At 75.6% G+C, this 42808-nt stretch carries 38 protein-coding genes and 4 tRNA genes; 25 read left to right on the top strand and 17 right to left on the bottom strand.

Annotation, left to right across the window (positions count from 1 at the left end):
• Positions 1–35 precede the first annotated feature (35 nt).
• Positions 36–2519 carry a malto-oligosyltrehalose synthase gene (gene treY, locus ACRYM0_RS09300; protein WP_432504340.1) on the bottom strand — a complete coding sequence of 828 codons (2484 nt, stop codon included), beginning with the start codon at positions 2517–2519 and terminating at the stop codon, positions 36–38.
• Positions 2516–4657 (bottom strand): glycogen debranching protein GlgX, encoded by a 2142-nt coding sequence (gene glgX / locus ACRYM0_RS09305; protein ID WP_432504342.1) that lies wholly within the window; start codon positions 4655–4657, stop codon positions 2516–2518. Before glgX ends, treY begins: the two co-directional genes overlap by 4 nt.
• Before the next feature lie 156 nt (positions 4658–4813).
• On the opposite strand from glgX, the gene ACRYM0_RS09310 reads away from it, so the two are divergent.
• The gene (locus ACRYM0_RS09310; protein WP_432504344.1) at positions 4814–5806 is read left to right on the top strand and encodes a YihY/virulence factor BrkB family protein; all 993 of its coding nucleotides are present in this window, start codon (positions 4814–4816) and stop codon (positions 5804–5806) included.
• 154 nt (positions 5807–5960) lie between these two features.
• Here ACRYM0_RS09310 and ACRYM0_RS09315 read toward each other — a convergent pair.
• From ACRYM0_RS09315 to ACRYM0_RS09330, 4 genes are all read right to left on the bottom strand, one after another.
• Positions 5961–6035, bottom strand: a tRNA-Val gene (locus ACRYM0_RS09315).
• Between the two features lie 33 nt (positions 6036–6068).
• A tRNA-Cys gene (locus tag ACRYM0_RS09320) sits at positions 6069–6139 on the bottom strand.
• A 30-nt stretch (positions 6140–6169) separates the two neighbouring features.
• A tRNA-Gly gene (locus ACRYM0_RS09325) sits at positions 6170–6242 on the bottom strand.
• A gap of 193 nt (positions 6243–6435) precedes the next feature.
• Complete coding sequence (locus tag ACRYM0_RS09330; protein WP_432495867.1) at positions 6436–6864, bottom strand: SsgA family sporulation/cell division regulator; 429 nt, start codon at positions 6862–6864, stop codon at positions 6436–6438.
• A 251-nt stretch (positions 6865–7115) separates the two neighbouring features.
• Between ACRYM0_RS09330 and ACRYM0_RS09335 the strand changes: the two genes are divergently transcribed.
• From ACRYM0_RS09335 to ruvC, 14 genes are all read left to right on the top strand, one after another.
• Entirely contained in the window at positions 7116–7727 is a 612-nt protein-coding gene (locus ACRYM0_RS09335; RefSeq protein ID WP_432504346.1) for a TIGR02611 family protein, read from the top strand.
• Between the two features lie 99 nt (positions 7728–7826).
• A tRNA-Val gene (locus ACRYM0_RS09340) sits at positions 7827–7898 on the top strand.
• 24 nt (positions 7899–7922) lie between these two features.
• On the top strand, positions 7923–8537 hold the full coding sequence (locus ACRYM0_RS09345) for an MOSC N-terminal beta barrel domain-containing protein (RefSeq protein ID WP_432504348.1): 615 nt from the start codon (positions 7923–7925) through the stop codon (positions 8535–8537).
• A gap of 60 nt (positions 8538–8597) precedes the next feature.
• Entirely contained in the window at positions 8598–10583 is a 1986-nt protein-coding gene (gene thrS / locus ACRYM0_RS09350) for a threonine--tRNA ligase (RefSeq protein ID WP_432504350.1), read from the top strand.
• Positions 10583–11179, top strand: a complete 597-nt coding sequence (locus ACRYM0_RS09355; protein WP_432504352.1) for an HIT family protein — start codon at positions 10583–10585, stop codon at positions 11177–11179. Before thrS ends, ACRYM0_RS09355 begins: the two co-directional genes overlap by 1 nt.
• A 3-nt stretch (positions 11180–11182) precedes the next feature.
• On the top strand, positions 11183–11815 hold the full coding sequence (pgsA, locus tag ACRYM0_RS09360; RefSeq protein WP_432504354.1) for a phosphatidylinositol phosphate synthase: 633 nt from the start codon (positions 11183–11185) through the stop codon (positions 11813–11815).
• On the top strand, positions 11812–12765 hold the full coding sequence (locus tag ACRYM0_RS09365; RefSeq protein ID WP_432504356.1) for a phosphatidylinositol mannoside acyltransferase: 954 nt from the start codon (positions 11812–11814) through the stop codon (positions 12763–12765). The genes pgsA and ACRYM0_RS09365 overlap by 4 nt, the downstream gene beginning before the upstream one ends.
• Positions 12762–13907 carry a glycosyltransferase family 4 protein gene (locus ACRYM0_RS09370; RefSeq protein ID WP_432504358.1) on the top strand — a complete coding sequence of 382 codons (1146 nt, stop codon included), beginning with the start codon at positions 12762–12764 and terminating at the stop codon, positions 13905–13907. Before ACRYM0_RS09365 ends, ACRYM0_RS09370 begins: the two co-directional genes overlap by 4 nt.
• Positions 13904–14503: a hypothetical protein gene (locus ACRYM0_RS09375; RefSeq protein ID WP_432504360.1), complete on the top strand. Its 600-nt coding sequence runs from the start codon at positions 13904–13906 to the stop codon at positions 14501–14503. The genes ACRYM0_RS09370 and ACRYM0_RS09375 overlap by 4 nt, the downstream gene beginning before the upstream one ends.
• A gap of 97 nt (positions 14504–14600) precedes the next feature.
• Positions 14601–15521: a pyridoxal 5'-phosphate synthase lyase subunit PdxS gene (pdxS, locus tag ACRYM0_RS09380; RefSeq protein WP_432504409.1), complete on the top strand. Its 921-nt coding sequence runs from the start codon at positions 14601–14603 to the stop codon at positions 15519–15521.
• Between the two features lie 22 nt (positions 15522–15543).
• Positions 15544–16053: an NUDIX hydrolase gene (locus ACRYM0_RS09385; protein WP_432504411.1), complete on the top strand. Its 510-nt coding sequence runs from the start codon at positions 15544–15546 to the stop codon at positions 16051–16053.
• A gap of 26 nt (positions 16054–16079) precedes the next feature.
• The gene (gene pdxT, locus ACRYM0_RS09390) at positions 16080–16724 is read left to right on the top strand and encodes a pyridoxal 5'-phosphate synthase glutaminase subunit PdxT (protein ID WP_432504362.1); all 645 of its coding nucleotides are present in this window, start codon (positions 16080–16082) and stop codon (positions 16722–16724) included.
• A 66-nt stretch (positions 16725–16790) separates the two neighbouring features.
• The gene (locus ACRYM0_RS09395) at positions 16791–17552 is read left to right on the top strand and encodes a YebC/PmpR family DNA-binding transcriptional regulator (RefSeq protein ID WP_432504364.1); all 762 of its coding nucleotides are present in this window, start codon (positions 16791–16793) and stop codon (positions 17550–17552) included.
• Between the two features lie 53 nt (positions 17553–17605).
• The gene (ruvC, locus tag ACRYM0_RS09400) at positions 17606–18214 is read left to right on the top strand and encodes a crossover junction endodeoxyribonuclease RuvC (RefSeq protein WP_432504366.1); all 609 of its coding nucleotides are present in this window, start codon (positions 17606–17608) and stop codon (positions 18212–18214) included.
• Positions 18215–18220: 6 nt separating this feature from the next.
• Here the strand turns inward: ruvC and ACRYM0_RS09405 are convergent, their stop codons facing one another.
• Both ACRYM0_RS09405 and ACRYM0_RS09410 read right to left on the bottom strand, forming a co-directional pair.
• The gene (locus tag ACRYM0_RS09405; RefSeq protein ID WP_432504368.1) at positions 18221–19243 is read right to left on the bottom strand and encodes a hypothetical protein; all 1023 of its coding nucleotides are present in this window, start codon (positions 19241–19243) and stop codon (positions 18221–18223) included.
• Positions 19244–19302: 59 nt separating this feature from the next.
• Positions 19303–20007, bottom strand: a complete 705-nt coding sequence (locus ACRYM0_RS09410) for a dienelactone hydrolase family protein (protein WP_432504370.1) — start codon at positions 20005–20007, stop codon at positions 19303–19305.
• 117 nt (positions 20008–20124) lie between these two features.
• Between ACRYM0_RS09410 and ruvA the strand changes: the two genes are divergently transcribed.
• The 7 genes from ruvA (at position 20125) to ACRYM0_RS09445 (ending at position 28754) form a co-directional block, all read left to right on the top strand.
• Positions 20125–20730 carry a Holliday junction branch migration protein RuvA gene (gene ruvA, locus ACRYM0_RS09415; protein ID WP_432504372.1) on the top strand — a complete coding sequence of 202 codons (606 nt, stop codon included), beginning with the start codon at positions 20125–20127 and terminating at the stop codon, positions 20728–20730.
• Positions 20731–20767: 37 nt separating this feature from the next.
• On the top strand, positions 20768–21853 hold the full coding sequence (ruvB, locus tag ACRYM0_RS09420) for a Holliday junction branch migration DNA helicase RuvB (RefSeq protein ID WP_432504374.1): 1086 nt from the start codon (positions 20768–20770) through the stop codon (positions 21851–21853).
• Between the two features lie 186 nt (positions 21854–22039).
• Entirely contained in the window at positions 22040–22426 is a 387-nt protein-coding gene (gene yajC / locus ACRYM0_RS09425; protein ID WP_432504376.1) for a preprotein translocase subunit YajC, read from the top strand.
• Between the two features lie 248 nt (positions 22427–22674).
• The gene (gene secD / locus ACRYM0_RS09430) at positions 22675–24570 is read left to right on the top strand and encodes a protein translocase subunit SecD (RefSeq protein ID WP_432504378.1); all 1896 of its coding nucleotides are present in this window, start codon (positions 22675–22677) and stop codon (positions 24568–24570) included.
• The gene (gene secF / locus ACRYM0_RS09435) at positions 24570–25616 is read left to right on the top strand and encodes a protein translocase subunit SecF (protein ID WP_432504380.1); all 1047 of its coding nucleotides are present in this window, start codon (positions 24570–24572) and stop codon (positions 25614–25616) included. Before secD ends, secF begins: the two co-directional genes overlap by 1 nt.
• Positions 25613–26170, top strand: coding sequence for an adenine phosphoribosyltransferase (locus tag ACRYM0_RS09440; protein WP_432504382.1), 558 nt, complete (start codon positions 25613–25615; stop codon positions 26168–26170). The genes secF and ACRYM0_RS09440 overlap by 4 nt, the downstream gene beginning before the upstream one ends.
• A gap of 364 nt (positions 26171–26534) precedes the next feature.
• Positions 26535–28754: a RelA/SpoT family protein gene (locus ACRYM0_RS09445; RefSeq protein WP_432504413.1), complete on the top strand. Its 2220-nt coding sequence runs from the start codon at positions 26535–26537 to the stop codon at positions 28752–28754.
• Between the two features lie 26 nt (positions 28755–28780).
• Here the strand turns inward: ACRYM0_RS09445 and ACRYM0_RS09450 are convergent, their stop codons facing one another.
• Positions 28781–29401, bottom strand: a complete 621-nt coding sequence (locus tag ACRYM0_RS09450) for a type IV toxin-antitoxin system AbiEi family antitoxin (RefSeq protein ID WP_432504384.1) — start codon at positions 29399–29401, stop codon at positions 28781–28783.
• Positions 29402–29529: 128 nt separating this feature from the next.
• Positions 29530–31200, bottom strand: a complete 1671-nt coding sequence (locus ACRYM0_RS09455) for a DUF349 domain-containing protein (protein WP_432504386.1) — start codon at positions 31198–31200, stop codon at positions 29530–29532.
• 105 nt (positions 31201–31305) lie between these two features.
• Here ACRYM0_RS09455 and ACRYM0_RS09460 point away from each other — a divergent pair, with 105 nt between their 5' ends.
• A complete protein-coding gene (locus ACRYM0_RS09460; protein ID WP_432504389.1) occupies positions 31306–31980 on the top strand; it encodes an MBL fold metallo-hydrolase in 675 nt (224 codons plus the stop codon).
• A 9-nt stretch (positions 31981–31989) separates the two neighbouring features.
• Here the strand turns inward: ACRYM0_RS09460 and ACRYM0_RS09465 are convergent, their stop codons facing one another.
• Entirely contained in the window at positions 31990–32655 is a 666-nt protein-coding gene (locus ACRYM0_RS09465) for a pentapeptide repeat-containing protein (protein ID WP_432504391.1), read from the bottom strand.
• A 225-nt stretch (positions 32656–32880) separates the two neighbouring features.
• On the opposite strand from ACRYM0_RS09465, the gene aspS reads away from it, so the two are divergent.
• Positions 32881–34662 carry an aspartate--tRNA ligase gene (gene aspS / locus ACRYM0_RS09470; protein WP_432504393.1) on the top strand — a complete coding sequence of 594 codons (1782 nt, stop codon included), beginning with the start codon at positions 32881–32883 and terminating at the stop codon, positions 34660–34662.
• Positions 34655–35347 (top strand): phosphatase PAP2 family protein, encoded by a 693-nt coding sequence (locus tag ACRYM0_RS09475; protein WP_432504395.1) that lies wholly within the window; start codon positions 34655–34657, stop codon positions 35345–35347. The genes aspS and ACRYM0_RS09475 overlap by 8 nt, the downstream gene beginning before the upstream one ends.
• Here ACRYM0_RS09475 and ACRYM0_RS09480 read toward each other — a convergent pair.
• The 6 genes from ACRYM0_RS09480 to ACRYM0_RS09505 all read right to left on the bottom strand — a co-directional run bounded on the left by ACRYM0_RS09480 (position 35331) and on the right by ACRYM0_RS09505 (position 42411).
• Positions 35331–35612 carry a hypothetical protein gene (locus ACRYM0_RS09480; RefSeq protein WP_432504397.1) on the bottom strand — a complete coding sequence of 94 codons (282 nt, stop codon included), beginning with the start codon at positions 35610–35612 and terminating at the stop codon, positions 35331–35333. The genes ACRYM0_RS09475 and ACRYM0_RS09480 overlap by 17 nt on opposite strands.
• Positions 35613–35743: 131 nt before the next feature.
• The gene (locus tag ACRYM0_RS09485; RefSeq protein ID WP_432504399.1) at positions 35744–37936 is read right to left on the bottom strand and encodes an ArnT family glycosyltransferase; all 2193 of its coding nucleotides are present in this window, start codon (positions 37934–37936) and stop codon (positions 35744–35746) included.
• Complete coding sequence (locus ACRYM0_RS09490) at positions 37933–39336, bottom strand: glycosyltransferase (protein ID WP_432504401.1); 1404 nt, start codon at positions 39334–39336, stop codon at positions 37933–37935. The genes ACRYM0_RS09485 and ACRYM0_RS09490 overlap by 4 nt, the downstream gene beginning before the upstream one ends.
• Before the next feature lie 106 nt (positions 39337–39442).
• Positions 39443–40969 (bottom strand): sensor histidine kinase, encoded by a 1527-nt coding sequence (locus tag ACRYM0_RS09495; protein WP_432504403.1) that lies wholly within the window; start codon positions 40967–40969, stop codon positions 39443–39445.
• Positions 40970–41018: 49 nt separating this feature from the next.
• Entirely contained in the window at positions 41019–41762 is a 744-nt protein-coding gene (locus ACRYM0_RS09500; RefSeq protein ID WP_432504405.1) for a response regulator transcription factor, read from the bottom strand.
• A 103-nt stretch (positions 41763–41865) separates the two neighbouring features.
• Positions 41866–42411: an STAS domain-containing protein gene (locus tag ACRYM0_RS09505; RefSeq protein ID WP_432504407.1), complete on the bottom strand. Its 546-nt coding sequence runs from the start codon at positions 42409–42411 to the stop codon at positions 41866–41868.
• Positions 42412–42808 lie beyond the last annotated feature (397 nt).

Here is a 42808-nt window from a genome sequence, read left to right on the forward strand (position 1 = left end):
CGGAGGGGCGACGCACCGCCCCTCCGCCGCAGCGCTCAGCTCTCCCGCACCAGCAACGCCACCGGCAGCTGCGCCAGCACGTCGGCCACCCGCACCGCACCGCCGCTCACCACGGTGCCGGTGAACGCGTCGCGCCACTCGCCCTCGGGCAGCGACAGCGTGTGCTCGCCCCACCCGCCGTGACGCTCCAGCGACACCGGCAGCCGGGTCGTCACCGCGATGGCCCCGGGCGCGCCGACCGGGCCGCGGCCGAACGCCAGCGCGTTGCCCGTCGTGGTCGGGACGGGGGAGTAGCCCGCCCCCTGGCCGACGAACAGCTCCGGGTGCTCGCGGCGCACCCGCAGGGTGCGCGAGACGACCAGCAGCTTCTCGTCGTGCAGGTCCGCGGGGGCCGAGCCGCCGTCCAGCGAGGCCAGGCGGCGCGAGCGCTCCGCGTAGTCCACCGGGCGGCGGTTGTCCGGGTCGACCAGCGACAGGTCCACCAGCTCGGTGCCCTGGTACACGTCCGGGACCCCCGGCATCGCCAGCTGCACGAACTTCTGCCCCAGCACCGCCACGCGGGCCTGCGCCGCGCTCGCCTCGACGAACTCCCGCACCGCCGCCAGGACGGCCTCGTCGCCCAGCACGCCGGTCGCGAAGCGTTCCACGGCCGCCTCGTACGCCTCGTCCGGCGAGGTCCACGTGGTGTGGTCCTTGGCCTCGCGGGTCGCCTTCTGCAGGTAGCCCAGCAGCCGCTCGGCGCTGATCGGCCCGTCGTCGCCCCAGGTGCCGAAGAGGGTCTGCCACACCAGCAGCTCGGTGCGCGCGTCGAGCTCGGTCGCCCGGTGCTCGGCGGCCAGCTCGCGCCAGCGGGTCAGCCCCGCGCCCCATTCCTCCGTCAGCTCCGACAGGACCGACAGCCGCGCCCGCACGTCCTCGCTGCGCTTGGTGTCGTGCGTGGACAGCGTCGTCATGGCCGCCGGCCAGTCCCGGGCCAGGGCGGAGCAGAAGGAGTGGAACTCCTCCGGGGACGTCCCGAAGCGGGTGGGGTCCCCGCCGACCTCGTTGAGCGAGGACAGGCGGAACCAGCGGTAGAACGAGGTGTCCTCGATGCCCTTGGCCATCACCGGGCCGCACGTCTGCTGGAAGCGCACCACGAACTCGGCGATGCGGGTGTCCGAGGGGTTCCCGACCCGGTTCAGCGCCAGGTCCACCACGACCTGCAGGGTGTCGTGGCGCTCCTCGGGCAGGTGGGCGCGAGCGTGCTCCGCCGCTGCCTCCACGACGCCCACGGCCTCCGGCGACGCCTCCTCCCCGGGCACGACGTACGCGCGGTACTGGTGGAACGCCACCAGCAGCTCCACGACGCACTCGTGCAGGCCCCGGCGGGTGTGGTCGCGCAGGTCGACGTCGTCGTGGCAGATGCCGGAGAGCAGGTCCACCAGGCGGTGGACCTCGGCGTACAGGCCGTGCTCGACGACCTCGCGCTTGGCGTTGTCCACCACGGCCTGGAACGTGCCGGTCTCGCCGGTGAGCGCCGTGTACTGCTCGGTCAGCGGCTCGGCGCCCGCCGGGTCCAGGAACAGCCCACCCACCCGCTGCAGGGCGTCGTAGCCGGTGGTGCCGGCGCACGCCCAGTCCGCCGGCAGCTGCTCCTCGCCCTCGAGGATCTTCTCCACGACCACCCAGGCGCTGCCGTCCCCGGTGGCGCTGGAGGTGGCCTCGGCCAGCCACCGCAGGTAGCCGCGCGGGTCGGCCAGCCCGTCGGGGTGGTCGATGCGCAGGCCCTGCAGATCCCCGCGGCCCACCAGCTCCAGCAGCAGGGCGTGCGAGGCGTCGAACACCTCGCGGTCCTCCACGCGGATCGCGGCCAGGGTGTCCACGTCGAAGAAGCGCCGGTAGTTCAGCTCCTCGTCGGCCACCCGCCAGTGGGCCAGGCGGTACCACTGCCGGTCCACCAGCTCCGCCAGCGGCAGGTCCTCGGTGCCCGGGCGCACGGGGAAGACGTGGTCGTAGTAGCGCAGCACGTGCTCCTCGCCCTGCGGCGTGGAACGGGTGCCCAGGCTCAGCTCGCCGGCGGCCAGGACCTGGCCGATGCGCTGCCCCAGCACCGCCATGAGGATCGCGCGGTCCTGCACCGACCAGTCCACGTCGAACCAGCGGGCGTAGGGGGAGCGGGGACCCTCCTTGAGCACGGACCACAGCTGGGCGTTCTCGTGCGCGGGGGTCGGCACCGCCATGTGGTTGGGCACCACGTCGGCCACGGCGGCCAGTCCCGCGGCGCGCAGCGCAGCCACGAGGCGGTCGAAGCCGGCGCGCCCGCCGGCCTCGTCGTTCAGGCGGGAGTGGTCCACCACGTCGTAGCCGTGCGTGGACCCCTTCGCCGGGGCCAGCACGGGGGAGAGGTAGGCGTGCGAGACCCCCAGGCGGTGCAGGTGCTCGGCCTGCGCCGCGGCGTCGTCGAAGGTGAACGCCGGCTGCACCTGGAAGCGGTAGGTGCTCACCGGCACCACGGCCGGGCGGTAGGTCTCCTCGGTCACTTCTCTCCCAGCGGTTCGCGGGCCAGCACGAGGATGGAGCGGCCCGCGACGGGCAGCCTCGTGCCCGGGGAGAACGCCGATTCCTCGGTGAAGATCGACACCACGCCGACCTGGTCGTCGGCGGTGTCCAGGCGCACGTGCCAGTTGTCGCCGTAGGCCTTCTCCGGCAGCGTGAACTCCACCGCCTCGTGCCAGGGGTTGTACATGATCAAGAAGGAGTCGCCGACGATGCGCTCCCCCCGGCGGTCCGGCTCGGGGATCGCCTCGCCGTTGAGGAAGATCATGACGCTGCGGTTGGCCGCGTCGGCCCAGTCCTCGTCGGTCATCTCGGTCCCGTCGGCGACGAACCACTCGATGTCGCCGATCTTGCTCTCCCCGCCGTGGCCGGCGTCCCCCGCGAAGAAGCGCCGTCGCTGGAACACCGGCTCGGTGCGCCGCATCTCGACCACCCGGCGCGTGAAGTCCAGCAGCTCCTGCTGCGCCGGCGACAGGTCCCAGTCCATCCAGGCCAGCTCGTTGTCCTGGCAGTAGACGTTGTTGTTGCCCTGCTGCGTGCGCCCCAGCTCGTCGCCGTGCAGGATCATCGGCACCCCCTGGCTCAGCAGCAGCGTGACCAGCAGGTTGCGGTGCTGCCGGGCACGCAGCGCGACGATCTCCGGGTCGTCGGTGGGACCCTCGACGCCGCAGTTCCAGGAGCGGTTGTGGCTCTCGCCGTCCGCACCTCCCTCGCCGTTGGCCTCGTTGTGCTTCTCGTTGTACGAGACGAGGTCGCGCATCGTGAAGCCGTCGTGGGCGGTGACGAAGTTGATGCTGGCGATGGGCTTGCGCCCGGAGTGCTCGTACAGGTCGGAGGAGCCGGTGATGCGGCTGGCGAACTCGCCCAGCGTGCCGGGCTCGCCGCGCCAGAAGTCGCGCACGGTGTCGCGGTACTGGCCGTTCCACTCCGTCCACAGCGCGGGGAAGCCGCCGACCTGGTAGCCGCCCTCGCCGACGTCCCAGGGCTCGGCGATGAGCTTGACCTGGGAGACGACCGGGTCCTGCTGCACGATGTCGAAGAACGCGCTGAGGCGGTCCACCTCGTGGAACTGCCGGGCCAGGGTCGCGGCCAGGTCGAAGCGGAAGCCGTCCACGTGCATGTCGGTCACCCAGTACCGCAGCGAGTCCATGATCAGCTGCAGGACGTGCGGGGAGCGCATCAGCAGGCTGTTGCCGGTGCCCGTGGTGTCGAAGTAGTGCTTCTGGTCGCCGTCCACCAGGCGGTAGTAGGCCTGGTTGTCGATGCCCCGGAAGCACAGGGTCGGGCCCATGTGGTTGCCCTCGGCGGTGTGGTTGTAGACCACGTCGAGGATGACCTCGATGTTCGCCTCGTGCAGCGCCCGGACCATGGACTTGAACTCCTGCACCTGCTGGCCGCGCTGGCCGGTGGAGGAGTAGGAGTTGTGCGGGGCGAAGAAGCCGATGGTGTTGTAGCCCCAGTAGTTGGACAGCCCCTTGTCGACCAGGTGGGTGTCCTGCACGAACTGGTGCACCGGCATGAGCTCCACCGCCGTCACGCCCAGCGAGGTGAGGTGCTCGATCATCGCCGGGTGCGCCATGCCGGCGTAGGTGCCGCGGATCTCCTCGGGGATGTCCGGGTGCAGCTGGGTCAGGCCCTTGACGTGGGCCTCGTAGATCACCGACTCGTGGTACTCGTGCCCCGGCTGGCGGTCGTTGCCCCAGTCGAAGAAGGGGTTGACCACGACCGAGAGCATGGTGTGCCCCAGGCTGTCGTCGTCGTTGACGACTGAGTTGTCGTCGAAGCGGTACGAGAAGAGGGACTCGTCGCCGTCGACCTGCCCCTCGATCGCCTTCGCGTACGGGTCCAGCAGCAGCTTCTGCGGCTGGCAGCGCGCTCCGCTCTCCGGGTGGAACGGGCCGTGCACGCGGTAGCCGTAGCGCTGCCCGGGCATCACCGAGGGCAGGTAGGCGTGCCACACGAAGCCGTCCACCTCGGGCAGGTCGATCCGCTGCTCGGTGCCGTCGTCACCGATGAGGCACAGCTCGACCCGCTCGGCGACCTCGGAGAAGAGCGCGAAGTTGGTGCCCGCTCCGTCGTAGGTCGCCCCCAGGGGGTAGGGGCGTCCGGGCCAGATCTGCATCGAGGGTCCTTCCACTGCCTAGCTCGTGCACTCCACGTGCGCGGTCGACCGTCATCATGGCCGTTCCCGCCCCGCTGCACACCCCGGCCGCCGCGCCGCGCCGTCCGGCGCCGCGCGTGCCGCCCGGCCCGCACCGGGCGCGGCTACCCTGCGGCGGTGCCCGAAGACCCCTCCCGGCCCGCGGGCGCCCACCACCGTCCCGCCCCCGTCCCCGCCTCCTCGGTCGCCGCGCGAGCGCGCCGCGCCCCGGCGGCCGTGCGGGAGCTCGCCGTGGGCACCGTCGGGGCCTGCGTGCGCTTCCGGGTCACGGGCCTGGCGGCGGAGGGCGGCTTCTTCGCCCTGCTCTCCCTGCCGCCGCTGGTCTTCGGCCTCGTCGCCAGCCTGGGGTACGCGGGGCGCTGGCTGGGGCGGGACGAGGTCGCTGCGGCCCGGGAGCAGCTGACGCGCCTGACGGAGGCCTTCTTCACCCCGCAGGCCATCGCCGAGGTGGTCCTGCCGACCTTCGACTCCGTCACCACCGCCGGGCGCGCCGACCTGACGCTGCTGGCCTTCGCCTTCAGCGTCTGGTCCGGCTCGCGCGCCCTGAACGTCCACGTGGACACCATCTCGATCATGTACGGGCTGGGTGGCCACCGCGGCATCGTGCGCACCCGCCTGCTGTCGCTGTCCACGTACCTGGTCGGCCTGCTGGTGGCGGTCGTCGTCCTGCCGCTGCTGCTGGTGGGGCCGAGCCTGGCCGGGCGCTGGCTGCCCCGGTCCCTGGAGGGCCTGTCGGGCGCGTACTGGCCCGTGGTGCTGCTGCTGTCCGTGGCCGGGCTGGCCACGCTGTACCACCTGGCCACACCGGTGCGCAGCCGGTGGTGGCGGGACCTGCCCGGAGCGGTGCTCGCCCTGCTGCTGTGGCTGCTCACGTCCTCGGTGCTGCGCACGCTGCTGTCGGCGTCGGTGGCCGGGGGGTCCACGTCGATCTACGGGCCGCTGGCGGCGCCGATCGTCGTGCTCGTCTGGTTCTACTTCCTGTCCATCGCCGTGCTCGCCGGCGCGGGCCTGAACTCGGCGGTGGACCGGGTGTGGCCCGACCCCACCAAGGCCGCGGCCCGCGAGGCGGCCCGCGCCGAGGCCGCCCGGCGGCGCCGCTGGGTGCCCTGAGGTCGTCCGGCGCGCGCTCCGTCGGCCGGGGAGGGGCGGCGCAGGACCGGTGCCGCGCTCGGGACGGCCTGCCGTGCCCCAGGCTCGCGCGAGCACGTGGAAGGCCCCCGTCACCGGTGCGGTGACGGGGGCCTGGAACCGTTGCAGTGCAACGTGGTGGGCGATACTGGGATCGAACCAGTGACCTCTTCCGTGTCAGGGAAGCGCGCTACCGCTGCGCCAATCGCCCTCGAGCACACCGGGAGCTACCCGGTGAGCCGTGAGGTGGAGACGGGATTCGAACCCGTGTGGACGGCTTTGCAGGCCGCTGCCTAACCTCTCGGCCACTCCACCGCGAGGCTCGCGCCTGTGAGCCGGCCTCCGAGCGGACGACGGGACTCGAACCCGCGACCCTCACCTTGGCAAGGTGATGCGCTACCAACTGCGCTACGTCCGCACGTCTGCGGTTCCCCCGCCGTTCCGGCCGGTTCCCCGTGACGTCGTAGACAGTAGCCGACGCTCGCCGGTGCAGTCCAACCGCCCCGCCCGCACCGTTCACCCGCTGTTCGCCGCGCGGCGCGCGACGGGGCCCGCACCCGGCGGCCGTGCCGGGTGCGGGCCCCGTTCGAGCGTCGCGCTCGTCGCTGCGGTCAGGCGGTCAGCCGGGCGATCAGGTCGTCCAGGTCCAGGTGACGCGCTTCACGCCCCGGCGGCACCAGGGCCTCGGCCCGGCGCAGGAAGCGCCGGACGTCCGCCTCGTCCGCCTCCAGCTCCGCGTTGCCGTCCGGGGACGACAGGCGCAGCAGGACCCTCGGGCGACCCTCGGGGGAGTCGGGGCACGGCCGCACCTGCACGTCGCCGTCGCCGGCCGGTGCGGTGAGCCCCTCCCTCAGCAGGTCGCGGGCGAAGACCCACTCCACGTCCGCGTCCCCCCCGCGGAAGACCGCGTGGATGGCGAAGGGGTCGTCAGCCCCGTAGTGCAGGCTGGCGGGGACGGGGAGCCCGGGGCCGCTGGTGGTGCGTAGGCGCAGCGACACGTCGACGTCGACCTCGGTCTTGCGGTGCGGCAGTGCAGGCACGTCGACCTCCGTGTGCTCATGGCCGCTGACGGGCTCCAGCGACCGTGCTTGACAGTTTCCCACCGATCGAGCCTCTGAAACACCCGGACGGCGCAACTGGGACGTGCGGCGTTCACCGGCGGTTCCACCGGCCGGCAGGACCGCCCCGCGGCGGTGGCCGGAGACCGCGGCGCGGGGCGGGAGCGTCCGCGGCCCCTCGTGCGTTGGGGAGGGGGACGGCCACCGGTGGCGGGGCGAGCGAGGAGGAGCGGGTGCGCGTGACGACGGACGGTCGGCAGGACCGCGCGGGCGGCGGGGACGACGCGCAGGGCGTCCCGCCGCCCGGTCCCTTCGCGGCCCGCCCGGCGGACGGGGCGGTGCCCGCCGCGCGCACCGGCGGCACCTCGCCCGGAGCCGCGCGCTCCCGCGGCGCGACGGCGCCCGCGGGCCCGCGCCCGGTGCGCCACGGCCGCGCCGAGCGCTGGCGCTCCACCCTGCGCGCGCGCCGCGAGCGCCTGCGCGCCGACGCGCACGCCAACCGCGTCTACCGCACCGCGGTCGGGGTGGTCGGCACCGCGGTGGCCCTGCTGGGCCTGGTCATGGTCCCGCTCCCCGGACCGGGCTGGCTCGTCGTCTTCCTCGGCCTGGCGATCCTGGGCACGGAGTTCGCCACCGCGCGCCGCGTCCACCGCTTCGCGCACCGCCAGGTGCACCGGTGGACGCAGTGGATGGCCCGGCGCTCGTGGAGCACCCGGATCGGCCTGGGCGCGGGCGCGGCCGCCGCCGCGGGTGCGCTGGCGTGGGGCTACCTGGCCTGGCAGGGCGTGCCCGCCTGGAGCCCGGAGGTGGTCACCGCGCAGCTGACCCGCCTGCCCGGCCTCTAGGGCGGCGGGGGGGGACCGGGGGGGACCCACCGGGGCGGTCGTGAGCACCCGCGCGGACGGGGTATGGTTCTTCCACCGGTCGCGGTCAGCGGTCGCACCGGGCGATTAGCTCAGCGGGAGAGCACCTCGTTCACACCGAGGGGGTCACTGGTTCGATCCCAGTATCGCCCACACCAGCACCACCAGGAGCAGCCCGTGCAGAGCCCCGGAGTCGTCGACACCGGGGCTCTCGTCGTGCAGATCGTGCTCTTCCCCGTGAAGTCCGTGGCCGGCGTGCGCGTCGAGGCTGCCGACGTCGGCCCGCAGGGCCTGGCCGGGGACCGCGGGTTCGTCCTGACCGCCGGTGGCGAGCCCCTGCGGGCCAAGACCACACCCCTCCTGCACGCCCTGGAGCTGTCCGGACCGCCCTCGGCGCCCGTGGTGAGCGCCCCGGGCGGTGCTCCCGGCGACCTCGCTGCCGTGGCCCGCTTCCTGGGGGTCCACGCCCCCTTGGAGCTGCGCCCGGCCCTCGGTGGCGCCCGTCAGGTCGCCGCCGTGCACGTCGTGACCACCACCGACCGCGACGCCCCCGGCGCCGGGGACTCCTCGCGAGCGAACCTCGTCCTGAGCCCCACCGCCGCCGCGCTGCCGCCGGCCGCCGAGCTCGCCGGGGCCCTGCTGGAGGTGGGGCCGGTGCTCCTGCGGCTGGGGCGGCCGCCCAGGCACTGCGCCGGGTCGTTCGCCGAGGTGCTGGTGCCCGGCACCGTGCGCACCGGCGACGCGGCGCGGCTGCGGGCGCGCGCCGACGGCGCGGCCGAGCTCCCCGGCTAGAGTCGCGGGCGTGGGGGAGCGCCCCCACGCCCGTGACCCACGACCCCCCGGAGGCGCGCAGTGTCCGCCCAGCTCACCGTCACCCGTTCCGGCGCCTCCGCGCCCGCGACGACGGTGCAGGTCGCGGCCGGCACGACCGCCGCCGAGCTGTTCGCCGACGAGCGCGACGTCGTCGTCGCCCGCGTCAACGGCGAGCTGCGCGACCTGTCGCACCCGCTGGCCGACGGCGACCGGGTCGAGGGGGTGCTCATCTCCTCCGAGGACGGCCTGGCCGTGCTGCGGCACTCCGCCGCCCACGTGGTGGCCCAGGCCGTGCAGCAGCACTTCCCCGAGGCCAAGCTGGGCATCGGCCCGCCGATCCGCGACGGCTTCTACTACGACTTCGACGTCGAGCGGCCCTTCACCCCCGAGGACCTCAAGACCCTCGAGAAGACGGCGCAGCGCATCGTCAAGGAGGGCCAGCGGTTCGTCCGGCGCGTCGTGACCGACGACGAGGCCCGCGCCGAGCTGGCCGGCGAGCCGTACAAGCTGGAGCTCATCGGGCTGAAGTCCACCGCCGGAGACGACGCCGAGGGTGCCGGCGTGGAGGTCGGTGCCGGCGAGCTGACGATCTACGACAACGTCCGCCGCGACGGCACCGTCGCGTGGAAGGACCTGTGCCGGGGCCCGCACCTGCCCAGCACGCGCCTGGTCGGCAACGGGTTCAGCCTGCTGCGCTCGGCGGCGGCCTACTGGCGCGGCAGCGAGAAGAACCCGCAGCTGCAGCGCGTGTACGGCACCGCCTGGCCCACCAAGGACGACCTCAAGGCCTACCAGGAGCGACTGGCCGAGGCCGAGCGCCGCGACCACCGGCGCCTGGGCACCGAGCTCGACCTCTTCTCCTTCCCCGACGAGATCGGCTCCGGCCTGGTGGTCTTCCACCCGAAGGGCGGTGTGGTCAAGCGGGAGATGGAGGACTACGTCCGCCGCCGGCACGTCGAGGAGGGTTTCGACTACGTCGGCACCCCGCACATCTCCAAGGGCGGGCTCTTCGAGACCTCCGGGCACCTGCCGTACTACGAGGACACGATGTTCCCGGCGATGGAGCTGGAGAACAGCAAGTACTACCTCAAGGCCATGAACTGCCCCATGCACAACCTCATCTTCCGCTCGCGGGGGCGGTCCTACCGGGAGCTGCCGCTGCGGTTCTTCGAGTTCGGCACCGTCTACCGCTACGAGAAGAGCGGGGTCGTGCACGGGCTCACGCGCGTGCGCGGCCTGACCCAGGACGACTCGCACAGCTACGTGACCCCGGAGCAGGCGCCCGGGGAGATCAAGCACCTGCTCGACTTCGTCCTGGGACTGCTGAAGGACTTCGGCCTCGACGACTACTACCTGGAGCTGTCGACCCGGGGGGACTCCGAGAAGTTCATCGGCTCCGACGAGGAGTGGGAGCGGGCCACCGCCGTCCTGGAGACCGCCGCCCGCGACACCGGCCTGGAGCTGGTCGCCGACCCAGGCGGAGCCGCCTTCTACGGCCCCAAGATCTCCGTGCAGGCCAAGGACGCCATCGGCCGCACGTGGCAGATGTCGACCATCCAGTACGACTTCAACCAGCCGGCGCGCTTCGAGCTGGAGTACACCGCCGCCGACGGCACCAAGCAGCAGCCGGTGATGATCCACTCCGCGAAGTTCGGTTCGCTGGAGCGGTTCTTCGGCGTCCTGGTCGAGCACTACGCCGGTGCCTTCCCGCCCTGGCTGGCGCCCGTGCAGGTCGTGGGCATCCCCGTCGCCGACGCGCACGTGCCGCATCTGCAGGAGGTCGCCGCGAAGCTGCGCGAGCGCGGGATCCGCGTGGAGGTCGACGCGTCCGACGACCGCATGCCCAAGAAGATCCGCACCTGGACCAAGCAGAAGGTGCCGTTCCTCCTCATCGCCGGTGCCGAGGACGTCGAGGCGGGTGCGGTCTCCTTCCGCTACCGCGACGGCAGCCAGGAGAACGGCGTGCCCGTGGACGACGCCGTGGCGAAGGTCGTGGGCGCCGTCCAGCGGCGCGTGCAGGTCTGATGACGGGAGTGAACGGACCGGTGCGCGAGGAACCCGCCGACGGCCTGCCCGGCGCCCCCGACGGGTTCGAGCGGTTGTGGACGCCGCACCGCATGGCCTACATCCGGGGCGAGAGGAAGCCCGCCGACCCCGACGACGCCCAGCAGTGCCCCTTCTGCCACGCGCCGTCGGGTCCGGACGAGGACGGCCTCGTGGTGCACCGCGGCGAGCGGGCGTTCGTCGTGCTGAACCTCTTCCCGTACAACCCCGGCCACCTGCTGGTCTGCCCCTACCGGCACGTGTCCTCCTACGTCGACCTCGACGCCGCCGAGCTGGCCGAGTTCACCGCGCTCACCCGGGCCGCGCTCGCCACCCTGCGGGCCGCCTCGAACCCCGCCGGGTTCAACGTCGGCATGAACCAGGGCGCCGTCGCCGGGGCGGGCATCGCCGCCCACCTGCACCAGCACGTCGTGCCCCGCTGGGCCGGGGACGCCAACTTCCTGCCGGTGGTCGCGCGCACCAAGGCCCTGCCTGAGCTGCTGGAGGACACCCGCCGGCGCCTGGCCGAGGCGTGGACGAGCACCGGCCCGGCCGCCGCGGCCGGTGGCGAGGGCTGAGGCGTGCTCGGCCGCAACGCCCGCGCCTTCGCCGGCCGCGTCTTCACGCCCCCCGCGAAGCTGCTGCTGCGCCTGGGCGTCGACCCCGACGCCGTGACGATCGCCGGCACGGCCGGCGTCCTCGTCAGCGCCCTGGTGCTCTACCCCCTGGGGCACCTGTTCTGGGGGTCCCTCGCCGTGGCGTTCTTCGTCCTGTCCGACACCGTCGACGGGATCATGGCGCGCACCCTGGGCCGCACGGGCCGGTGGGGCGCCTACCTGGACTCCACCCTGGACCGCTTCGGCGACGCCGCCGTCTTCGGCGGCCTCGTGATCTGGTTCGCGCGCGGTGGCGACTCACCGCTCACGGCCGGGCTCGCCCTGCTGTGCCTGGTGCTGGGCAGCCTGGTCTCCTACGCCAAGGCCCGCGCCGAGGGGCTGGGGTTCACCGCGGACGTCGGCATCGCCGAGCGCTCGGACCGCCTGCTCGCCGTGCTCGCCGGTGCCGCGGCCGTCGGCCTGGGCGCCCCCGTGCCGGTCATGACGGTCGTGCTGGTCCTGCTCGCCGTGGCCAGCCTCGTCACCGTCGCCCAGCGCATGGCCGTGGTGCGCCGGCAGGCCCTGGCGGGCGCGCCGGAACCCGCCCGCGGCGCGTGAGCAGCGCCCGGGACGGCCTCACCGCGGCCGGCTTGCGGCTCTCGTGGCGCCTGGCGCGCGCCGTGCCCGAGCCCGTCGCCCTGACCCTTGCCGAGCGGGCCGCCGACCGCGTCCACGCCCGCGGTGGCGCCCGCGTGGAGCAGCTGCGCGCCAACCTGCGCCGTGCCAGGCCGCAGGCCGGGCCCGCCGAGCTGGACGCCCTGGTCCGCGAGGGCCTGCGCTCCTACGCCCGCTACTGGTGCGACGTGTTCCGGCTGCCGGCCTGGTCGCGCGAGCGCGTCCTGGCCGACGTGCGCTCGATCGGTGCGGAGCCGCTGCGCGAGCACCTGCGCTCCGGGCGCGGTGCGGCCGTCTTCCTCGGCCACCTGGGCAACTGGGACCACGGAGCCGCCTGGTCGGCCACCGAGCTCGCCCCCGTGGTGACGGTGGCCGAGCGACTGCGGCCGGAGGTGGTCTTCGAGCAGTTCCTCGCCTTCCGGCGGCGGCTGGGCACGGAGGTCCTGCCGCTGGGGGACCCGGGCACGTTCCCCGCCCTGGTGCGCCGCGCCCGCAACGGCGCCCTGGTGCCGCTGCTCGCCGACCGCGACCTGTCCGGCAACGGTGTCCCGGTGCGCTTCCTCGGCGAGACGGTGCCCATGGCCGCCGGGCCGGCCCTCCTGGCGCTGACCGCCCGGGTGCCGCTGTTCCCGGTCACCGTCTGGTACGAGGGCCCGGCGGCCCGTCCCCGCACCCTCGTGGTGGAGGTGGGCGAGCAGGTCCGGCGCCCGCCCGCCGACCCGGCGCGCCCGGCGCGCGAGGACCGGGACGCCGCGGTGGCGGCCATGACGCAGGCCTGCGCCGACGTGCTCGCCGCCGCGGTGCGCGCCCACCCGCAGGACTGGCACGTGCTGCAGCCGTTGTTCCCCGGTGACGCCGCTACCCGCACGGGAGTGCCGGGAGGGACCCCGTGAGGATCGGGATCGTCTGCCCCTACTCCTTCGACGTGCCCGGTGGCGTCCAGTTCCACGTGCGCGACCTCGCCGAGCACCTCATCGGCCGGGGGCACGACGTGCGGGTCCTGGCGCCCGCCGACGACCCGGCCACCCTGCCGGCCTTCGCCGACGCCGCCGGCGGGGTGGTCGCCGTGCCCTACAACGGCTCGGTCGCCCGGCTGTCGTTCGGGCCGCTGACCGCCGCCCGGGTGCGCCGTTGGGTCACCGAGGGGGGGTTCGACGTGCTGCACGTGCACGAGCCGCTGTCGCCGAGCACCTCCCTGCTGGCGCTGTGGGCCGCGCAGCGCTCCGTGGTGGCGACCTTCCACACCGCCAACCTGCGCTCGCGCGCGATGCAGGCGGCCTCACCGCTGCTGCGCCCGAGCCTGGAGAAGATCGCCGCCCGCATCGCCGTCAGCGAGGACGCCCGGCGCACCGTCGTCGAGCACGTCGGCGGTGACGCCGTGGTCGTCCCCAACGGCGTGTTCACCGACCGCTTCGCGCGCGCGCCGCGCCGTGCGGAGTGGTGCGGCACCCCCGAACGGCCCGTCGTGGCATTCGTCGGCCGCCTCGACGAACCCCGCAAGGGGCTGGGGGTGCTGTGCGAGGCGGTGCCCCGCGTGCGCGCGGTGCTGCCCGGTGCCCGCTTCCTCGTCGCCGGTCGCGGGGACGCCGACGCCGCGCGCGCCGCCGCGCCCGACCCCGGGGCCCTGGAGTTCCTGGGCGCGGTCGACGACGACGACAAGCGCTCGCTGCTGGCCTCCGCCGACGTCTACCTGGCACCGCACACCGGTGGGGAGAGCTTCGGCATCGTCTTGGTCGAGGCCCTGGCGGCCGGCGCGGCCGTGGTGGCCAGCGACCTGGGCGCCTTCCGCCGCGTGCTGGACGACGGCGCGCACGGGCGGCTGTTCCCCACCGGTGACGCGGCCGCGGCCGCGGACGCGCTGCTGGAGCTGCTGACCGACCCCGAGCAGCGGCGCCGCCTGGCGGGCGCCGGGCGGCGCGCGGCCCGGCGCTACGACTGGTCCGTCGTGGCCGCCGACGTCCTCGCCGTCTACGAGACGGTCCGCTCCGGCGAGGACGCGCACCGCGGCGGCGAGCAGCGCAGGTCCGGGCGGTGAACCCCCTGACGTGGGCGCTGGCGGGGCTGCTGGTCCTGTGCCTGGTCGCCTGGTACCTGTCGGCCGCCGCCCAGCGGCTGGACCGGCTGCACCGGCGGGTGGAGACCAGCAGGGCGGCGCTGGACGCGGAGCTGACCCGGCGCGCCTCGGCCGCCCTGGAGCTGGCCACCTCCGGCCGGCTGGACCCGGCGTCGTCGCTGCTGCTGGCCGACGCGGCCACGGCCGCCCTGGACGCGCCCCGCACCCCCGCGGCGCTGCGCGACGCCACGGACGCCGACGACGCCCAGCGCTGGCGCGCCGAGAGCGACCTGACGCGGGCGCTGGCCGCCGCCCTGCCGCTCCCGGGCGAGCAGGCCGGGCCGGCGGGCGCGGGCGAGCCGGCCCCGGGCGGGGACGAGCGGTGCGCGCGCGTCCTGGACGCCTGGCACCGGGTCGGCCTGGCCCGGCGCTTCCACAACGACGCCGTCGTCCAGGCCCGGCGCCTGCGGGGCAAGCGGGTGGTGCGCTGGGCGCACCTGGCCGGGCACGCCCGCCTGCCCGAGACGGCCGACTTCCACGACGGGACGGCGGACGGGGACCTCCGGGCCGGTCCGTAGGATGCGCCCGGCAGGTCCGGTCCCCCCGGAGCACACCCCGACACGAAGCGTGAGGCGCCAGAGCGTGAGCACCGACCCGTCCACCCCCAGTGCCGCGATGCCCGCGCCCCGGGCGGAGGTCCGTGCCGGCGCGGGTCCCGCCGTCGGCACCGAGCGCGTCAAGCGCGGCATGGCCGAGATGCTCAAGGGCGGCGTGATCATGGACGTGGTCACCGCCGAGCAGGCGCGGATCGCCGCGGACGCCGGCGCCGTGGCCGTCATGGCCCTGGAGCGGGTGCCGGCCGACATCCGCGCCCAGGGCGGGGTCTCCCGCATGAGCGACCCGGACGTGATCGAGTCGATCGTGGACGCGGTGTCCATCCCCGTCATGGCCAAGGCGCGCATCGGCCACTTCGTCGAGGCGCAGGTGCTGCAGTCCCTGGGCGTGGACTACGTCGACGAGTCCGAGGTCCTCACCCCCGCCGACTACGCCCACCACATCGACAAGCACGCCTTCACCGTGCCGTTCGTGTGCGGGGCCACGAACCTGGGCGAGGCGCTGCGGCGTATCACCGAGGGCGCGGCGATGATCCGCTCCAAGGGCGAGGCCGGCACCGGCGACGTCTCCAACGCCGTCACGCACGTGCGCACCATCCGCGCGGAGGTCAACCGGCTGCGCTCGATGGCGCCGGACGAGCTGTACGTGGCGGCGAAGGAGATGGGAGCTCCCTACGAGCTGGTCCGCGAGGTCGCCGAGGGGGGCAGGCTCCCCGTGGTGCTCTTCACCGCCGGCGGCATCGCCACTCCCGCCGACGCGGCGATGATGATGCAGCTGGGCGCCGACGGCGTCTTCGTCGGCTCGGGCATCTTCAAGTCGGGCGACCCGGTGCGGCGCGCCGAGGCGATCGTCAAGGCGACCACCTTCCACGACGACCCCGACGTCGTCGCGAAGGCCTCCCGCGGGCTGGGTGAGGCCATGGTGGGCCTGAACGTCGAGGCCCTGCCGGAGCCGCACCGCCTGGCCAGCCGGGGCTGGTGACCCGCTGAACGGGCACGACCCGCTGGGCCCGGAGTGGGGCACCGCCCCCGACGGCACCCGCACCCGCAGCGCGGCCCGCGTCGTCGTCCTCGACGAGGCGGGCCGCGTGCTGCTCGTGCGCGGCACCGACCCCGCCGCGCCGGGGGCGGCCTGGTGGTTCACCGTCGGCGGCGGCCGCGCCGCCGACGAGCCCGCCCGGCGCGCCGCGGCCCGGGAGCTGCGGGAGGAGACCGGCATCGTCGCCGACCCGGCCGAGCTGGTCGGCCCGGTGTGGGAGCGCACCGCCGACTTCCCCTACCTCGGGCGGCGCTGCCGCCAGCACGAGGAGTTCTTCGTGCACCGCCTGCCCGCCCCCGCGCAGCTGTCCCGCGAGCGGTGGACGGCCCTGGAGGTCGCCACCCTCACCGACCTGCGCTGGTGGGACGTGGCGGAGCTGGCCCGCACCACCGACACCGTGTACCCGGCCGGCCTGGCGCAGCTGGTCGCCGGGCTGCCCGCGACGTGGCAGGGGCCACCCCTGCGGATCGCCTGAGCACGGCGCAGCCCTACGCTCACCCGGTGCGCGAGGGACCGACGATCGGTGTGCTGGCCCTGCAGGGCGACGTCCGCGAGCACCTGGCGGCCCTGACCGCCGCCGGGGCCCGTGCGGTGCCGGTGCGCCGCGAGCGCGAGCTGGCGCAGGTGGACGGCCTGGTCCTGCCCGGCGGGGAGTCCACCACCATCGACCGGCTGCTGCGCACCTTCGAGCTGCGCGAGCCGCTGCGCGGACGCATCGCCGCAGGGCTCCCCGTCTACGGCTCGTGCGCGGGCATGGTCCTGCTGGCCGAGCGCGTCCTGGACGGCGAGCAGGACCAGCGCCCCCTCGGCGGCCTCGACGTCACGGTGCGCCGCAACGCCTTCGGCCGTCAGGTCGCCAGCTGGGAGGAGGACCTGCCCGTCGAGGGCGTCACCGGCGGCGGCCCCGACGTGCGGGCCGTGTTCATCCGCGCCCCGTGGGTGGAGGAGGCCGGCGAGGGCGTGCGGGTGCTCGCCCGGGTGGGCTCCGGCCCGGCCGCGGGTAGGATCGTCGCCGTGCGTTCCGGCGACCTGCTGGCCACGTCGTTCCACCCGGAGATCACCGGCGACGACCGGGTGCACCGGTACTTCGTGGGGCTCGTGCGCGACCGGGTCCAGGGGCGGGTGCGCGCGGAGCGGCGCGGCTGACGGGTCGCCCGGCAGCCGACCGAGCAGTCAACGAGCAGTCAGCGAGCGAACGGCGGAGGGAACAGCATGTCCGGCCACTCCAAGTGGGCGACGACCAAGCACAAGAAGGCCGTCGTCGACGCCAAGCGCGCCAAGAGCTTCGCTCGGCTGATCAAGAACATCGAGGTCGCCGCCCGCACCGGCGGCGGGGACCCCGCGGGCAACCCCACCCTGTACGACGCCATCCAGAAGGCGAAGAAGACCTCCGTGCCGGCCGACAACATCGACCGCGCCGTCAAGCGCGGCTCGGGCGCGGAGGCCGGCGGGGCCGACTGGCAGACGATCATGTACGAGGGCTACGGGCCCAACGGCGTGGCGATGCTCGTCGAGTGCCTGACGGACAACAAGAACCGCGCGGCCATGGAGGTCCGCACGGCCATGACGCGCAACGGCGGCTCGATGGCCGACCCCGGCAGCGTGGCGTACATGTTCAGCCGCAAGGGCGTCGTCGTCATCGGCAAGGAGGGCACTGAGCTCACCGAGGACGACGTGCTCACCGCGGTCCTGGAGGCCGGTGCCGAGGAGGTCACCGACCAGGGCGACACCTTCGAGGTCGTCTGCGAGCCCACCGACCTCGTCGCCGTGCGCGAGGCCCTGCAGGCCGCCGGCATCGATTACGACTCCGCCGACGCCAGCTTCGTGCCCAGCGTGCAGGTCCCGCTGGACGCCGAGGGCGCCACCAAGGTGTTCCGGCTCGTCGACGCCCTGGACGACTGCGACGACGTGCAGAACGTCTTCGCCAACTACGACGTCTCCGACGACGTCATGGCGGCCCTCGAGGACGCCTGAGCCCCCGCGGGTCCACCACGGCCCCCACCGCGCCGCGTGCGAGGGTGGGGGCCGTGCGCGTCCTCGCCGTCGACCCCGGCCTCACCCGTTGCGGGCTGGGGGTGGTGGAGTCCGCCGGTGCGCGCCCGGGCACCGCCACCGGCCGGCGGGTCCGGATGGTCGCCGTGGGCGTGGTGCGCACCCCCTCCACCGACGCGGTGCCGCAGCGGCTGCTGGCCGTGGCCGAGGGGCTGGAGGACTGGCTGGACGAGCACACCCCCGACGTGGTGGCCGTCGAGCGCGTCTTCGCCCAGGCCAACGTCCGGTCGGTGATGGGCACCGCGCAGGCCGCCGGGCTCGTCCTGGTCGCCGCCGCCCGGCGCGGGCTGCCCGTGGCGATGCACACCCCCAGCGAGGTCAAGGCCGCCGTCACCGGGTCCGGGCGCGCCGACAAGGAGCAGGTGACGGCGATGGTCACCCGCATCCTCGGCCTCGACGCGCCCCCCAGGCCGGCCGACGCCGCGGACGCCCTCGCGCTGGCCCTGTGCCACCTGTGGCGGGGCTCGGCCACCACCCGGCTCGAGGCGGCCGCGCACGGCGCCCTGGTCACCGGGCGGCGCAGCGGCTACGCCGAGGCCGCCCGCGCCGCCGCCCGTCGGCCGATCGGCCGCATCCCGCGCTGAGGGCCCTCAGCCGCGGCGGTGCGGCAGGACCGCCGCCAGGGTGAGGACCGCCGCGGCGACGTCCTCCACGAGCGCGGCGTCCACGTCCGGCACGAGGTCGCCCGCCCAGGAGCGCCAGGCCGCACCGGCGTACGAGCCGGCCGCGGCACCGGCCAGACCGGCCAGCGCGGGCAGCAGCGCCCCGCTGCGTTCGCGGCGCGCCAGGGCCGCGGCGCCCACCGCCCCGGTCAGCAGTCGCGGCGCGAACCCTCCGGCGGTGAGCCGGCTCGGCATCGCCGGCAGCTTGTCGGCGACGAGCTCGCCGCCCAGCGCGAGGCCGCTGAGCGCGGCGACCGGGGCGCCCCCGGGCAGCGCCCGGTACCCGGCGGACAGCAGCGCCGGGCCGGCCAGGCCCAGGGTGCTGCGCCCGCCCGCCGCCAGTCCCAGCAGGGCGCTGCGCAGCAGCAGGCCGGCGGAGGCGCGGGACGGGGCGCGGCGCTCGGCGGCGGGCCGGTCCAGCGAGGGCAGGTCCAGGATCGGGGTGCGGACGGGGCGGGGAGCGGGGTCCAGGGCGCGCAGCGTCGCGTGCGTCACCACCCCGTAGGCCAGGTGGGGCAGGGCGTCGGAGACCCAGTCCTGCGTGCTCCAGGCCCGCAGGTCCGTCACGCCGAGGGCGTGCGCGGGCAGGTCGGTGGCCGCCATCGCCAGCGCACCGGTGACGACGCCGCCGAGACCGGCGGGCATCCGCAGCCCCGCGCCGCGGCCCAGCCCGACGAGCTTGCCCACCCCCACGCCCACGGCGTACCCGGACAGCGCGCCCAGGGCGGTGGTGCGGTGCTCGCGCTCGGCGCCGCGCCCCGTCACCGGCCGCCCGAGCCGCTGGGCGAGCGCGGTGACCGTCTGCTCGGGCACCGTGCTGGGCGCCCGTCCGCGCCGGGCCATGTCGCCGTAGGTCACGGCGTTCAGGACCGTGGTGCCGGCGGCTCCGGAGGCGGCACCGGCGAGGATCACGCCGAGGGGGCTGCGGGGGCTGGGCGTCGTCGAGGTCACCGCGCCACTGTCCTGCCGTCCTCGCCGGTCGGCCACTCGGCGGCGCCCCGCCCGGGGCGTCAGCGCAGGTGTTCGCGCAGGAAGGCCGTGGTGCGCGCCCACGCCAGCTCCGCGGACTCGCGCCGGTAGTTGGGCCGCTCGTCGTTGTAGAAGGCGTGCGGGGCCGGGTAGGTGCGGAAGTCCACGTCGGCGCCGGACTGCTCGCGCACGCGCCGCTCGGTCTCGCGCACCGCGTCCAGCGGCACGGAGGCGTCCTCCTCGCCGAAGTGCCCCAGTACCGCCGCCCGCAGCCCCGAGAAGTCCGTGGTCGGCCCGGGGATGCCGTACCAGGGCACGGCCGCCCCGATCCGCTCGCCCTGCTGGGCGGCGAGGGTGAGGACGAACGCCCCGCCCATGCAGAAGCCCACCGCGCCGACGGTGGCGGAGGTCGTCTCCGGCCGGGCCAGCAGGTACGTCACCGCGCCGGCCAGGTCCCGGGCCGCCCGCTCGGGCGGCAGCTCGGCCAGGAAGCGCTGCGCCTCCTCGGCGTCGTGCGTGGTGCGCCCGCCGTACAGGTCGGGCGCCAGGGCGACGAAGCCCTCGGACGCGAAGCGGTCGACGACGCCGGCGACCTGGTCGGTCAGGCCCCACCACTCCTGCACGACGATCACGCCGGGCCCGCTGCCGGAGGCCGGCGCCCGCAGGTAGCCGTGGGCGTGACCGCTCTCGGAGGCGGAGTCGAAGGTGACGTTCTGGCGAGGGTTGGCGTGCTGCTCGTGGCTCACCCGGCGATCCTGCCGCCCCCACCCGCGCGCCGCGCGGGGAGTGTCCGCGCACCTCGTTAGCCTTCGCCTCGTACAGGTGTTCGTGCGGGGGCGTCCCCGCGGCGGGGTGGAGGTCGTGTGATCGCGTCGGTGCGCGGGCGGGTGCTCGCGGTGCGGCTGGACTCCGCCGTCCTGGAGGTCGGCGGGGTGGGGCTGCTGGTGCAGGCCGCCCCCGCCACGCTCGCGGGGCTGCGGGTCGGTGAGGAGGCGACGCTGGCCACCAGCATGGTCGTCCGCGAGGACTCCCTGACCCTGTTCGGCTTCGCCGACGCCGACGAGCGCGAGGTCTTCGAGGTCCTGCAGACCGTCTCGGGGGTCGGGCCTCGCCTGGCCCTGGCCATGCTGGCCGTGCACCGCCCCGACGGCCTGCGCGCCGCCGTGGCCGCCGAGGACCACGCCGCGCTGGTGCGCGTGCCCGGCATCGGCAAGAAGGGCGCGCAGCGCATCTGCCTGGAGCTGGGCGACCGGCTGGGCCCGCCCGGCGACGCACCGGCCGCCCCGCTGCCCGCGCCCGACGCCGCCGAGGCCCGCCGTCAGCAGGTCGTCGACGCCCTCGTCGGGCTGGGGTACCCGCTCAAGCAGGCCGGCGACGCGGTGGACGCGGTGGCGGGCGACGACGAGGCGGGCGTGAGCGACGTGCCGGGCACCCTGCGCTCGGCGCTGCGCCACCTGTCGGGGCGCTGAGGCGGGCATCGAGGTGGGGACGGCGGAGGAGGACGACGTGGCCGAACGGATCGTCACGGCCGGTGCCGACGACGGCGAGCGCGCCGCGGAGTCGGCGCTGCGCCCGCACGGGCTGGAGGAGTTCGTCGGGCAGACGGTGGTGCGCGAGCAGCTCTCGCTGGTGCTGGACGCCGCCAAGGCCCGCGGCGGCACGAGCGACCACGTGCTCTTCTCCGGCCCGCCCGGCCTGGGCAAGACCACGCTGGCCATGATCGTCGCCTCCGAGATGGGAGCACCGCTGCGCCAGTCCAGCGGCCCGGCCATCCAGCACGCCGGTGACCTCGCCGCCGTGCTCAGCTCCCTCGACGAGGGCGAGGTGCTCTTCCTCGACGAGATCCACCGCATGGCCCGGCCGGCGGAGGAGATGCTCTACATGGCGATGGAGGACTACCGCGTCGACGTCATCGTCGGCAAGGGCCCCGGGGCCACCGCCATCCCGCTGGAGCTGCCGCGCTTCACCCTCGTGGGCGCCACCACGCGCGCCGGGCTGCTGCCCGCGCCGCTGCGCGACCGCTTCGGCTTCACCGGCTACCTCGACTTCTACACCCCCGAGGAACTGGTGCAGGTGCTGCGCCGCTCCGCCTCGCTGCTGGGCGTGCAGCTGACCGCCGAGGGCGCCGCGGAGATCGGCCGGCGCTCGCGGGGCACGCCGCGCATCGCCAACCGGCTGCTGCGCCGGGTGCGCGACTGGGCGCAGGTGCGCGGCTCGGGCCTGGTGGACCGCCGCGCGGCGCGGGCGGCGCTGGAGGTGTACGAGGTCGACGAGCGCGGTCTGGACCGGCTGGACCGGGCGGTGCTGGACGCGCTGTGCCGCCGCTTCGGCGGCGGCCCGGTGGGCCTGTCGACGCTGGCGGTCGTGGTGGGGGAGGAGGCCGAGACCGTGGAGACGGTCGCCGAGCCCTTCCTGGTGCGCGAGGGGCTGCTGGGCCGCACGCCCCGCGGGCGGGTGGCGCTGCCGGAGACGTGGGCCCACCTGGGCCTGACGCCGCCGCGCGAGGCCGCCTGGCAGTCGCCGCCGGCGGCCGGGGACGACGCCGCGCCGGGGCCCGCCGAGGACGTCGGGGCGGGTACGAGCGACGTGTGAGACGCGCCCGCGCCGCTGTCCAGGGCCGTCCGGGTGATCCGTCTAGACTGCGCGGGCGGGTCGGTCGGCCGGCGCCGGCCGGGTGCGCAACCCGGGGCGGTCGCCCGGCGTCGCCCCGCCGCACCGGCACCAGGCCGGTGCGGGCGCCGGTGAGCCGTCGAACCCACCGGTGCGGAGAGGGATGTCGTGGGTGGTGGCGGCGGTAGCCAGCTGATCTTCCTCCTGCTGATGGTGGGCCTGCTGGTCTTCATGTTCAGCCGGACGCGCAAGCAGCAGCGGGCCCAGGTGGAGATGCAGAGCAGCGTCGGGCCGGGCGCGGAGGTCATGACCACCTCGGGCACCTACGGGACGGTCGTCGAGGCCGACGGCGACGTCGTGGTCCTGGAGATCAGCCCCGGGGTGCGCACGCGCTGGGCGCGGCGCGCGGTCGCCCGCGTGGTGACCCCGGCGGTCGGTGCCGCCGACCCCGCGCCCGGTGCGACCGCGGCGGACGCCGGCGGCCTGGACCTGCGCAAGCCGCCCACCGAGGACCCCGCGGGGGACGACCCCGCCGGCGGCGCCCACCGTCCCTGAGCCGCCCGCGCGGCCCCGCCCCGCGTGCCTGCGCGGCGCGTGCCGGGCCAGCCGTGCCCGGCGCTCACAGCGGTCACTGGTAAGACAGTGACCAACCACGAACAGTGACAAGCTAGCGCTGACCGGGTGACGACCGTCTCCGGGTGAGCCCCGTCCCGAGGTACCCAGTGTCCAACGACAGGCCCCCGCGCGTGCGCCGAGGCGCACCCCTCCGCCGTCCCCGCCCCGGCCGCACCCTGGTGCTGCTCGTGGTGCTGGTCGCGCTGCTCTTCGGCGCCGTCGGCGCCGGCTCGATCTGGGGGGCCGCCCGGTGGGCGCCGGGCTTGGCCCTCGACCTGGAGGGGGGCACCCAGGTGGTGCTCACCCCGCGCGCCGTCGAGGGCGGTGAGGTCGACACCGAGCAGGTGCAGCGCGCCGCCAACATCATCCGCCAGCGCGTGGACGCCACCGGCCTGTCCGAGGCGCAGGTGCAGGTGCAGGGCGGGCAGAACATCACGGTCTCCATCCCGGGGCAGGCCACCCGCGAGCAGCTCGACCTCATCGCCCAGTCCGCGCAGCTGCGCATGCGTCCGGTCATCTACGCCGAGCCGGTGACCCTGTCGATGGACCCCGCGCCGACCGCTGAGCCCACCGCCGAGCCCACCGCCGAGCCGACCGCCGAACCCACGGACGGCACCACGGCCAGCCCGGAGCCCACGCAGAGCGCCGACGGCGCGGCGGCACCGGCGGCCCTGCAGCAGGCCACGACGGCCCCCGCCGAGCCCGCCGCCACGCCCGAGGCGACCCCCACGCCCCCCTCGCTCACCGAGCTGGCCACCCCGAGGCCCACCCCCGGGCCCGGGCAGCCGAGCGCGGCGCCCACCCCGGCGCCCACCGACGCCAGCGACGACGCGTGGCTGTCCAGCCCCGGGCTGGTGGAGGTCTTCCAGAACCTCGACTGCTCCGACCCGGCGCAGCGCGCCGGCGGCCTCGTCGAGGACCCCGACCTGCCACTGGTCACCTGCAACCAGGAAGGCACCGAGAAGTACGTCCTCGGGCCCGCCGTCATCGAGGGCACCCAGCTGACCGACGCCACCGCCACCCAGGCGCGCAACGACCAGGGGTACGCCACCGGCGGCTGGGCCGTGCAGCTGTCCTTCGACGCCAGCGGCGACGCGGTCTTCCAGGAGCTGACCGCGCGCATCTCGCAGCTGAGCGACCCGAAGAACCGCTTCGCCGCGGTCCTGGACGGCCTCGTCGTCACCGCCCCGAGCGTCAGCCAGACGATCGCCGGCAACCCGGAGATCACCGGGAACTTCACCCAGGCCAGCGCCGACGCGCTCGCCCAGCAGCTGAAGTTCGGCGCCCTGCCGCTCTCGTTCGTGGTCCAGACCGAGGACCAGATCTCCGCGACGCTGGGCGAGGACCAGTTGCGCAACGGCCTGATCGCCGGGGTCATCGGGCTGCTTCTCGTGGTGGCGTACTCGCTGGTGCAGTACCGCGCCCTGGGCCTGGTGACCGTCGGCAGCCTGGTGCTGGCCGGGGCGATCACCTACGGCGTCATCCTGCTGCTGAGCTGGCTGCAGGGTTTCCGCCTGAGCCTGGCCGGGGTGGCCGGCCTCATCGTGGCCATCGGCATCACCGCCGACTCCTTCATCATCTACTTCGAGCGCGTGCGCGACGAGATCCGCGACGGTCGCGTGCTCACCTCCGCGGTGGAGGCCGGCTGGCGCCGGGCACGCCGCACGATCCTCATCTCGGACGCGGTGAGCCTCATCTCGGCCGTGGTGCTGTTCGTCCTGGCCGTCGGCAACGTGCGCGGCTTCGCCTACACCCTGGGCATCATCACCCTCATCGACCTGCTCGTCGTGGTGCTCTTCACCCACCCGGTGGTGGCGCTGCTGGCCCGCACGAAGTTCTTCGGCGGCGGGCACAGGCTCTCCGGGTTCGACCCCGAGCACCTGGGGTCCACCGTGGCGCGCCACGCGCTGCACCACGGCGCGCACCGGCCCACCGTGGCCGAGCGGCGCGCCGCGGAGCGCGCTGCGGCCCGCACCGGTGAGGACGACGCGGGAGGCCCGGCCGGGACCCCCGGGCACGACGACGACGGCGAGGCGGCACGCGCGGGCGGGACCGGCGCCGCGGACGACAGGAGCGACGCCTGATGGGCATGGCAGACCTGGGCAACCGGCTCTACACCGGTGAGTCCTCCTTCGACTTCGTGGGCCGGCGCAAGCTCTGGTTCCTCATCGCCCTGGTGTGCGTGGCCCTGTCGGCCGTGCTGCTGGTCAAGCCCGGCCTGAACTTCGGCATCGAGTTCGAGGGCGGATCGCAGTTCCGGGTCACCGGGTCCACCGACCAGCAGGCCGCCCGCGAGGCCGTCGAGACGGTCCTGCCCGGCACCGTGCCCGAGGTCACCCAGGTCGGCGGCAACGGGGTGCGGGTGCAGACCGAGACGGTCAGCACCGCCGAGCTGGACGAGATTCGCCAGGCGCTGGCCAGCGGGCTGGACGTGCCGCTGGAGGACGTGACCTCTTCCACCGTCGGTCCCAGCTGGGGTCAGGACGTCACGAACCAGGCCCTGCTCGCGCTGGTGATCTTCTTCGTCCTGGTCTCGGTGATCATGGCGCTGTACTTCCGCACCTGGACGATGGCGCTGGCCTCCATGGTCGCCCTCGTGCACGACCTCGTCATCACCGCCGGGGTGTACGCGCTGATCGGCTTCGAGGTGACGCCGGCGACGGTCATCGGGTTCCTGACGATCCTGGGCTACTCGCTCTACGACACCGTCGTCGTCTTCGACAAGGTGCGCGAGAACACCTCGGCGGCCTTCGAGCGGCGGGACGCGACGTTCGCGCGGGCGGCGAACCTGGCCGTGAACCAGACGGTCGTGCGCTCGGTGAACACCACCGTCGTGGCGCTGCTGCCGGTGGCGGCCATCCTCTTCATCGGCGACCTGCTCCTGGGCGCCGGCACGCTGCGCGACATCAGCCTGGCGCTGTTCGTGGGCACGCTCGTGGGCGCCTACTCCTCGATCTTCGTGGCCACGCCGCTGCTGGTGGTGCTGCGCTCGCGCGAGCCCGCGGTGCGCGCCCTGGACGCCGCCGTGCGCGAGGGCTCCGCGGCGGGCGGGTCCTCCGGCGCGACGGCGGCCGGTGCCACGGCCGCCGGGGCCACGGCGGCCGACGGTGCGCACGGCGGCACCGCGTGAGCGCGCCGGAGCCGGTGGCCACCGTCGGTGCGGACGTCGCCGCGCTCGTCGACGCGGGCCTGCGCACCGTGCCGGACTTCCCCAGTCCCGGGGTGCTCTTCCGGGACATGACCCCCCTGCTGGCCGACGCCCGCGCCTTCGCGGCCGTGGTGGGGGCCCTCGCGCAGGTGGCGCGCGACGTCGGCGCCGAGGCGGTGGCCGGGATCGAGGCGCGCGGCTTCATGCTCGCCGCCCCCGTGGCGGAGCGGTGCGGGCTGGCGTTCTGGCCGGTGCGCAAGGCGGGCAAGCTGCCTGGTCCGGTCCTGCACCGCACGTACGACCTGGAGTACGGGACCGCGGCCCTCGAGCTGCGCGGCGACCTCGTGCGGCCGGGCCAGCGCGTGCTCGTCCTGGACGACGTCCTGGCCACCGGCGGCACGGCCAGGGCCGCGTGCGAGCTGGTGGAGGAGGCCGGGGCGCACCTGGCGGCGCTGGCCGTGCTCCTGGAGCTGACGGCCCTGGGCGGCCGGGCGCGCCTGGAGGGGCGCCCGCTGGTCGCGCTGAGCGCCGCCTGACGCCGTCCCGCCGCCCCGCCGGGCCCGTCCGGTCCGCGCACCCGACCAGCGGCTCCTAGACTGGTCGCTCGCGGACGGGAGGAACACCATGGCGGACGGCACGGGCACCGAGGGCCCAGCGGTGGGGGTGCGTCCCGCGGGACCCGCCGAGGCACCCGCTGGTGCGAGCCCCGGCGCGGATCCCCGTCCTGCTCCCGCGCCCGCGGTCTCCTCCGTGGTGCCGGCCCCGGGCGCCACCGCCCGCGCCGCCGCGCACCCCGTGCCGCCCATCGCGCGGCCGGCCGGCCCGGAGCGTCGCAGGGCCGTCGAGCGCGGTGGCCGCCAGGGCGAGGCGGCCCCCACCGGCCCGGTCACCGCCAGCCGGATGCTCTCGCGGCTGGCCCGCTTCGGCCAGCACCGGCAGTCCAACGTCTCGCCGGTCCTGGAGCCGCTGCTGCGCACGGTGCGCATGACGCACCCCAAGGCGGACCTGAGCGTGGTCGAGCGCGCCTTCGACCGCGCCGAGAACGCCCACGACGGTCAGCGCCGCAAGAGCGGGGACCCGTACATCACCCACCCGGTGGCGGTGGCGACCATCCTCGCCGAGCTGGGCATGACCCCCTCCACCCTGGCCGCCGCCCTGCTGCACGACACCGTGGAGGACACCGACTACTCCCTGGACGACCTGCGCCGGGAGTTCGGCGACGAGATCGCCCAGCTGGTCGACGGGGTCACCAAGCTCGACAAGGTCACCTACGGCGAGGCCGCCCAGTCCGAGACGGTCCGCAAGATGATCGTGGCGATGGCCAAGGACATCCGCGTGCTGGTCATCAAGCTCGCCGACCGCCTGCACAACGCGCGCACCTGGCGGTACGTGCCGGCCGCGTCGGCGGAGAAGAAGGCCCGCGAGACGCTGGAGATCTACGCACCGCTGGCCCACCGGCTCGGCATGAACACGATGAAGTGGGAGCTGGAGGACCTGGCCTTCGCCACGGTCTACCCCAAGCGCTTCGACGAGATCGTGCGCCTGGTCGCCGACCGCGCCCCCGCCCGCGAGGAGTACCTGACCGGGGTGCGCGCCCAGATCGAGGAGGACCTCAAGAGCGCGCGGGTGCGGGCCACGGTCACCGGCCGGCCCAAGCACTACTACTCGATCTACCAGAAGATGATCGTGCGCGGGCGCGACTTCGCGGAGATCTACGACCTCGTGGGCGTGCGGGTCCTGGTGGACTCCGTGCGCGACTGCTACGCGGTCCTCGGCGCCCTGCACGCGCGGTGGAACCCGGTCCCCGGCCGGTTCAAGGACTACATCGCGATGCCCAAGTTCAACATGTACCAGTCGCTGCACACGACGGTCATCGGGCCCGAGGGCAAGCCCGTCGAGATCCAGATCCGCACCTTCACCATGCACCGGCGCGCCGAGTACGGCGTCGCGGCGCACTGGAAGTACAAGGACGACCCCAACGCCAGCGGTGGCAAGCGCGAGAACGAGATGGACTGGCTGAAGTCCGTCGTGGACTGGCAGCGCGAGTCGCCCTCCAGCGAGTTCCTCGACGACCTGCGCTTCGAGATCAACGCCGGTCAGGTGTTCGTGTTCACGCCGAAGGGCGACGTGCGCGAGCTGCCCGCCGGTTCCACACCGGTCGACTTCGCCTACGCCGTGCACACCGAGGTCGGCCACCGCACGATGGGCGCGCGCGTCAACGGCCGCCTGGTCCCGCTGGACTCCACGCTGGACAACGGTGACCTCGTGGAGGTCTTCACCTCCAAGGCCGACGGTGCCGGGCCCAGCCGGGACTGGCTGCAGTTCGTCAAGTCCCCGCGGGCCCGCAACAAGATCAAGCAGTACTTCTCCAAGGAGCGGCGCGAGGAGGCGATCGACCTCGGCAAGGACGAGATCGCCCGGGCGATGCGCAAGCAGCACCTTCCGCTGCAGCGCCTGATGTCCCACGACTCGCTGCTGGCGGTGGCGCGCGAGCTGCACCTGGCGGACGTGTCCGCCCTGTACGCGGCGGTCGGGGAGAAGCACGTGTCCGCCCAGCACGTGGTGGACAAGCTCATCGTCGCCGTGGGGGGCGAGGCGGCCGTCGAGGAGGACCTGGCCGAGGCCACCACGCCGGGATCCCCGCGCAGCGCCCGCACCGGCGGGGACGCCGGGATCGTGGTCAACGGCAGCGACGACGTGTGGGTCAAGCTCGCGCGCTGCTGCACCCCGGTGCCCACCGACCCGATCGTCGGGTTCGTCACGCGCGGCGCCGGTGTGTCGGTGCACCGGCAGGACTGCGAGAACGTCACCCGGCTGCGCCGCGAACCGGAGCGCATCGTGGACGTGGAGTGGGGTTCGGCCACCTCCACCTCCAACGCCTCGAGGTTGTTCCTGGTGCAGATCCAGGTCGAGGCCCTGGACCGCGCGCGGTTGCTCTCGGACGTCACCCGCGTCCTGTCGGACAACCACGTGAACATCCTCTCGGCGACCGTCAGCACCAGCCGGGACCGTGTGGCGGTGTCGAAGTTCTCCTTCGAGATGGCCGAGCCGAACCACCTGGGGCACGTCCTGAACGCGGTGCGCCGCGTGGACGGCGTCTTCGACGCCTACCGCGCCTGAACCGCGGGGCACCCGGCGAGCGGACCTCACGGCCGCGGCACCACCGGCGCCGCACCCACGGCCAGCGCCCGGCGGGCGGTGCGCACGTGCGCACGGCCGCGGGCGCGCAGGGCGGCCCGCTCGACCTCGGCGCCGTCCGCCCCGGCCGCGGTCAGCAGCGCGCGCACCTGCACCGCGCGGCGCGGGTCGCTGCGGGCCAGGTCCAGCAGGGTCCGCGCCGGGGTGGTCAGCGCCAGCCCCGCCACCTCGGTGACGTCCTCGGTCTCCAGCCGGCAGCGCGAGGCGACCAGGCGCACGCCGCCGGTGGGTGCGTAGCGGGTGGGGGTGCGCCGCACCACCTGGACCTGTTGCGGTGCCGGCAGCGGTGCGCCCACGTGCACCCAGGCCGCTGCCACCCCCACCACCACGGCGCCGGCCGGCACCAGCAGGGCCAGGGACCTGGCTCGCACGGCCGCGTCGACACCCGTCCCGGCGGCCACCACGACGTCCCCGGCCAGCCTGCGCAGCAGCCCGTCGTGCACGTCGCGCGCCACGGCCGCCCGGGCGCTGCGGGACGGAGGGGGACGCCACGGCTCGGCGGGGTCCGGGCAGCGCCCGCGGCGCAGGAGTTCGGTCAGCCAGTCGGGGGAGGTGTCGGGTCCGGGCACCCGCTCAGTCGACCGCACCCGGCCGGGTGCGGGCCCCCGCCGCCCGCCCGGTTGTGGACGGCCGCGGGACGCCCCGCGCCTGTGGGCACCGGGGCGTCCCCGCCGGTCGGCGTCGCGTCAGCTCCCGGTCAGCGACCCGTGTCGTGCAGTGCCGACCGGGCGGCGTCCAGCCACGCCCGGCGGGCCTGCAGCGCCTCCTCGGCCCGTGCCAGGGCACGGGCGTCACCGCGGGAACGGGCCTTCTCGACGTCCGCCTCCAGGTCGCGGATGGCCGACTCCAGCTGGCTGGCCAGGCCACCGGCACGAGCCTGCGCCTCGGGGTTGGCGCGCGACCAGCGGGCCTGCTCGGCGTCGCGCACCGCGGTCTCCACCGCCCGCAGGCGCGCCTCGACGCGGCCCAGGTCCGCGCGCGGGACCTTGCCCGCGGCCTCCCAGCGGTCCTGGATGCTGCGCAGCGCCGCCTTCGCGGAGCCCAGGTCCTTGATCGGCAGCAGCGCCTCCGCCTCGGCGAGGAGCTCCTCCTTGACGGCCAGGTTGCCGCGGAACTCCTCGTCGACAGCCTCGTTGGCGGCGGTGCGCGCGGCGAAGAAGACGTCCTGCGCGGCGCGGAAGCGCTCCCACAGGGCGTCGTCGTCCTTGCGGCCGAGCCGGCCGGCGGCCTTCCAGCGGTCCATCAGGGTGCGGTAGGCGGTGGTCGTGCCGCGCCAGTCGGTGGAGGTGGACAGCGCCTCGGCCTCGGCGACGAGCTTCTCCTTCTCCGCGCGGGTGCTGGAGCGCTGCTCGCCCAGGGCCGCGAAGTGGTGGCGACGCACCTTGTCGAAGGCGCTGCGGGCGTGGCTGAAGCGCTTCCAGAGCTCGTCCTCGCTGCGCTTGTCCAGCCGGCCCTCGCGCTGCGCGGCCTTCCACTCCTCGAACAGCGCCCGCAGCCGCTCCCCGGCGGCGCGCCACTGCACCTTCTCCGGGTCCTGGGCGGCGATCGACTCGGCCTCCTCCACGATCGCCACGCGCGCGGCGCGCAGCTGCTCGCGGTGGACGGCCCGTGCCCGGTCCGCCGCGGCGCGCGCCTCGTCGGCCACGGTCGCCAGCGCCTCGACCCGGGCGGTCAGCGCGTCCAGGTCGCCCACGGCGCGCGTCTCGGCCAGGGCGGTGCGCAGCGCGCCGACCCCGCTGACGATGTCCTTGCCGGCCAGGTCGGTGCTGCGCAGGCGCTGCTCGAACAGGTCGACCTGGGCGACGAGCTCCTCGTACTTGCGCACGAAGTACGCCACCGCCTCCTCGGGGGTGGCGTCGGGGTACTGCCCGACCTCGTGCTCGCCGTCGGCGCGGCGCACCCACACCGTGCCGTTCTCGTCGACCCGGCCGAAGGCGGCGGCGGCCTCGCGGTCCACCGTCGTGGTGTGCGCGGCGTCGGCCGCCACGGGCTCGGCGGCGGGGTCGCCCGGCAGCGCGCGCGGCGCGGCGGGCGACGGTGCCGCCTGGCGCGGGGCGGGGCGCCCGGCCAGGGCCGCGGGGGAGGGGCGCAGCGCCGCCGCGTCGGCGGTGTCGCGGGCGCTGCGCACGGACTCCTCGGACGGTGCGGGAGCAGGCACCTCGGGGGCGGCCTCCTGCTCCGCCCGTCCGGTGCCGTTCGCGGGGGGCTCGGCGGGCTCGTCGGCGGGGGCCTGCGGCTCCTGCGCCGCGACGGCCTCCTGCTGCTCGGCCGGCTGCTCCACCTGCTCCGTCCGCTCCGCCGCCGTGGGGTCGCTGGGGGTGTCCTGAACGTCCTGGGGGGACGCCGGCTCCTGGGGGTGCTCGCTCACCCGCCGCAGTCTAGGTCCCGCGGTCCCCGGACGGCGCAGGCGGTGACTGGACGTCCCCGCCCGGTCGCCCGGCGTGCTCGTGGCGGGGCCCCTAGGCTCGGGGACGTGCTCGTGGAGACCGTGGTGGCCGCCGTCGCCGGGACGAACTGCCACGTCGTGGCGCCCGCGGCGGGCGAGGAGTGCGTGGTCGTGGACCCGGGCGTCGACGTGGTCGGCCCGCTGGCCGAGGTGCTGCGCCGGCACAGGCTGCGCCCCGCCGCGGTGCTGCTCACCCACGGCCACTTCGACCACACCTGGTCGGTCACCCCCGTCTGCGGCGCGCACGGCGTGGCGGCGACCATCCACGCCGACGACGCCCACCGGCTGCGCGACCCCCTGGCCGGGATGGGCCCGCAGCTGCGGGCGGCCCTGCAGTCCTCCGGCGCGGGGCCCTGGCGCGAGCCCGACGACGTCGTCACCGTCGGCGACGGCGCCCGGCTGAGCGTGGCCGGCCTGGACGTGAGCGTCAGCCACGCACCCGGCCACACCGAGGGCTCGGCGCTGTTCAGCGTCGCCCGCCCCGGCGAGAGCGACCTGCTGCTGGCCGGTGACGTGCTCTTCGCCGGCTCCATCGGCCGCACCGACCTGCCCGGCGGGGACGGCGAGGCGATGCTGCGCACCCTGGCCACCAGGGTGCTGCCGCTGGACGACGCCACCGACGTGCTGCCCGGCCACGGGCCCGCCACCACGATCGGCCGCGAGCGCGCCACCAACCCCTGGCTGCGCCGGTCGCGGGGGTGAGCGGAGCGCTCACCCCACCACGGTGATCCCCAGGTGGGCCGCCAGCAGCGGCGCCAGCTGCAGCAGCTGCACCTCGCCGACGACCAGGCCCCGCAGCCCGTCCACGCCGCCGACGCCGCCGAGCTCGCTGGTGGAGACGTCCACGTCCACCAGGCGGGCCGAGGCCGCCTCCAGCGCACCCAGCCGGCAGTCCTCGAAGCGCACCCGCGTCCAGCGGGCCCCCGTGGCGTCGACGTCGCGCAGGTCGCAGCCGGTGAACGTCACGTCCGTCAGGGACGACTCGCGCAGGTCCGCGAAGTCCACCCGCGCGCCCACGACCGCCACCCGGGTCAGCTCCGCCCCCGGGGCGGCCAGCGCGCCCACGCGCACCTGCTCCAGCGCGCACTCGCGCCAGCAGGTGGCGCGCAGCGACAGCGCCGTCGCCGCCAGGCCGCTGACCCGGCAGTCCACGAACCGGGCACCGGTCAGCACCAGGTCGTCGCCGCGGCAGCCCTGGAGCACGCAGCTCAGGAAGCGCGCGTCGGTGGCGTCCACCCCCGACAGGTCCACCCCGTCCAGGAGCAGGTCGTCGTGCGCGGCGCCGGGCCGCGGCGGTGCGTTGCTGGGGACGAGGTCGGCCAGGGCGGGCAGGTCCGGGTGCGCGGGCGCCGGCCGGCGCGGTGCGGTGCGGCTCACCGCGCCAGCGTGGCGCACGCCCCGGACGCGGCGGGACCCCCGGCCGGTCACGGGTTCACCCGTTCGCCGATCACCGCGCCGTTCAGCGCGCACCGCGCGTGGCCGAAGCACCGGGAGGACGTGAAGGGCCGTGGAGCAGCCGCCACCGCTGCGCGCCGGGAGCCCTCGCACGTCCGTAGGATCGTCGTCGCGCACCCCCGCGCACTGACGACGAGAGGACCCCCCGTGCTCCGCACCCACGAGGCCGGCGCCCTGCGCGCCGGCCACGCAGGCCAGACCGTCACGCTCACCGGCTGGGTGGCGCGGCGGCGCGATCACGGCGGGGTGGCGTTCCTGGACCTGCGCGACGCCTCGGGCGTCGTGCAGGTCGTCGCGCGCGACGAGATCCTCGACGCGGGCGGCGCCCACGAGCTGCGCAACGAGTACTGCGTGCGCATCACCGGCGAGGTGCGCCTGCGCCCGGAGGGCAACGAGAACCCGGCCATCCCCACCGGTGCGGTCGAGGTCGACACCACCGCCCTGGAGGTGCTCAGCGAGGCCGCCCCGCTGCCGTTCCAGATCGACGACACCCTCAACGTCGGCGAGGAGGCGCGGCTGAAGCACCGCTACCTGGACCTGCGCCGCAGCGGGCCCGCGCGCGCCCTGCGGCTGCGCAGCGCCGCGAACAAGGCCGCCCGCGAGGTGCTCGACGCCGACGGCTTCACCGAGGTCGAGACCCCCACGCTGACCCGGTCCACCCCCGAGGGCGCCCGCGACTTCCTGGTGCCCGCGCGCCTGGCCCCCGGCTCCTGGTACGCGCTGCCGCAGAGCCCGCAGCTGTTCAAGCAGCTGCTCATGGTCGGTGGCGTGGAGCGCTATTACCAGATCGCCCGCTGCTACCGGGACGAGGACTTCCGCGCCGACCGGCAGCCGGAGTTCACCCAGCTCGACATCGAGATGAGCTTCGTCGAGCAGGACGACGTCATCGCCCTCGGCGAGCGGATCGTCGCCGCGCTGTGGAAGCTGATCGGCCACGACGTGCAGCTGCCCCTGCCGCGCATGACGTACGAGGAGGCCATGCGCCGCTACGGGTCCGACAAGCCGGACCTGCGGTTCGGCATCGAGCTCGTGGAGTGCACCGAGTTCTTCGCGAACACGCCGTTCCGGGTCTTCCAGGCGCCCTACGTCGGCGCGGTCGTCATGCCCGGCGGCGCCTCCCAGCCGCGCAGGACCCTCGACGCCTGGCAGGACTGGGCCAAGCAGCGCGGCGCCAGGGGCCTGGCGTACGTGCTCGTCGGCGAGGACGGCGAGCTGTCCGGGCCGGTGGCCAAGAACCTCTCCGAGGCCGAGCGCGCCGGCATCGCCGCGCACGTCGGCGCACGGCCCGGCGACTGCGTCTTCTTCGCGGCGGGCCCGGTGAACGCCCAGCGGGCGCTGCTGGGCGCCGCCCGCGGGGAGATCGCCCGGCGGATCGGCGCGATCGACGAGGACGCCTGGTCCTTCCTCTGGGTGGTCGACGCACCCATGTTCAAGCCGGCCGCCGAGGACGACGACGTCTCGATCGGGGGCGGTGCCTGGAACGCGGTGCACCACGCGTTCACCGCGCCGAAGCCCGAGCACCTCGACACCTTCGACACCGACCCCGGCTCGGCGCTGACGAACGCCTACGACATCGTCTGTAACGGCAACGAGATCGGCGGCGGCTCGATCCGCATCCACCGCCGCGACGTCCAGGAGCGCGTGTTCGCGGTCATGGGCATCGACGAGGCGAGCGCGCGGGAGAAGTTCGGGTTCCTGCTCGACGCGTTCTCCTACGGCGCCCCGCCGCACGGCGGCATCGCGTTCGGCTGGGACCGCGTGGTGGCCCTGCTGGCCGGTGCGGACTCCATCCGCGAAGTCATCGCCTTCCCGAAGTCCGGCGGTGGCTACGACCCGCTCACCGCTGCTCCGGCGCCCATCACCGCGCAGCAGCGCAAGGAGGCCGGGGTGGACGCGAAGCCCGAGGGGCGCACGTCCCCCGGTGCCTGAGCGCGGAGCCCGCGCCCCCCGGCCGGCGCTGACCGCGGCCGCGGCGTGCGCGCTGGCCGCCGCGGTGCTGACGGCGCTCGTGGTGTCCGGGGCGAGCGCGGGGCTGGACGGCCCGCTGTCGCGGGCCGCGGTCTCCGCCGCCCTGGACGCCCCCGCGCCGACCCGCGCGGCGCAGGTCGTCGAGCAGGTCACTCAACCGGTGTGGGTGTACCTCGCCGGGCTCGCCGGGGTGGTCGCCTGCGCCCGTTCCGGACGGCGCCGCGACGCGCTGTGCGCGCTGGTCGCCGGTGTGGTGGCGGCCCTGGCCTCCCCGCTGCTGAAGCTGCTGGTGGGCCGGGTGCGCCCGGCCCTGGAGGCGGGGCTGACGGGCTCGGACGGCGGGTCGTTCCCCTCCGGGCACGCCTTCGCGTCCGGCACCGTCGTGCTGGGTGCGCTGGTGCTGCTCGCGCCGCCGGCCCGTTCGGCGGGCCGCCTGGTGCTGCGGGCGGGCGCGGGGGCGCTGGTGCTGCTCCTGATCGGGGTGGACCGGGTGTGGCTGGGTGCGCACTGGCCCACCGACGTGCTGGGCGGCTGGCTGATGGCCGCCGTCCTCGTCTGCCTGGCCGCGGCGGTCGCGGCGCGCGGGCGCCCCGCCACGGAGCGCCCGGTCGGTCCCCGGGGGCGGGACCTCAGAGGGAGACGGTGACGACGTACGTGCCGCGCTGAGCGCCCGCGCCGCCCAGCTGGGCCGGCAGGGCCGCCGGGGAGGCCGCGGCCACCGGGACCGTGACGGGCGTGCGCAGCCCGGACTCGACCGTGCTCACCGGCGCCGCCGCGGAGGCGGTGCTCGCCGTGGCGACGGTCAGCCCGACGGAGGAGACGCCGGCGATGAGGCCTGCGGCGAGCATCCGGCGGTGCAGGGCCGCGGAGCTGCGGGAGGACTTGCGGGTGGCGGTGCGGTTCGTCGTCATGGCAGCAGAGTGCTCCCGGACCCTGTGGCGCCCCTGTGCTGCGCGGCGCCCCGGCCTGTCGGTTCCCTGTGCCGTCCCTGAGCGCGCGAGAGCCCCCCCGGGGGCACCCGGGGGGGCTCTCGCGCGAGACGTCAGACGCCGGTGCTGCTCGTGCCGCCCGTCGCGCCACCGCCCGTGGTGGTGGCGCTCAGGTCGTACACGGTGGTGCCGTCCACGTCGGTGGCGGGGAAGTTCTGCGCCACCCACTGCGCGATCTGCGCGGCCGCGTCGCTGCCCCCGGTGTCGGTGGAGGCCATCGAGCTGCTGGCGACGTAGTAGTGGATGCGCCCGGCGGCCACGTGCGCCTGGAACTGCTCCAGGGTCGGCGCGGGGTCCGTGCCGTTGAACCCGCCCACCGCCATGACGGGTTCCTGCGTCGCCAGCTGGTACCCGGCGGCGTTGTTGGACCCGGTGACGGCGGCGACCCACGTGTAGGAGTCGGCGTCGGCCGCGAGCAGCGCGGTCAGCTCGGCGCTGGGCTCGGAAGCACCCAGCAGGCCGCCCATCCCGCCGCCCGCCCGGCCGCCCGTGCCACCGGCTCCACCGAACCCGCCGCCCCGCCCGGTGCCCTGACCGGGAGCGCCCTGAGCGGGGGCGCCCTGCCCGGTCGCGGTCCCGGGGGCCTGCGCCCGGCCGGGCGCGGTGCCGCCGGCCGGGGGCTGCCCGCCGCCGGGGAAACCCCCTGCACCGGCGCCGCCGGGGAAACCACCCGCACCGGCGCCGCCGGGGGCACCGCCGCCGAACCCGGCGGTGGTGCTGGGGCCGGCGGAGACGATCGCGCCGGTCTGCGCGGTGGAGGCCGTCTGCACCGAGTACGCCAGCGGCCCGGCCAGCGCGGCCACCAGCCCCGCCGCGGCGCCGGCGCGCGCCAGCGCCAGGGCCACCCGGCCCCGCAGCGCCCGCGCGAGCACCAGCAGCGCCCCCGCGACCACCCCGACCGCGAGCACGGTGCCGCGCAGCCACGGCAGGAACTGCGGGCTGCGGCCCAGCAGCACCCACGCCCACACGGCGGTGCCCGCGACCACCACGCCCAGCAGCGGCAGCGCCCAGCGCGTCGCGCGCGCCGCCCACAGCTGCACCGCCCCCGGGCCCGCCAGGGCGGCGACCGCGGGCGCCAGGGCGACGGCGTAGTAGGGGTGGATGATCCCCGACATGAAGCTGAACGCCGTGAACGTCACCGCGCCCCACCCGGTCCACGCCACCAGCGCGGCCCGGCGCACGTCGGTGCGCGGGGCACGGGCGGTCAGCGCGAACCCGGCGACCGCCAGGACCGCCGCGGCCGGCAGCAACCAGGAGATGTTCCCGCCGAACTCGGCGTCGAACATCCGCCCGATGCCGGTCTCGCCCCAGCCGTTGCCGGCGCCCACGCTGCCGGTCTCCTCGCCGGTCAGCCGCCCGAGGCCGTTGTAGCCGAACGTCAGCTCCAGGAAGGAGTTCGTCTGCGACCCGCCCACGTAGGGGCGCCACGACTCCGGGACGAGCTCGACGACCGCCACCCACCAGCCGGCGGAGACCAGCAGCGCCAGCCCGGCCAGCAGCAGGTGCTTCACGCGCGCCACCGGCCGGTGCGGCGCCGCCCACAGGTACGCCAGCGCCAGGCCGGGCAGCACGAGGAACACCTGCAGCTGCTTGGTGAGGAACCCCAGACCGCAGAACACCCCCGCCCACACCAGGAACCTCGCGCGGCCGGTGTCCACGGCCTTCAGCACGCCCCAGGTGGCCGCGACCATCAGCAGGACCAGCAGCGCGTCGGGGTTGTTGAAGCGGAACATCAAGGTGGCCACGGGGGTCGTGGCCAGGACGAACCCGGCCAGCAGCGCCGCCGCGGGGGAGGCGCAGCGGCGCACCGTGGCGTGCAGCAGCGCCACGGCGGCCACGCCCTGCAGCGCCTGCGGCACGAGGATCGACCAGGACGACAACCCGAACAAGCGCACCGACAACCCGGTGATCCACAGCGCGGCGGGGGGTTTGTCGACGGTGATGGCGTTCGCGGCGTCGGAGGAACCGTAGAACCACGCCTCCCACGACACCGAGCCGGCCTGCGCCGCAGCCGCGTAGAACGGGTTGGCCCACCCGGAGGCGGACAGCCCCACCAGGTACAGCACGGCGGTGCCCGCCAGCAGGGCCAGCAGCGCGGGCCGCGCCCACCGCGGGTCGTCCGGCCGGCCGCGCCACGCGCGGGCGGCGAGCACCCGCGGGTGCACCGGCAGCGACCGGGCGCGGCGCGCGCCGGAGCCGGGACCGGAGCGTTCCAGGGCGGTGCGGGGTCCGGGAACGGCGCTCACGGCGTGGTGTCCCGGGCGCCGTGCACCGGCACCACCGCGCGCGCCGCGCCGGGGGAGGGGGAGTCGTCCGGCCGCGTGCCGGGGGACTGTGCGCAGGAGCGGTCCTCCTGGTGGCCGGGCCGGTGGTGGCGGCGGTCGCGGAACACCCACGAGCGCAGCAGCAGGAAGCGCAGCACGGTGGCGGCCAGGTTCGCGGCCGTCAGCACGGCCAGCTCCGCGCCGCGCGTGGCCCCCGGGGCGGTGGAGTGCAGCACCACCAGGCTGCCGGAGGTCAGCGCCCACCCCAGCAGGAACACCAGCAACCCCTGCACCTGGTGGCGCCCGGCGCCCTCGGGCCCGCGCACCCCGAACGTCAGGCGCCGGTTCAGGGCCGTGTTGCCGACGGCGGTCAGCAGCAGCGCCAGGAAGTTCGCGGCCTGGGCGCTCGTCACCTCCTGCAGCAGCAGGTACAGCAGCGCGTACGCCCCGGTGCTGGCCAGGCCCACGCCGACGAACCGGCCCAGCTGCCCGGCCAGGCTGGTGGGGACCCCGGCCACCGCGGCCGGCTGCGGGCCGCGGCCCAGGCTCTCGCGGACCTCGCGCAGGGGCAGCTTCCCGGTGGCGATCGCGGTGGCCAGGCGCCGGATGCCGCGCAGGTCCGCCAGCGCGGTGGCGACGATGTCGACGCGGCTGTCGGGGTCGTCGACCCAGTCGACGGGGATCTCCTGGATCCGCAGGCCGGAGCGCTCGGCGAGCACCAGCAGCTCGGTGTCGAAGAACCAGCCGGTGTCCTCCACCAGCGGCAGCACGGTGCGCGCCACGTCGGCGCGGATCGCCTTGAAACCGCACTGCGCATCGCTGAAGCGCACGCGCAGGGTGCCGTGCAGCAGCAGGTTGTAGCAGCGCGAGATGATCTCGCGCTTGGCGCCGCGCACGACGTTGGAGCTGCGCGCCAGGCGCGAGCCGATCGCGACGTCGGAGTGCCCGGAGACCAGCCCGGCCACCAGCGGCAGCAGCGCCGCCAGGTCCGTGGACAGGTCGACGTCCATGTACGCCAGCACGGCGGCGTCCGAGGTGGACCACACGTGCTTCAGGGCCCGCCCGCGCCCCTTCTGCTCCATGCGCACGCTGCGCACCCCGGGGATCTCCGCGGCGAGCGCGGCGGCCACCTGCGCGGTGGCGTCGGTGCTGGCGTTGTCCGCGACGGTGATGCGGCAGGCGAACGGGAACGAGGCCAGGTGCGCGTGCAGGCGCCGCACGCACGGCTCGAGGTCGACCTCCTCGTTGTGGACGGGAACCACGACGTCCAGCACCGGGGGGGCCGGGCGCTGGCCCGCCTCCGGCCCGGTCCCGGGGTCGGTTCCCGGGGCCGGGCGCGGCCGCAGCGGGACGGGCGGGGAGCCGGGAGGCGTGGCTGTCATGCCCGGAGGTTCGGCGCTGCGCCTTCCGGGCACGTGGGACCCGGCTGTGCTGAGCCTGTGGGTGCGGTGCCGAGTGCCGAGTGCCGGTCGGGTGCCGGCCGGTGGATCAGGAGGCGCGGGCCGGCTCGCCCGCCGGGGCCAGCGGCAGGTCCACGCGGAACGCGGTGCGCCCCGGAACGCTGTCCACGCTGACGCGGCCGTCGTGGGAGGCCACCACCGCCTGCACGATCGCCAGGCCCAGGCCGGTGCTGCCGGCGGCCCGCGAGCGGGAGGAGTCCCCCCGCGCGAACCGCTCGAACACGTGCGGCAGCAGCTCCGGGGAGATCCCGGGCCCGTCGTCCACGACGTCCAGGTGCACGCGCCCGCCCTCGGTGCGCAGGTGCACGGTCACCGTCGTGCCCGCAGGGGTGTGGCTGCGGGCGTTGCCCAGCAGGTTCACCAGCACCTGGTGCAGCCGGGCGCCGTCACCGGGGACCTCCACCGCCTCCTCCGGCAGGTCCAGGCGCCAGGTGTGATCGGGGCCGGCCACGCGCGCGTCGCTGACCGCGTCGAGCACCGTCATGGTCAGGTCGACGTGCTCGCGCTCCAGCGGCCGCCCGGAGTCCAGGCGCGCCAGCAGCAGCAGGTCCTCCACGAGCCCGGTCATGCGCACCGCCTCGGACTCCACGCGCCGCAGGGCGTGCGCCACGTCCGCCGGCACGCTCTCGCGGTTGCGGCGGGCCAGCTCGGCGTAGCCGCGGATCGCCGCCAGCGGCGTGCGCAGCTCGTGGCTGGCGTCGGCGACGAACTGGCGCACCCGCTGCTCGGAGGCGTGCCGGGCGCTCAGGGCGGAGCCGACGTGGTCCAGCAGGCGGTTCAGCGCCGAGCCGACGCGCCCCACCTCGGTGCGCTCGTCGGTGTCGCGCGCGGGCACGCGCTGCTCGAGGTCCACCTCCCCGCGGTCCAGCTCCAGCTCCGACACGCGCGCGGCGGTGGCCGCCACCCGCTGCAGCGGGGCCAGGTCGCGGCGCACCAGGACGGTGCCGGTGACCGCGGCGGCGGCCACGCCCAGCAGGATCACGGCGGCCTCCACCCCGACCACCGTCCACAGGGTCGTCTCCACGCCCGTCAGCGGCACGCCGGTGACCTGCAGCGCACCGGTGGGCAGGGTCGCCGCCACCACGCGGTAGGTCCCCAGCCCCGGCAGCTCCACGGTGCGCGCGTCGCCCAGGTCCACCTGCCGCAGCGCCTCGGCCTGCGCGTCGCTCAGCGCCACGGCGCACTCCTGGTCGCCGCCGCTGCTGGTGTCGATGACCCCCGACTGCCCGGCCACCAGCTCACCGCCGGAGAAGCGCGCGCCCACGGTCCCGTCCACCTGCCCGGGGCCCACGAACGCCGGCCGGGTGCCCGAGGGGCAGCTGCCGGCCTCCTCGTCGTCGTCGTCCGGGCGCGGGCCGGCCCGGCCGCCGAACTCGGAGCGCTGGGCCAGGTCCACCGACTCGGCGAGCTGACCGTCGACCTGGTCCATCAGCTGGTCCCGCAGCGCGTAGGTGGTCACCACGCCGATCACCAGCCCCACCGCCACCAGCAGCGCGGTGACGGTGGCGATGAGCCGGCCGCGCAGCGTCTGCGGGCGGCGCAGCGGGAACCTCACCCCTCCACCCTCGCGCCCCCGGTGCGGTTCGTCACGTCAGGTGCGCCGCTCAGCCGGCCGGGTCGACGGCCGGCTTGAGCACGTACCCGGCGCCGCGCACGGTGTGGATCATGGGGGAGCGCCCGGCGTCGATCTTGCGGCGCAGGTAGGAGACGTACAGCTCCACGATGTTCGCCTGGCCGCCGAAGTCGTAGTTCCACACCCGGTCCAGGATCTGCGCCTTGGACAGCACCCGGCGCGGGTTGCGCATCAGGAAGCGCAGCAGCTCGAACTCCGTGGCCGTCAGCTTGACCTCCTCACCGCCCCGGAACACCTCGTGGCTGTCCTCGTCCAGCACCAGGTCGCCCACGCTGAGCACCGGCTCCTGCTTGGCCGCGGCCAGGCCGGAGCGGCGCACCAGGCTGCGCAGGCGGGCCACGACCTCCTCCAGGCTGAACGGCTTGGTGACGTAGTCGTCGCCGCCGGCGGTCAGGCCCGCCACCCGGTCCTCCACGGCGTCCTTGGCGGTCAGGAACAGCACCGGCACCTCGGTGGAGTCCGCGCGCAGCCGGCGCAGCACCTCCAGCCCGTCGATGTCCGGGAGCATGATGTCCAGCACGACCGCGTCGGGCCGGAAGGAGCGGGCGGTGCGCACGGCCTCCAGGCCGTCGGCGGCGGTGCGCACGTCCCAGCCCTCGTAGCGCAGCGCCATGCTGAGCAGCTCGGACAGGGTCGACTCGTCGTCGACGACGAGCACGCGCAGCGGGCTGCCGTCGGGGCGCTGCAGGTCGGTGCGAGTGGTGGTGGCGGTCATGGCCCCATCGTCGGTGCCCCGGCTGCGACGCTTCAGGGGAAACGCTGAGAACGACCTGTGCGGCCCCGGGGACGTTCACCTGTCCGGCCCAGCGCGGGCGCGCTCAGGAGGCGGCCAGCTCCCCCTCGGCCACCGGCCGGGCCAGGTCCAGCACCCGCTGCACCCCCGGCCGCGCGGCGGACGTCGTGCAGCTGCCGCCCGCGTCGGCCGCGGCCCGCCGCAGCCGCTCCAGGAACCGCACGGCGCTCGCGTCCACGGCCGTGACCCCGCGCACGTCCACGTGCACCCGCGGGCCGGGGCGCGTCGCGCAGTGCTCGAGCACCTGCTCCTGGACCAGCGCCAGCTCGCCCGCCAGGGCCAGGTCCACGTCACCGGTGAGGACCACCTGCAGCGCACCGGGCTCCTCGCGGGTGAGCACCGTGGACACCACCACGCGCTCGCCGTCGCGCGCCGGGTCCAGCGGCCGCCCCGGCACCGGGCCCGCCGCCGGCACAGGAAGCTCGGCGCCGTGCGGCTCGGCGGGCAGGGTGCGCGCCACCACGCGGACCCGCACGGGCGCGGCCCCGGCGGTGCCGGTCGCGTCGGCGGGGGTGGGGACGTCGGCGGGGGTGGGGACGCCGGTGGGGGCGGGGTCGTCGTGGCGGCTCACGGGGCACCTCCGGGGGCGGGGACGGGTCCGGGCCAGCTTCGGCGGGCCGGGTGGGAGCAGCCGTGGGGCGGGCTGTGCGGCGGCTGGCAGGCGCGCGCCGCCCGGGCGCCCCCGGGGGGTTGCGTTCGGGGCGTGGGCGACCTGTTCTGCACCCACGCCGACCCCCGCGGCCCACCCCGCGGCGGGCCGGGGCCCCGTCCCCCCGCCGCCCGCCCCCCCCCCCGCGGCGGGGCGGCAGGACCGCCGCCAGGGTGAGGACCGCCGCGGCGACGTCCACCACGAGCGCGGCGTCCACGTCCGGCACGAGGTCGCCCGCCCAGGAGCGCCAGGCCGCACCGGCGTACGAGCCGGCCGCGGCACCGGCCAGAGCGGCCAGCGCGGGCAGCAGCGCCCCGCT

This window comes from Kineococcus arenarius subsp. arenarius (assembly GCF_050871845.1).
Lineage (GTDB): Bacteria > Actinomycetota > Actinomycetes > Actinomycetales > Kineococcaceae > Kineococcus.

What these genes read in the sequence shown, in the direction of transcription:
- glgX (WP_432504342.1), bottom strand. Translation starts at nt 4,657, where the DNA reads ATGCAGATCTGGCCCGGACGCCCCTACCCCCTGGGGGCGACCTACGAC.
- ACRYM0_RS09355 (WP_432504352.1), top strand. Translation starts at nt 10,583, where the DNA reads ATGACGGGAGTGAACGGACCGGTGCGCGAGGAACCCGCCGACGGCCTG.
- pdxS (WP_432504409.1), top strand. Translation starts at nt 14,601, where the DNA reads ATGCCCGCGCCCCGGGCGGAGGTCCGTGCCGGCGCGGGTCCCGCCGTC.
- ACRYM0_RS09395 (WP_432504364.1), top strand. Translation starts at nt 16,791, where the DNA reads ATGTCCGGCCACTCCAAGTGGGCGACGACCAAGCACAAGAAGGCCGTC.
- secF (WP_432504380.1), top strand. Translation starts at nt 24,570, where the DNA reads ATGGGCATGGCAGACCTGGGCAACCGGCTCTACACCGGTGAGTCCTCC.
- ACRYM0_RS09445 (WP_432504413.1), top strand. Translation starts at nt 26,535, where the DNA reads ATGCTCTCGCGGCTGGCCCGCTTCGGCCAGCACCGGCAGTCCAACGTC.
- ACRYM0_RS09480 (WP_432504397.1), bottom strand. Translation starts at nt 35,612, where the DNA reads ATGACGACGAACCGCACCGCCACCCGCAAGTCCTCCCGCAGCTCCGCG.
- ACRYM0_RS09490 (WP_432504401.1), bottom strand. Translation starts at nt 39,336, where the DNA reads ATGACAGCCACGCCTCCCGGCTCCCCGCCCGTCCCGCTGCGGCCGCGC.
- ACRYM0_RS09500 (WP_432504405.1), bottom strand. Translation starts at nt 41,762, where the DNA reads ATGACCGCCACCACCACTCGCACCGACCTGCAGCGCCCCGACGGCAGC.